At 61.3% G+C, this 41,176-nt stretch carries 39 protein-coding genes (1 of these 39 cut by a window edge); 25 read left to right on the forward strand and 14 right to left on the reverse strand.

Annotated elements, in window-relative coordinates; translation table 11 throughout:
* The 11 genes from D1222_RS15355 to D1222_RS15405 form a co-directional block, all read left to right on the forward strand.
* On the forward strand, positions 1 to 859 hold the 3' portion of the coding sequence (locus tag D1222_RS15355) for a nicotinate-nucleotide--dimethylbenzimidazole phosphoribosyltransferase (RefSeq protein WP_119455120.1). Its footprint begins 155 nt before the window's first position; only the last 859 of its 1,014 coding nucleotides appear in the window; its start codon lies off the left edge, out of view; the stop codon is at positions 857 to 859.
* Positions 860 to 974: 115 nt separating this feature from the next.
* Complete coding sequence (locus D1222_RS15360; protein ID WP_119455121.1) at positions 975 to 2,171, forward strand: acyl-CoA dehydrogenase family protein; 1,197 nt, start codon at positions 975 to 977, stop codon at positions 2,169 to 2,171.
* Positions 2,172 to 2,173: 2 nt separating this feature from the next.
* Positions 2,174 to 2,818 carry a hypothetical protein gene (locus D1222_RS15365; RefSeq protein ID WP_119455122.1) on the forward strand — a complete coding sequence of 215 codons (645 nt, stop codon included), beginning with the start codon at positions 2,174 to 2,176 and terminating at the stop codon, positions 2,816 to 2,818.
* A 33-nt stretch (positions 2,819 to 2,851) separates the two neighbouring features.
* Positions 2,852 to 4,009 carry an acyl-CoA dehydrogenase family protein gene (locus D1222_RS15370; protein ID WP_119455123.1) on the forward strand — a complete coding sequence of 386 codons (1,158 nt, stop codon included), beginning with the start codon at positions 2,852 to 2,854 and terminating at the stop codon, positions 4,007 to 4,009.
* 76 nt (positions 4,010 to 4,085) lie between these two features.
* Positions 4,086 to 4,634 (forward strand): hypothetical protein, encoded by a 549-nt coding sequence (locus D1222_RS15375; protein WP_119455124.1) that lies wholly within the window; start codon positions 4,086 to 4,088, stop codon positions 4,632 to 4,634.
* 89 nt (positions 4,635 to 4,723) lie between these two features.
* Complete coding sequence (locus D1222_RS15380; protein ID WP_119455125.1) at positions 4,724 to 5,521, forward strand: crotonase/enoyl-CoA hydratase family protein; 798 nt, start codon at positions 4,724 to 4,726, stop codon at positions 5,519 to 5,521.
* Positions 5,522 to 5,528: 7 nt separating this feature from the next.
* Positions 5,529 to 5,921, forward strand: coding sequence for a RidA family protein (locus D1222_RS15385; RefSeq protein ID WP_119455126.1), 393 nt, complete (start codon positions 5,529 to 5,531; stop codon positions 5,919 to 5,921).
* 88 nt (positions 5,922 to 6,009) lie between these two features.
* Complete coding sequence (locus D1222_RS15390; RefSeq protein WP_119455127.1) at positions 6,010 to 6,300, forward strand: putative quinol monooxygenase; 291 nt, start codon at positions 6,010 to 6,012, stop codon at positions 6,298 to 6,300.
* Positions 6,301 to 6,337: 37 nt separating this feature from the next.
* Positions 6,338 to 7,786: an MFS transporter gene (locus tag D1222_RS15395; RefSeq protein WP_119455128.1), complete on the forward strand. Its 1,449-nt coding sequence runs from the start codon at positions 6,338 to 6,340 to the stop codon at positions 7,784 to 7,786.
* Between the two features lie 82 nt (positions 7,787 to 7,868).
* Positions 7,869 to 9,398 (forward strand): Do family serine endopeptidase, encoded by a 1,530-nt coding sequence (locus D1222_RS15400; protein ID WP_233348823.1) that lies wholly within the window; start codon positions 7,869 to 7,871, stop codon positions 9,396 to 9,398.
* A 91-nt stretch (positions 9,399 to 9,489) separates the two neighbouring features.
* Positions 9,490 to 11,499: a S9 family peptidase gene (locus D1222_RS15405; RefSeq protein ID WP_119455130.1), complete on the forward strand. Its 2,010-nt coding sequence runs from the start codon at positions 9,490 to 9,492 to the stop codon at positions 11,497 to 11,499.
* 75 nt (positions 11,500 to 11,574) lie between these two features.
* Here D1222_RS15405 and D1222_RS15820 read toward each other — a convergent pair whose 3' ends face one another.
* Complete coding sequence (locus D1222_RS15820) at positions 11,575 to 12,471, reverse strand: hypothetical protein (protein ID WP_182482015.1); 897 nt, start codon at positions 12,469 to 12,471, stop codon at positions 11,575 to 11,577.
* A 73-nt stretch (positions 12,472 to 12,544) separates the two neighbouring features.
* Here D1222_RS15820 and D1222_RS15415 point away from each other — a divergent pair, with 73 nt between their 5' ends.
* Positions 12,545 to 13,222, forward strand: a complete 678-nt coding sequence (locus D1222_RS15415) for a Fe2+-dependent dioxygenase (RefSeq protein WP_119455131.1) — start codon at positions 12,545 to 12,547, stop codon at positions 13,220 to 13,222.
* Positions 13,223 to 13,229: 7 nt separating this feature from the next.
* Here D1222_RS15415 and D1222_RS15420 read toward each other — a convergent pair whose 3' ends face one another.
* The gene (locus D1222_RS15420; RefSeq protein ID WP_119455132.1) at positions 13,230 to 14,075 is read right to left on the reverse strand and encodes a TauD/TfdA dioxygenase family protein; all 846 of its coding nucleotides are present in this window, start codon (positions 14,073 to 14,075) and stop codon (positions 13,230 to 13,232) included.
* 55 nt (positions 14,076 to 14,130) lie between these two features.
* Between D1222_RS15420 and D1222_RS15425 the strand changes: the two genes are divergently transcribed.
* The 3 genes from D1222_RS15425 to D1222_RS15435 all read left to right on the forward strand — a co-directional run bounded on the left by D1222_RS15425 (position 14,131) and on the right by D1222_RS15435 (position 18,268).
* Entirely contained in the window at positions 14,131 to 15,438 is a 1,308-nt protein-coding gene (locus tag D1222_RS15425; protein WP_119455133.1) for a replication-associated recombination protein A, read from the forward strand.
* Between the two features lie 70 nt (positions 15,439 to 15,508).
* Positions 15,509 to 16,864 carry a dipeptidase gene (locus D1222_RS15430; RefSeq protein ID WP_119455134.1) on the forward strand — a complete coding sequence of 452 codons (1,356 nt, stop codon included), beginning with the start codon at positions 15,509 to 15,511 and terminating at the stop codon, positions 16,862 to 16,864.
* Between the two features lie 33 nt (positions 16,865 to 16,897).
* Positions 16,898 to 18,268 (forward strand): Na+/H+ antiporter NhaC family protein, encoded by a 1,371-nt coding sequence (locus D1222_RS15435; protein WP_119455135.1) that lies wholly within the window; start codon positions 16,898 to 16,900, stop codon positions 18,266 to 18,268.
* 106 nt (positions 18,269 to 18,374) lie between these two features.
* Here D1222_RS15435 and D1222_RS15440 read toward each other — a convergent pair whose 3' ends face one another.
* The gene (locus tag D1222_RS15440) at positions 18,375 to 19,082 is read right to left on the reverse strand and encodes a dienelactone hydrolase family protein (protein WP_233348825.1); all 708 of its coding nucleotides are present in this window, start codon (positions 19,080 to 19,082) and stop codon (positions 18,375 to 18,377) included.
* Between the two features lie 104 nt (positions 19,083 to 19,186).
* On the opposite strand from D1222_RS15440, the gene D1222_RS15445 reads away from it, so the two are divergent.
* Genes D1222_RS15445 through D1222_RS15455 form a run of 3 tightly spaced genes read left to right on the forward strand, consistent with a single transcriptional unit; the run spans position 19,187 to position 21,606 of the window.
* Positions 19,187 to 20,122, forward strand: coding sequence for a nucleoside hydrolase (locus D1222_RS15445; RefSeq protein WP_119455137.1), 936 nt, complete (start codon positions 19,187 to 19,189; stop codon positions 20,120 to 20,122).
* Complete coding sequence (locus tag D1222_RS15450; RefSeq protein WP_119455138.1) at positions 20,119 to 20,982, forward strand: ribokinase; 864 nt, start codon at positions 20,119 to 20,121, stop codon at positions 20,980 to 20,982. Before D1222_RS15445 ends, D1222_RS15450 begins: the two co-directional genes overlap by 4 nt.
* A 9-nt stretch (positions 20,983 to 20,991) precedes the next feature.
* Positions 20,992 to 21,606: a GNAT family N-acetyltransferase gene (locus D1222_RS15455; RefSeq protein ID WP_119455139.1), complete on the forward strand. Its 615-nt coding sequence runs from the start codon at positions 20,992 to 20,994 to the stop codon at positions 21,604 to 21,606.
* 132 nt (positions 21,607 to 21,738) lie between these two features.
* On the opposite strand, the gene D1222_RS15460 is transcribed toward D1222_RS15455, so the two are convergent.
* The 4 genes from D1222_RS15460 to D1222_RS15475 all read right to left on the reverse strand — a co-directional run bounded on the left by D1222_RS15460 (position 21,739) and on the right by D1222_RS15475 (position 25,585).
* Positions 21,739 to 22,638 (reverse strand): crotonase/enoyl-CoA hydratase family protein, encoded by a 900-nt coding sequence (locus tag D1222_RS15460; protein WP_119455140.1) that lies wholly within the window; start codon positions 22,636 to 22,638, stop codon positions 21,739 to 21,741.
* A 10-nt stretch (positions 22,639 to 22,648) separates the two neighbouring features.
* Complete coding sequence (locus D1222_RS15465) at positions 22,649 to 23,665, reverse strand: amidohydrolase family protein (RefSeq protein ID WP_119455141.1); 1,017 nt, start codon at positions 23,663 to 23,665, stop codon at positions 22,649 to 22,651.
* Between the two features lie 91 nt (positions 23,666 to 23,756).
* Entirely contained in the window at positions 23,757 to 24,644 is an 888-nt protein-coding gene (locus D1222_RS15470; protein WP_182482016.1) for an alpha/beta hydrolase, read from the reverse strand.
* A complete protein-coding gene (locus D1222_RS15475; RefSeq protein WP_119455143.1) occupies positions 24,644 to 25,585 on the reverse strand; it encodes an isopenicillin N synthase family dioxygenase in 942 nt (313 codons plus the stop codon). Before D1222_RS15475 ends, D1222_RS15470 begins: the two co-directional genes overlap by 1 nt.
* A 327-nt stretch (positions 25,586 to 25,912) precedes the next feature.
* Between D1222_RS15475 and D1222_RS15480 the strand changes: the two genes are divergently transcribed.
* Positions 25,913 to 26,188, forward strand: coding sequence for an SEL1-like repeat protein (locus D1222_RS15480; protein WP_119455144.1), 276 nt, complete (start codon positions 25,913 to 25,915; stop codon positions 26,186 to 26,188).
* Positions 26,189 to 26,212: 24 nt separating this feature from the next.
* On the opposite strand, the gene D1222_RS15485 is transcribed toward D1222_RS15480, so the two are convergent.
* Entirely contained in the window at positions 26,213 to 26,920 is a 708-nt protein-coding gene (locus D1222_RS15485) for a polysaccharide biosynthesis/export family protein (RefSeq protein ID WP_119455145.1), read from the reverse strand.
* Positions 26,921 to 27,066: 146 nt separating this feature from the next.
* Between D1222_RS15485 and D1222_RS15490 the strand changes: the two genes are divergently transcribed.
* From D1222_RS15490 to D1222_RS15500, 3 genes are all read left to right on the forward strand, one after another.
* Positions 27,067 to 28,578: a GumC family protein gene (locus D1222_RS15490; RefSeq protein WP_119455146.1), complete on the forward strand. Its 1,512-nt coding sequence runs from the start codon at positions 27,067 to 27,069 to the stop codon at positions 28,576 to 28,578.
* A 77-nt stretch (positions 28,579 to 28,655) separates the two neighbouring features.
* Positions 28,656 to 29,357 (forward strand): P-loop NTPase family protein, encoded by a 702-nt coding sequence (locus D1222_RS15495; protein ID WP_119455147.1) that lies wholly within the window; start codon positions 28,656 to 28,658, stop codon positions 29,355 to 29,357.
* Positions 29,326 to 30,669, forward strand: a complete 1,344-nt coding sequence (locus tag D1222_RS15500; protein ID WP_119455148.1) for an O-antigen ligase family protein — start codon at positions 29,326 to 29,328, stop codon at positions 30,667 to 30,669. The genes D1222_RS15495 and D1222_RS15500 overlap by 32 nt, the downstream gene beginning before the upstream one ends.
* Here the strand turns inward: D1222_RS15500 and D1222_RS15505 are convergent.
* The 6 genes from D1222_RS15505 to D1222_RS15530 all read right to left on the reverse strand — a co-directional run bounded on the left by D1222_RS15505 (position 30,592) and on the right by D1222_RS15530 (position 36,655).
* Complete coding sequence (locus tag D1222_RS15505; RefSeq protein WP_119455149.1) at positions 30,592 to 31,620, reverse strand: glycosyltransferase family 2 protein; 1,029 nt, start codon at positions 31,618 to 31,620, stop codon at positions 30,592 to 30,594. The two genes, D1222_RS15500 and D1222_RS15505, sit on opposite strands and share 78 nt — an antisense overlap.
* Positions 31,617 to 32,402, reverse strand: coding sequence for a polysaccharide deacetylase family protein (locus D1222_RS15510; protein WP_182482017.1), 786 nt, complete (start codon positions 32,400 to 32,402; stop codon positions 31,617 to 31,619). Before D1222_RS15510 ends, D1222_RS15505 begins: the two co-directional genes overlap by 4 nt.
* A complete protein-coding gene (locus D1222_RS15515) occupies positions 32,399 to 33,385 on the reverse strand; it encodes a glycosyltransferase family 2 protein (RefSeq protein WP_119455151.1) in 987 nt (328 codons plus the stop codon). Before D1222_RS15515 ends, D1222_RS15510 begins: the two co-directional genes overlap by 4 nt.
* Before the next feature lies 1 nt (position 33,386).
* Positions 33,387 to 34,919 (reverse strand): exopolysaccharide biosynthesis polyprenyl glycosylphosphotransferase, encoded by a 1,533-nt coding sequence (locus D1222_RS15520; protein WP_182482018.1) that lies wholly within the window; start codon positions 34,917 to 34,919, stop codon positions 33,387 to 33,389.
* A gap of 135 nt (positions 34,920 to 35,054) precedes the next feature.
* A complete protein-coding gene (locus tag D1222_RS15525; RefSeq protein ID WP_119455153.1) occupies positions 35,055 to 36,128 on the reverse strand; it encodes a DUF3137 domain-containing protein in 1,074 nt (357 codons plus the stop codon).
* 47 nt (positions 36,129 to 36,175) lie between these two features.
* Complete coding sequence (locus tag D1222_RS15530; RefSeq protein WP_119455154.1) at positions 36,176 to 36,655, reverse strand: MarR family winged helix-turn-helix transcriptional regulator; 480 nt, start codon at positions 36,653 to 36,655, stop codon at positions 36,176 to 36,178.
* 94 nt (positions 36,656 to 36,749) lie between these two features.
* Between D1222_RS15530 and hppD the strand changes: the two genes are divergently transcribed.
* From hppD to D1222_RS15545, 3 genes are all read left to right on the forward strand, one after another.
* On the forward strand, positions 36,750 to 37,856 hold the full coding sequence (gene hppD, locus D1222_RS15535; protein WP_119455155.1) for a 4-hydroxyphenylpyruvate dioxygenase: 1,107 nt from the start codon (positions 36,750 to 36,752) through the stop codon (positions 37,854 to 37,856).
* Positions 37,856 to 38,413 (forward strand): VOC family protein, encoded by a 558-nt coding sequence (locus tag D1222_RS15540; RefSeq protein ID WP_119455156.1) that lies wholly within the window; start codon positions 37,856 to 37,858, stop codon positions 38,411 to 38,413. The genes hppD and D1222_RS15540 overlap by 1 nt, the downstream gene beginning before the upstream one ends.
* Before the next feature lie 140 nt (positions 38,414 to 38,553).
* Positions 38,554 to 40,332 carry a tetratricopeptide repeat protein gene (locus D1222_RS15545; protein ID WP_233348827.1) on the forward strand — a complete coding sequence of 593 codons (1,779 nt, stop codon included), beginning with the start codon at positions 38,554 to 38,556 and terminating at the stop codon, positions 40,330 to 40,332.
* Positions 40,333 to 41,176: the final 844 nt, after the last annotated feature.

Raw genomic sequence — 41,176 nt, forward strand, 5'->3', positions numbered from 1 at the left:
TGAATGGCTGGCCGGCTGGCAGCGGCGCTACCCGCCGCGCATCGAAAACGCGACACTGGCAGTCTTTGCTGGTTCTCACGGCGTAACCGCGATTGACGGCGCTGTATCACTGTCGTCGGATGAGAACACAAAGACGCGGGTGGAGGACCTGCGCGCGGGCAGGGCGCCGCTGTCGGCTATCGCCGCCGCCAATCAGGCGAATATCCGCATCTTCGAACTCGCAATCGAGCAACCCACCGCGAACTTTACTGACGGTGCCGCCATGAGTGAGCGTGAATGCGCCGCGACGATCGCCTATGGCTTTGAAGCCCTCGAGGGTAAACCAGATCTTCTGGCCCTTGGTGTGGTCGGCGCTGGTATCGGAACGGCAGCCGCAGCTGTGGCCTGCGGCCTGTATGGTGGCACGCCTGAATACTGGGTGAGGCCCGGACCGTCGACGCCAAAGGAAATCAGCGCGGCCCGCATAGAGACGGTCAATGCCGGCCTTGCGCGCCATCGCGGCCATCTGGACGATCCGCTCGAGGCGCTGCGCTGTCTTGGCGGACGTGAACTTGCCGCCTGTGTCGGTGCGATTCTGGCGGCGCGCATCCAGTCTGTGCCAGTCGTGCTCGACGGATTCGCGACAACGATCGCTGCCGGTATCGTGCATGCGATGAACCCGAGCGCTGTTGAGCACGTGCTGGCGGGCCATGTCACGCGCCGCCCGGCCCATCAGGCCGCGCTGGACCGTCTCGATATGACACCGCTCCTGCCGATGGAATTCAATACAGGCGGCGGCATGGGATCGGTCGCTGCGATCGGCCTACTGCGGACAGCTTGCGCCCCATTTCTTGGAAAACCGGACCAGCCGGGCAGCTAATCGCTGCGTTTTAGGTGCGACATGATTTACGTTGACGTTCGCGTCACCTTGCTTTCGTGGAAGGCGAGAGGCAGAAGACCTGCGTAAGACCAAAAAACACTAGAGGAGCGCGCACATGAATCTGGAATTCACGCCCGAAGAAGTGGCCTTCCGCAAGGAAGTCCGCGAATTCATCGAGAACAATTATCCTGAGCATCTTCGCGGCGTTGGCGCGCGCGAGGACCTCAGCAAGGAAGACATGCTGGCCTGGCACCAGATCCTTGGCAAAAAAGGCTGGTCGGTTCCTGCCTGGCCAGAAAAGTACGGTGGCACCGGCTGGACCCCGACCCAGAAATACATCTGGTCGGAAGAGAACGCCCGCATGGACACGATCATGCCGCTGCCTTTCGGCGTCTCCATGGTCGGCCCGGTGATCTACACTTTCGGCTCTGAGGAGATCAAAGCCAAGCACCTGCCGGGTATCCGCGACGGCTCTGTCTGGTGGTGTCAGGGCTATTCCGAGCCGGGCGCAGGTTCTGACCTTGCCTCGCTCAAGACGACGGCTGTCCGCGACGGCGACCACTATGTGATCAACGGTCAGAAAACCTGGACCACGCTGGCCCAGCACGCTGACTGGGGCTTCTTCCTCTGCCGCACGGACCCGAACGCGTCCAAGCCGCAGGAGGGCATTTCCTTTATTCTGGCTGACATGCGCACCCCGGGCATCGAAGTGAAGCCGATCAAGACGATCGATGGCGGCCATGAGGTCAACGAGACCTGGCTGACCGACGTTCGTGTCCCGGTCGAGAACCTTGTCGGCAAGGAAAACGAAGGCTGGACCTACGCCAAGTTCCTGCTCGCTCACGAGCGTTCGGGCATCGCTGGCGTCGCCCGCTCCAAGCGCGGTGTCGAAAAGCTTCGCCAGATCGCCTCGACCGAGCTTCTCGAAGGCAAGCCGCTGATCAACGACGATGATTTCCTGCGCAAGATCTCGCAGCTGGAGATCGACCTGACGGCTCTGGAATTCACTGAGCTGCGTACGCTGGCCGGTGAAGCACAGGGCAAGGGCCCTGGTCCGGAAAGCTCCATCCTCAAGGTGAAGGGCACCGAGATCCAGCAGCGCCTGACCGAGCTCACGCTTGAAGCTGTCGGCCATTACGGCCACCCATATTTCCGCGGTTTCCCGGAAGACGGCTCCAACGAGTTCCCGATTGGCCCGGACTATGCCCACCAGGCAGCACCGAGCTATTTCAACATGCGCAAGACGTCGATCTATGGCGGCTCGAACGAGATCCAGCGCAACATCATCACTAAGATGATCCTGGGGCTCTAGTCATGACGGCCCGGGCAGCAATCGCTTCACTCTGTATCGCAATTGCTGCCCCGGCTCTTCCCGCTGCAGGTCAGGGCGTTCCTGACGTTGAGGCAGGCGTATCCCTTTTCTGGGTCAGCCATTATGACGGCTACGATTCAAGCTATCGGGAACGCATTGTGGCAGCTGACGACGACTGGGCGATCTATCAGCTTTTTGTGGACGACGAATTGTCTGAGGGCGATGACGTCGGTCCAGATGACTTCTATGCACTTTTCTCCGGCATCGACTATCGCGACTGCGCCGAGGACGAAATGCCGGACGAAGCTGAACGTGGTCGACTGGCGGCGTTGTTCCCGCTGACAGAGGGCAGCGTCATGGAAGATACGACTTTCACTGGCGGCCCGGTCATACGGGTTGGTGCCCAAGAGGACTTTTTCCTGATGGGAGAGACTGTAAGCGCCAACAAGGTCGTCTTCGATTATCCGGACGACCAGGAAGAGTATGTGGATGAGGCTGTCTACGTCCTTTCGGACAAGCCCTACACTGTTGCGATGGACTGGGATGAAGGCGGCAAGGACCGCGTTATGCTCATCGCGCAATCAGACGAAACACAAGAGGCGCCGTCGCCCGACATGCTCGGGAATTGCGCGGCACTACTGAACTAGACAAAACCTAAGAAATTCCCGGAGGAGACCGTAATGGATTTCAATTTCTCAGAAGAACAGACGATGATCCGCGACAGCCTCGCAAGGCTGCTGCGCGACCAGTACGATTTCGACACGCGCCGCAAGGTTGTCGGCAGCGAAAGCGGCTGGCGCCCTGAAATGTGGCAGCAGTTTGCAGAGCTCGGCCTGCTCGCAGCGCCATTCTCTGAGGAAGATGGCGGCCTTGGCGGCGGTTCGATCGACTCCATGGTTATCATGGAAGAGTTCGGCAAGGCGCTCGTCGTCGAGCCTTACATCCCGACCATTGTCTGCGCAGGCGGCTTCCTGAAGCATGCCGGCACGCCAGAGCAGAAGTCCGAACACCTCGAAGCCATCATCGGCGGCGAGCGCGTCTTCGCTTTCGCCTATGCAGAGCCGCGCGGCCGCTACGACCTCAATGATCTTGAGACCACCGCCAAGAAGGACGGCGATGCCTACACGCTGAACGGCCACAAGGCTGTTGTCGTTGGCGCGCCATGGGCAAGCCACCTCATCGTAACGGCACGCACCTCCGGCGACCGCCGCGACAAGGACGGTATCTCTGTCTTCATCGTGGAAAAGGATGCCAAGGGCGTCACCACCCGCGACTACCCAACGGTCGATGGCCGCCGTGCTTCGGAAGTCTATTTCGAGAACGTGTCTGTCCCGGCTGGCAATCTGATCGGCGAAGAAGGCAAGGCCCTGCCGCTGATCGAACGTATCGTCGATGAAGCAACGGTCGCAGTCTGCGCCGAAGCCATGGGCGCCATGGGCGTCGCGCACAAGCAGACGGTCGAATACTCCAAGCAGCGCAAGCAGTTCGGCATCGCGATCGGCAAGTTCCAGGTGCTCCAGCACCGCATGGTCGACATGTTCATGGAGCATGAGCAGTCGATTTCCATGACCTATATGGCGACGCTGAAGCTCGACGAAGACGAAGTGACCCGCAAGAAGGCCGTCTCCGCAGCCAAGGTCCGCATCGGCCAGGGCGGCCGTTTTGTCGGCCAGGAAGCCATCCAGATCCATGGCGGCATGGGCATGACGGATGAGCTGGCCGTCGGCCACTATTTCAAGCGCCTCACCATGATCGACAGCGAGTTTGGCAATGTGGACTTCCACATGCGTCGCTACTCGAACCTCAGCGGTGAGGAGCAGGCGATGGCCGCCGAATAGGCGCCTGTCGACACGCTTGACGAAAAGACCCGGCCTGCAACACTGCAGGCCGGGTTTTTCTTTTGGGGACGTGAAGATGAAACAGGTATCTTTTGCCGTGGCCGCTCTGGTCGCAGGCTTGGCTTTCCAGTCCGTTGCGGACGCTCAGGAGGCGGGCGAAGCCGCGCCTCAGCCCGCGCCGCCGTCCTGCGAAGGCGACGTCTATGACGACTTCGATTTCTGGCTGGGCGAGTGGCAGGTCACCACACCGGACGGGCAGGTTGCCGGCACCAATTCAATCACGAAAGCCGAAGACGGATGCCTCCTGATTGAGCGGTGGACGGGCGCGCAAGAGTCAACGGGGCAGAGCTATAATTTTTACGATACCGGCCTCGACAAGTGGCGCCAGGTCTGGGTCGCGCGCGGGGCCACCATCGACTATGCAGGCAAGCTGACGGAGGACGGCGAGATGCGCCTTGAAGGCAAAATCGCTTATCGCAATGGCACCACCGCGCCTTTCCGCGGGAGCTGGACGTCAGAGGCCGATGGCAGCGTCACCCAGCACTTCCAGCAGTACAATTCAGAGACTGAAAGCTGGGACGACTGGTTCACCGGTATCTATCGCCGCACCCCTGCTGGCGAATAAGAGGCGCGTGACCACTCGACATGGTCCCAAGGCTGCCATAGTCCCGATCAGGAAAATCAGACACTGCGCCAAATATTGAGGGAGACACCATGTCCGTCATCAAGCTTGAGAAATCCGGATCCATCGCAACGCTGACGCTGACGCGTCCGGACATGATGAACGCCCTCGGCCAGGAAGGTGACGGCCCGGCTGTCGCGGCTGCCTGCGCAGAGATCGAGGCTGACCCGGACATCCGTGTGGCCATCCTGACCGGCGAAGGCCGTGCCTTCTCGGCCGGCGGCGACGTCAAAGCCATGCGCGACAAGACCGGTGCCTTCGGCGGCAGCCCGAACCAGATCCGGAATGGCTATCGCCGCAATATCCATATGGTCGTCAAATCGCTCTACAATCTCGAAGTCCCGCTGATCTCTGCGGTGAATGGCGCGGCGATCGGCCTTGGCTGTGACGTCGCCTGTATGGCGGATGTGCGCATCGCGTCGGACAAGGCGAAGTTCGGTGTGACCTTCCTCAAGCTCGGCCTCATTCCGGGCGATGGTGGCGCATGGCTGCTGCCGCGTATCGTCGGCAACGCTCGCGCCGCCCAGCTTCTCTTCACCGGTGACGTGATCGACGCACAGACCGCGCTCGACTGGGGCCTCATTTCTGAGGTCCACACGCCAGAAGCGCTGATGGACGCTGCCATGTCGCTGGCAGAGCGTATGGCTGTTCAGCCGCCGCAGGCCCTCCGCCTCGCAAAGACGCTGCTCCGCCACGGCCAGTCTGCCTCCTACGACACGATCATGGAGCTGTCCGCCGCCTCGCAGGCCCTGATGCACGAGACCGAGGACCATATGGAAGGCGTCCACGCCATCCTCGAAAAGCGCGCACCGAAGTTCGAAGGTAAATAGGCCTGTCATGGCAAGCGGGCGCCGCCTGATCTCCACTGGCTCGCCATTCGAGAAGGCATTTGGCTATTCGCGTGCTGTCGTGCAGGGCGATTGGTGCTTTGTCGCCGGGGTCACGGGGTATGATTACGCCGCCATGACCATGCCGCAGGATGCTGCCGCTCAGGCAGACGCGTGTTTCGCCACGATTTCCCGCGTGCTGGAGGAGGCAGGCTTTGCCATAGCGGACATCGTCCGCGTGCAATACACGCTGACAGACCGGGCGCTGGTCGATGAGGTCGCGCCCGTCCTCGGCCGGCATATGGGCGACATTCGTCCGGCCGCGACGATGGTGATTTCGGGGCTGATCTCGCCGGAAATGAAGATCGAGATCGAGGTGACGGCGCTAAGATCAGAGGCCTGACCCTCCGCCACGTCATGCCTTGTGCCCTTTCCGCTAGTCGATAAGCTATCTATCAATAGAGGCGAAAAACGCCCTAAGGGAGGACTGCATGATTGGTATCGTTGCGAAGCTGCAAATAGCTGAAGGCAAGAATGATGAATTCGAACAGGTCGGCAAGGACCTGATGGCGAAGGTCAAGGCGAATGAGCCTGGCTGTCTGACCTACCAGCTTTACCGCTCACAGTCCGATCCGCAGTCCTACATCTTCATGGAGCAGTACTCCGATGACGAAGCGCTCAAGGCGCACGGCCAGACGGAGTATTTCAAGGCAGCAGGGCCGAAAATGGCAGGCTGCCTCGCCGGAAAGCCGGAAATCGAGCGCTACGATATCGTTGAATAAAACCCTCTGACGCGTCGTCCCCGAAGGAGGGCCCGATATGGTTGAGACCGGTAAGCCGAGCCTCGTAACACGCCTTGCCTATGGAATTGGCGGCGCAGCTGGCGGCATCAAGAATAATGGCTTCGAATACGTCCTCCTGCTGTTCTACAGCCAGATCATGGGACTATCGGCCGTCCTCGTCGCGGCTGCGCTCTGGATCGCGCTTCTGATCGACGCTTTTTCCGACCCGGTTGTCGGTTACTGGTCAGACAATATGCGGACCAAATGGGGGCGGCGGCACCCCTTTATGTATATCGCCATGGTCCCGGTCGCGATTGGCTATTTCTTCGTCTGGAACCCGCCGACAGAGCTGTCCGGCCTAAATCTCTTCGCCTGGTTGCTCGCATTCACGGTGATCGTGCGGCTGATGTACACCTTCTTCGAGGTGCCAAGCACGGCGCTCGCGGCAGAACTGACGCAGGACTATGATGAGCGCACATCGCTCATGTCGTTCCGCTATTTCTTTGCCTGGGTCGGCGGCCTCACGGTCCAGATCATTCTGTTTTTTTACCTGCTGAAACCCAGCGAAGGCGACCCTTCCGGCTTCTTTCACATTCCTGGCTGGAACACGTATGGCCTGATCGGCGCAAGCTGTATCTTGGTGTCGATTGCCATCACATCCCTCGGCACACACAGGCACATCCCGCACCTCAAGGCCCCGCCAGCAGCACGCAAGCTGACCCCGATGAAGATCCTTGGCGAGATATGGGAAACCGTGTCGAACCCATCCTTTCGGGCGCTGTTCATCGCAACACTCTTCGGTCTTCTGGCGAGCGGTATCTCTGCGACCCTGAACCAGTATATCAACGGCTTCTTTTGGGAATTCACGAACGTCCAGATTACCGGCTTGACTGTTGCGGTCTATGTCTCGGCGATCCTCGCGCTTGTCATCGCGCCGCCGGTTGGCAAAGCGTTCGGCAAGAAAAAAGCGGCCATCATTATCGGCTTCCTCGCCTTCACGATTGCGCCCATGCCGGTCATCCTGCGCCAGTTCGGCCTCCTGCCGCCGAACGGCACGGATGCGCTCTATTACATCGTGATAACCGTCACCGTGTTCGACCTCGCCCTGATCATCGCCTATCAGATGCTCGCAGCCTCCATGGTGGCCGACATTGTCGAGCAGAATGAGCTTGCGACCGGCAGACGCTCAGAGGGCATCTACTTCGCGGGCATCAGCTTCATGCGCAAACTGGCCCAGGGCATGGGTGTGCTGACGGCTTCTGGCGTCCTCGCGGTCGCGTCCATCACCCCCGGTATGCGGGCCGCACAGGCAAGTGAGGAATCCATCCGCATCCTTGGTTGGGGCTACGCACTCAGCCTGCTTACGCTGTGGACGATCATGATGGTCTGTATCAGCTTCTACCGGATCAGCCGCGAAGATCACGAAGCCAATCTCGAAGCCCTCCGATCAGGGGCGACGACGCAGCCGCGTTTCGAGAAAAGCTAGGCTCACCAACTGGCACCAGCTGACAAAATTGTCATGCGGTGCCAGATTGCGCCCTCGCCAAGGCCGCAATAGAGCCATTTTCATGATGCATAACATCGCCATGACACGGCACGTTTCGAAACTGCTCTTCATCTCGGCCATCGCGGTCCTTGCGCTGCTGGCCGTTGTAATCAGTCCGCTTTTCTCCTTCGGCCAGCAGGCCGGCGCCCAATCCCAGCCGGCTCAGTCTGAAAACGAACTGGCTGGCGAAACGCAGGCAGATGAGAGCGGCAATTTCTTCATGCCCGGCCGCCGCGTCCCGCAGAGCCAGGCTGAAGTCCAGCTCTCCTACGCGCCGCTGGTCAAACAGGTCTCCCCGGCGGTTGTAAACGTCTATACCAGCCGCGTCGTGCGCGAGAGCAATTCGCCCTTCGCCAATGATCCGATCTTCCGTCAGTTCTTTGGCGCGACACCGCGTGCGCGTGAGCGCGTCCAGAACTCGCTCGGCTCCGGTGTGATCGTGTCGGATGACGGCGTCATCGTCACCAACAGCCACGTGGTGAAGGATGCCGACCAGTTCCTCGTCGTCCTGTCAGACCGCCGCGAATACGAAGCTGATCTCGTCCTCTCCGATGAGCGCACCGACCTTGCCGTGCTGCGCATCGACAATGATGGCGACCCGCTCCCGACCGTGAAATACGCCGATACGCGTGACACCGAAGTTGGCGACATCGTGCTCGCCATCGGTAACCCGTTTGGCGTCGGCCAGACGGTGACAACCGGTATCATCTCGGCCACCGCGCGCACCGATGTCGGCGTTTCAGACTACTCCTTCTTCCTGCAGACCGATGCGGCCGTGAACCCCGGCAATTCCGGCGGCGCGCTGATCAACACGAAGGCAGAGCTTGTCGGTATAAACACGGCGATCTTCTCACGCTCTGGCGGCTCTAACGGCATCGGCTTCGCCATTCCGGCTGAAATGGTGCGGCGCGTCGTCGATGCAGCCGTCAATGAAGGCATGATCGTCCGCCCATGGCTGGGCCTCAAGGCGCAATCGGTGAGCTATGACATCGCACAGGCGCAAGGTCTCGACCGTCCGCTTGGTGTGATGGTCACCGAAGTCTTCCAGAACGGCCCCGCAGACGAAGCCGGGATCGCGCGCGGCGACCTGATTACAGAGATTGATGGCCGCGAAGTCTTCGATGAGCGGGGCCTCAAATTCCTCGCGGCGACGCGCTCACCGGGTGAGTTCTCCGAGCTCACGGTCCTTCGAGGCGGCGCGTTCGAGAACATCAACGTTGAGCTCGCTCCGCCGCCGGGCGCCACCGAGGCAGAGCTTGAGCTTCTGGAAGGTCGGCATCCTTTCTCCGGCGCCGAAGTCGCAGAGCTGTCGCCGCGCCTTGCTGAGGAGCTTGGCCGTGATCCGTTCGAAACCGGCGTCCTCGTCACGCGCATCCTGCGCGGCGCCTATGCCTGGCGCGTTGTCCGCCCGGGCGACCTGATCGTGTCCGTCAACAACACGCAGATCGAAAGTTTGAGCGATCTTGATGAGGCCTTGGGCGCTGACACGTCGACCTGGACGATCGAGCTTGATCGCAATGGACGCCCCATCGGCGGGACGCTGCGTCTCTAGGCGAATTCGAAAATCTGCCCGGCCAAGCCTCGCCACCCTCGGATGGCGGTGCTAGCGTCCGCATCATCATCAGATGCGGAAGGCTCCACCCATGAAACTCAGAACTGCACTGGCGCTTGGCGCGTCCATGCTCGCCTTTGGCTGCGCGCAGACACAGGAAGCCGACACGGCTGCGCCAACCCCACCAAGCGAGAGCGCAGACGCGAGCGATACCCCGCTCGTCGGCGTCGAGGTGGAGACCTATCCCGCGGCGCTCTTCCACGAGACGACCAGCTATTCGCTCGCGTCGTCTGGCGGCTATGTCTTCTCCGCAGAGGGTGGCGAAATCCTCGCCTCCACTGATGTGACTGGCATCTTCAATGCGGTGACGATGGATGAGACCGGCGCCGTCACCGCGCTCACCAATTCCAATAGCGACGCCATCTATGCCCAATCCTTCTTTCCGGAAGACAACAGGGCGCTGCTGACCTCTGATGGTGGCGGCGATGAAATCTTCCACGTCTATGTTCGTGAAGAAGATGGCACCCTTCGCGACCTGACGCCCGGCGAAGAGACGCGCGCAAGCTTTGTCGGCTGGCGCGGCGATGGCGAGGTTTTCTACGTCCAGACCAATGAGCGCGACCCGCAGACCAATGACCTCTACGCCTATCGGGCCAGCGACTATGCCCGTGAGATGATCTTCCAGAATGACGGCAAGGACATCGCCGGCGTCTCGCCAGATGGGCGCTGGCTGGCCCTGTCCAAGGACCGCACCAATGCGGACTCCAACATCTTCCTCGTTGACCTGCTGTCTGACGAGCCAACCCAGCAGCTGATCACCGAGCATGAAGGCGACATCGCATACGGCGTCTATGACTTCACCGCCGATAGCGAAACGCTGATCTATGCCACCAATGAGTATGGCGAGTTCAATCAGGCCTGGACCTATAATCTCGCGAGCGGTGAGCGTAGCCCGCTCATCCAGGCGGACTGGGACGTGTCGTACGTCTTCGACAGCCCGACCGGGCGCTATCTCGTCTCTGCGGTCAACAATGATGCGCTGACAGAGCTGACCATCCTCGACAACCAGACAGGCGAGGAAGTCGCGCTGACCAACATCCCTGACGGCGAAGTTGGTCAGGTCCGCTTCAGCCGGGATGAGAGCGAGATCGCCTTCGGCGTGAACACCGATACCTCACCCTTCAATCTCTACATGGCCGACCTTGAGACCGGCGCGGCGACGCGTCTGACCTCGGCGCTGCCTGAAGCCATCGATGAGGATGACCTCGTGACGGCGACGATCGTCCGCTATGAGAGCTTTGACGGGCTGGAAATCCCGGCCGTCTTCTACATGCCGAAGCAGGCATCGGCAGATAACCCGGTCCCCGCGCTTGTCTGGGTGCATGGTGGGCCGGGCGGCCAGACGACGCGCGGCTACTCGGCGACGATCCAGCACCTCGTCAATCATGGCTACGCCGTGCTCGGTGCGAACAATCGCGGCTCATCCGGCTATGGGAAGACGTTCTTCCACCTCGATGACCAGAACCACGGCGAAAACGACCTTCAGGACATCGTCTATGGCCGTGAGTATCTTGAAGGCGTCGAAGGGATCGACCCTGACAGGATCGGCATCATTGGCGGCTCCTATGGCGGCTTCATGGTGGCGGCAGCGCTGGCGTTTGAGCCGGAAGTCTTCGATGTCGGCGTCAACATCTTTGGCGTGACCAACTGGCTGCGCACGCTTGAGAGCATTCCGCCATGGTGGGGCTCTTTCCGCGATGCGCTTTATGATGAGATGGGCGACCCGGCAGAGGATGAAGAGCGCCTGCGCCGCATCTCGCCGCTCTTCCATGCTGACCAGATCACCAAGCCGCTGCTCGTTATCCAGGGCGCAAACGATCCGCGCGTCCTGCAGGTCGAGAGCGATGAACTGGTCGAAGCGGCCCGCGCCAATGGGGCGACGGTCGAGTATGTGCTCTTCCCCGATGAAGGCCATGGCTTCCAGAAGCGTGAAAACCGCATCACCGCCTCAGAAGCCTATGTCAGTTTCCTCAACACCTATCTGAAGGGTGAGCCCGCCCAGCAGGAAGCGGCCGCTGCAAGCGACAACGCCGCTGACTAGACCAGTCTGAAACGCAACAAAAAAGGCCGGGCGATCTGCCCGGCCTTTTCATTTGTGAATGCTGTCAGCGAGGCCCTAGAGGCCGCTCACGATCAGCTGCAGCTCTGAATTGCCGGCCGTCATGGCGGACTGGTCTGCCTCCAGCGTCTCCGGGCGGTCCGCCGTTGGATAGGCGTCGGCCAGGATGGCGAGGACAGCGTCAGCCTGCTCAACGAAGTCTGGTGCATCGGCTTCAATGGCGGCGCGGTGGTCTTCGAGAAGGGCGTTTGCCGTGCTGTAGAAGCCATAGCCGTCGAGATATGGCTCATAGGCGTCGGTACCGGTCGCAGAACCATACTGGGCGGTCGCGCGGTTGATCTGGTCAGCGATCACCTTGGCTTCGACGACTGCGTCGCTGTCGCTGCCTTCAGGTGCCTTTTCTGCCGCAGCGCGCAGCGTCTCGATGATGTCATCGGCGCGGGCGCGGAGGTCTTCAGCTGACTCCTCAGCGAACACGGCGGCGGAGGCATCGCTCAGCTTCTGTGCGAAAGGTTCGACGCCCTGCTGGACGAGGACTGGTTCGAAGTCGAGCAGGATCTCGCTGACCGGGTGGGCGAACATTTCGCCGGCTGCACGGCGCTCGCCTGCGTCCAGCGCATCGATGCCGGCGCGGATGTGCGCTTCGGTCATGGCGAGTGCGCTGCGATAGACGGCAGGGTCCTGGGCGGCAGCTGCGAGGTCTACACCGCCTTCGCCGCCTTCACCTTCACCACCTTCGCCCTCGCCGCCTTCACCTTCGCCGCCGGACATGGGGTAGGACGAGGTGTCGGTCTGTGCGTCAGGGGTCTGCGTCGCTGCGGTGTCCGTGTCCTCGGCTGCGGCGGTTTCAGTCGGGGCAGGGGTGGTTTCGACCTCATTGCCGCACGCTACAAGGCCGCCAAGAAGCGTGGTCGACAGGCCGAGCGCAGCAAGAGATTTGTATTTCGATGCCATAGAAGTGCACTTTCATAGTTGCGAGTGTTCCGGTAACGCCTAGCTATATCTGCAAATAATTCTCAAAAGCAAGATGCTGATCACGATTCCAAACATACTTGACGCAGGCGCCCTGACTGAAGCGAAGGAGCTTCTGGCAAAGACGAGCTGGGCCGATGGGCGCAAGACAGCGGGGCCGGAAGCGGCGAAGGTAAAGCGCAATGAGCAGGCGGATCTGTCGTCCCGCTCTGGCAGCGCGCTGCACACGCTGCTGAATGATGCCATCCGCAAGAACGCTGTCTTCCAGGCCGCCGCACAGCCCGCGCGCCTGTCGCGCCTCCTCGTCAGCCGCAGCGGCGAGGGGCAGGGCTATGGCACCCATGTCGACAATGCGCTGATGGGCACAGGCCCGAACCGGCTCAGGACGGATTTGTCCTTCACGCTCTTCCTTAATGACCCGACCGATTATGAAGGCGGCGAGCTGACGATCGACTGGGCGGGCATGATCCATTCGATGAAGCTCGAAGCAGGCTCGCTCCTCCTCTATCCCTCGACCAGCCTGCACCGCGTCGAGACGATCACGTCTGGCCAGCGCACGGTCTGCGTCGGTTGGGTACAGAGCCAGGTGCGCACCAGCGAGCAGCGCGACATCCTGTTTGATCTCGCCAACGTGAAAGTCTCCATGCGTGCCTCCCTGCCAGAAGGCGCGCCAGAGCATCTCGCGCTCTCAAAGGTGATCGCGAATCTTCGGCGACTCTGGTCGGAGGTCTGACCGCCGTTCAGGCGGCCACGCGGCTACCGATAGTCGTGCGGTGGAGCAGGCGGTCATGCCCCTGATAGCCGCCCGTCGCCATATGCAGGCATGAGCGGTTGTCCCACATGAGCAGCGTGCCCGCCGACCATTTGTGGCGGTACTGAAACTCAGGCCGCGTCTGCCAGCGATAAAGCTCTGTCAGCAGGGCCCAGCTCTCTTCCTCAGCCATGCCTTCGAAGCCGATAATGTATCCGGCGCAGCCGAAAAGCCCTTCCTCGCCAGTTTCGGGGTGCTTGCGGACGATGGGGTGGGACTGGGTCGCCATCGCTTCATCGGAAGAGCGGATGTCCATACTCCGGCCCTCATCCTTTTCGCCATAGAGGCCTGCCTTGCCATAGCCATTGCGTGCCGAATGGACGGCCACCCTGCCGTCCAGCTTCTCACGCAGATCGTCAGGCATCTCTGCCAGTGCCTTGTGCTGGTTAGTGAAAAGCGTGTCACCGCCAATGGGCGGAATGGTGATGCCATAGAGGCATGTGCCGGCGGGTGGGGAGGCCTGAAAGCTCCAGTCCGTATGCCACGTCTCGGCAAAGACCGGGCCGGTCTCATCGGCGTTGCGTTTGACGGCAATGATGTGCTGCCGGCCCGGTATCGGCGCAATGAAAGGGTCATCGCCAAAGGGCCCGAAGTACCGGGTGAACCGCTCCAGGTCATCATCGCTGAGGCTCTGGCCTGGAAAGGCAAGGACGTGATGGGTGAGCCAGGCGGCGCGGATCTCCGCGACGGTTGCCTCACTGAGGGGCTGGCTCAGGTCTATGCCTGTTACGCTCGCCCCGCACGCCTCACCACTTTGGGTGATGGTCAGTGTCATGGTTTCCTCCAGCTGCCATCTTATCACGGGCACTGACGCGGGCTAGGTGTGACGCATGAGTGATCTCTTTTCCGCTTCCGGTATGGCTGATGAGGCGCCGCGGCCGCTGGCTGACCGGCTGCGCCCGGCAAAGCTGTCTGAAGTCGTCGGGCAGAACCATCTGCTCGGCCCGGACGGCGCGCTCGGCCGGATGCTGTCGACCAAGCGGCTCTCATCGATCATTTTCTGGGGCCCGCCCGGTGTCGGCAAGACAACGATTGCGCGGCTGCTCGCCAAGGAAACCGATCTCGAATTCGAAGCGATCAGCGCCGTCTTCTCTGGCGTAAAGGATCTGCGCGCCGCCTTCGACCGGGCCGAGAACAGGCGCTCGACGGGCAAGGGCACACTGCTTTTCGTTGACGAGATCCACCGCTTCAACCGCGCCCAGCAGGACGGCTTCTTGCCCTTCGTCGAGGCGGGCGTCGTGACCCTCGTCGGCGCGACGACAGAGAATCCGAGCTTCGAGATCAATGGCGCGCTCCTGTCGCGCTGCGCGGTGCTGACGCTCAAACGCCTGACGCCAGAAGCGCTGGAAGAACTGCTCGTCCGCGCCGAAGCGCTTGAGGGGCGCAAACTGCCGCTGGAGCCGCGCGCCCGTGAAGCGCTGATCGACATGGCTGACGGCGATGGCCGCTACATGCTGAACCTTGCCGAGCAGGCCTTCACGCTGGCCGACGAGGGCACCGAGCTGACGCCAGAGGCGCTGAGCCAGGCACTCCAGAAGCGCGCGCCCGCCTATGACAAGGACCGTGAAGAGCACTACAATCTGATTTCCGCCCTGCACAAATCGGTGCGCGGGTCAGACCCGGATGCCGCGCTTTACTGGTTTGCCCGCATGGTCACGGGCGGCGAAGACCCGCTTTATCTCGCCCGCCGCATTGTCCGCATGGCGTCAGAGGATATCGGCCTTGCCGACCCGACGGCGCTGATGATCGCGAATGAAGCGGCCCGCACCTATGAGCGCCTTGGCAGCCCGGAGGGCGAGCTTGCCCTCGCCCACGCCGTCGTCCACCTCGCCACGGCGCCAAAGTCCAACGCGGTCTACACCGCCTGGAAAGCCGCCCAGCGCGCCGCGAAAGAGACAGGCTCTCTCATGCCGCCAAAGCATATCCTGAACGCGCCCACCGCCTTCATGAAGGGCGAGGGCTATGGAAAGGGCTATGCCTATGACCATGACGCCGAAGAGGGCTTTTCAGGTCAGAACTATTTCCCGGACGGGATGAAGCGCGAGAATTTCTATCAGCCCAAGGGGCAGGGGCGCGAAGGCCCCATCGCCGAACGGCTGAAACGCTGGGCAGAGCTGCGCAAGAGCCGGGGTGAATGACGCTTCTGCGATTGCAGCCGCGCCCGGCTTCTGCTGGTATCGCAAACAGATTTACTAAAGGGGTTTCAGGATGACGGGTTTCAACTTTCGCAATGCTCTCATGATGGCAGGTGCGCTGACAGTCCTGGCAGCCTGTAACCCGGACGCAGAGCCGAGCGGCAGTGAGATCATCGCGCAGGCACCAGCCAGCAGCCCGGCGGCCTCTGTCGGCGAAACGCCCGGGACTGTCACACCGACCCCCATGACCGTGCCGCAGGATATTCTCGACATGCATGAATCCATGCTCGTCATGGACACCCACCTTGATACGCCGGCCTATTTCCACACGCCGGACTATAACTTCTCTGTCCGCCAGACCTTCGAGCAGGATGGCACCCATGTCGACCTGCCGCGCATGAAGGAAGGCGGCCTTGATGGCGGCTTCTGGGTGATCTTCACGGCGCAAGGTCCTCTTGATGACGCGTCCTATGTCGCGGCCCGCAATCAGGCGCTGCTGCGCCAGATGTCGATCCGTGAACTCGCAGCCAAGTATGGCGACGAAGTCGAGCTCGCCTTTACTGCCGATGACGCCGAACGCATCGCAGGCGAGGGCAAGCGCGTCGTCTATCAGAGCATGGAAAATGCCTATCCACTCGGCACCGACGTATCGCTCGCCGAGACCTTTTACCAAGGTGGACTGCGCATGATCTCGCCGGCCCACTTCCGGAACAACCAGTTCGCAGACAGCGCGACTGACGTGTCGGGCGAGTCCTATGGTGGCCTCTCGCCGCTCGGCGAGGAGCTGGTGCGCAAGGCCAATGAGCTTGGCATGGTGCTCGATGGTTCGCACGCCTCTGATGAAACCGTGTACGACATGATCGAACTGTCCACGACGCCGATCATCCTGTCCCACACCGGTGTCGACGGCGTCTACGACCATTTCCGCAACATTCCGGACGAGCTGCTGACGGCAATCGCCGAAGATGGCGGCGTCATCCAGATCAACGCCTTTGGCGGCTATCTCGAAGCACTGGAGCCGAGTGCAGAACGCCAGCAGGCTATGGCTGACCTCGAAGAACAGTTCGGCGGTAGCTATTACGATCTCGACGAAGCGACGCGTGAGGAATATTCCGCCGCCCGCGAAGAGATCGACGCACAATATCCGGCGCCGCGCTCCAGCTTTGAGAAATTCATGGAGCACCTTCTCTATGCGCTCGACCTTGTCGGCCCGGACCATGTCGGCATGGGCGCTGACTGGGATGGCGGCGGCGGCGTCGACGGCATGACCGACATCACCTTCCTGCCGAAGGTGACCGCAGCGCTTCTCGAGGCGGGCTATAGCGAGGAGGACATCGAGAAGTTCTGGAGCGGCAACATGCTGCGCCTCCTGCGTCAGGCCGAAGAGGCGCGCACCTCTGAAATGCAATCGCCGAACGTCCTGAATTAGGGCGGTCCGGGGCGAGAGGCGGGGAGCTACTCAATGGCGGACTGGATCACACTTCTGCCGCCTGTCCTGGCGCTCGCCATCGCGGTCTGGACGCGCAATGTCTATTGGGCGCTCGGCCTCGCTATCTGGACATCCGAAACGCTGATCGCCGGGGGAAACCCGGCGCTCGGCTTTTTCGGCAGCGTGGAGCGCGCCGTCTCTGTCTTCGGCAGTGAGGGTAATACACGCATCCTCCTCTTCTGCCTCATCATCGGGGCACTGATCGAATATATGCGCCGGTCCGGCGGGATTGCCGGCATGGTGAACTGGCTGGTCCGCACGGGCGCGGCTGGCACGCGGCGGCGGGCAGGCGCGGTAACCGCACTTACTGGCACGCTTATCTTCGTCGAAACCAATATCAGCCTTCTGACCACAGGCATTATGGGCCGGCCGCTCTTCGACCGCCTTAAGATGAGCCGGGAGCGGCTCGCCTATATCATCGACTCGACCTCTGCACCTGTCAGCATACTGATTCTGCTCAATGGCTGGGGTGCATTCGTGCTTGGCCTCATCGCCGAGTATGACCTCGACAATCCACTGGCCGTGCTGGTCGCGACCATCCCGCTCAACTTCTATGCGCTGCTGACGCTTGCGGGCGTCTGGCTGACGGTCATCAGCGACCGCACCTTTGGCCCGCTTCGTGCGCGTGAGGCGCAGACCATCGCCGCCAATGACGATGCACCGGAAGAAGAAACCGGAAGCGGAAGCGCGCTCAACATGGGCGTGCCTCTGCTCGTTCTGGTCGGCGGCGCGCTTGGCTTCATGCTCTGGACGGGCGGCGGCAATATGCTGGAAGGCTCAGGCTCCCAGTCCATCCTCTGGGCCGTCTGCCTTGCGACAGCGATTGCCTTCATCCTGTTGCTGCGGTCCGGCAAGGAGCCGAAGGGGAGCCTGATCGAGACCGGCTTCAAGGGGATGGGCGACCTTCTGCCTGCAGTAACAGTAATCTTCCTCGCGCTGGTGCTGGGGGCGAGCCTCAAGGCGCTCGGCACGGGCGAAGTCCTCGGCGGTCTTGCAGGCAGCATCTCCTTTGCCTGGGCACTGCCTTCCATCGTCTTTGTCGTCGCGGGCATCACTTCATTCACGACCGGCACGAGCTGGGGCACCTATGGCATCCTCGTGCCAGTTGTCATTCCGCTTGCCCTCGGCAGCGGCGTGCCGCCATCGCTCGCTCTCGCGGCGGTCCTCGGCGGCGGCGTCTTCGGTGACCATTGTTCGCCAATTTCCGACACCTCGATCATCGCGAGCCTCGCGGCCGAATGTGACCATATCGAACATGTGCGCACGCAGCTGCCCTATGCGCTTACGACCGGGCTGCTCGCCGTCATCGGCTATCTCGCGGCCGGTATCGCCACCACGTTCTGAAGCGTCTACTGACATAGAAAAGCGGCGCGCCCTGATTGAACGCGCCGCCATAGAGGAGAATGCCGAGCAGGCCTACCAGCCCACTTGGTCTGACTAGGAGTCTCGCCTAGCCGAAGAGCTCTTCAAGGTAGTCCTTCAGGATCGCAAAGCTGCGGCGCTCGGCGGCTGGGTCGTAGACCGTGCCGAAGTCCGGGTCGTTCGCTTCCGGATTGGTGAAGGCGTGCATGACGCCGCCAAAGGCGTGCAGCTGCCAGTCGGCGCCAGCGTCCGTCATCTCCTTGGAGAAGGCCATGACGTCCTCTGGCTTTGCCATCGGATCGTCCCAGCCATGCAGGGCGAGAACTTTCGACTTGGTCTTGTGGCCGCCAGTGTTGCCAGGGGCGCCGAGGATACCGTGGAAAGACGCAACGCCTTCGACGTCCATGCCGGCGCGCGCCATGTCGAGGACGCAGAGACCGCCGAAGCAGAAGCCGATCGCTGCCGCCGTGTCGCAGCCAGATTCCTTCTTCGCGACTTCAAGGCTGTACTTCAGACGGTTCTGAAGCTCGGCGCGGTTGGACGCCAGCGGCTCCATCAGCGCCTGGCTCTCTTCCTTGGTCGAGCCGCGCTTGCCCTTGCCATAGACGTCGAGCGCAAAGCCCGCATAGCCCCACTCAGCCAGCATCTTGGCCTTCTCATGATCGAATTCGTTCTGTCCGCCCCATGCGTGGGAGACGAGGACAACAGCTTTCGGCTTGCCTTCTGGCATGGCCAGAAAGCCTTCATAGGTCTGTCCGGCCTGTTCATAGTCCAGTGATTTCGTTGAAACGGCCATGCGCGTCATTCCTTCTTGTGTGACTTGTCCCAGCCTCACTTAGGGTTTCTCTGAGTGATAGCTAGGCCTTGCCGGGAAGATCGGAACAGACGCAAATAGGGCCGATGAGGAAACGCCAGATAATAATAGATTGCGATCCGGGGCTCGACGATGCCGTTGCGCTTCTGCTTGCCTTTGCGGCAACTGACCGGATCGATGTGCTCGGAATTACGACGGTCGCAGGCAATGTCCGTGGTGAGCTCACGCATCGTAATGCGCGCATCGTCCGCGACCTTGCGGGCAACCAGTCAGGCCTGCCTGTGCGTGCCGGTGCGCCGCGCCCGCTTGTTCGCGATCCGGTCACGGCAGAGGACTTTCACGGCACGACAGGGCTCGGCGGGCTGGACCTGCCAAAGCCGAAGGGACGCGCCTCCCGCCAGCACGGCGTGAACTTCCTGATACAGACCCTCCGTACCATGAAGGGCTTTCCGGCGACCCTCGTCGTGACCGGCCCGATGACCAATGTCGCGCTCGCGCTCAGCATGGCGCCCGACATTGTCGAGGGCCTCTCTGAGATCGTCATTATGGGCGGTGCGGACAGCGAAGGCGGCAACATTACCCCGCATGCCGAGTTCAACATCTTCGCTGACCCCCATGCCGCCCAAGCCGTTTTCCGGTCCGGCATTCCGATGCGCGTGCTCAGCCTCGATGTGACCCACCAGCTGCTGACGCAGGACGAGATGGTCGAGCGCGTGCGCGCCCTTGGCTCGTATCAAGCCGTAGTCGCCGCTGATCTGCTCGCTGCCTCCAACAAGCTTGAAGAATCCGCAAAGGCGCGGAACGCCCCGCTGCATGATCCTTCCACCATCCTTGCGCTGCTGAGACCGGACCTCTTCACGGGCCGCAAGGCGCGCGTATCCGTCGTCACCGAAGAAGGCGAGCGTTTCGGCAAGACCGTGCCGGAGTACCGCGAGGACGGCCATGTTGAGTGGTACACTGGTGTCGATGCAGAAGGCGCCTTCTCAGAACTGCTCGGCCAGCTCGGGAGATACCCGCTATGACGCATCCGCGAATTACGGTCATCGGCTCCATCAATCTTGATCTCGTTGCAACAGCAGACAAGCTGCCGGTGGCCGGAGAGACGGTGACCGGAGCAAGCTTTGCCCAGCACGCAGGCGGCAAAGGGGCGAATATGGCGCTGGCCGCCCAGCGGCTCGGCGCGTCCGTGAAGCTTATTGGCCGGGTCGGGGATGACCCAAACGCTGAAGGCGCGCTTGGTCTCTTGAGGTCGGGCGGTGTCGATCTGGAGAGCGTAATCGTCGATGAGGATGCGCCAACGGGCGTCGCCCTTATTGGCGTCGACACCAAAGGCGAAAACCAGATCATCGTGGCAAGCGGCGCGAATGGCGAACTTGGTGCTGACGATGTGCGCGGTACCTCCGCAAGCGATGCCGTCCTCTGCCAGCTTGAAGTGCCTGTCCCGGCCGTAATGGAAGCATCGCGGATAGAGGCCGCTGTGTTCGCCGTAAATCTGGCTCCAGCACTTCCTGTACCGGCAGAGCTCCTTGAGCGCGCCGACCTTCTCATCGTGAATGAAGGGGAAGCGGCGTATTATGGCGACGCGATCCATCGCGGCGAAGGTCTGGTCGCGCTGACGCTGGGCGGGCAGGGCGCTGTCCTCTACCGCGCTGGCAAGGAAATTGCCCGCACGCAGGCTTTCGCCGTGCCTGTCATCGATACGACCGGGGCAGGCGACACCTTCTGCGCCGCGCTCGTACTTGCGCTGGCCGAAGGGCGGGGTGAAGGCGAGGCGCTACGCTTTGCGTCCGCCGCCTCTGCGCTGGCCGTCACCAAGCCCGGCGCGCAGCCAAGCCTGCCATGGCGCAAAGAGGTCGACGCCTTTCTGAAAGATCAGGACTGAGAGCGCCGAATGGGCCAGTTTCCTTGGACGCGAATTGAGGTTGGACCGGCCCGCGAAGCGGAGATCCGCGCCGCCGTGCGCGATACGACCGCCTTGCCCAGCACCGCGGCCACAAGCAGGCTCGCCGCGCAGGACGATGCCGCTGCCCTGACAGAACTCTTCGCCTTTCCCGAGGTGAACCGCTGGATCTACAGCCTGCCTCGCCCGCTCACCGTAGAGGCCGTCGCAAAGTACATCTCGGAAATGGAGGCGGCGAAGGCGCAAGGCGAGGGCCTTCTATCGCTGAACTTCGATGAGGAGGGCACGCTATCTGGCTATTCGGAACTTCGCATCTGGCCACAATGGGCGGCTGGAGAACTTGCGGGCGCCATGCGGCCTGACCTGCAGAGCAAGGGGCAGGGCGCCGCCGGTATGTTTGCGACCTTCACCTGGATGTTCGAGGCGCTCGGCCTCGACCTCATCTGCAACACCACCGCGCTCGACAATATCCGTATACAGAAGCTGTTTCAGCGTACGGGCTTTGTCTATCGCGGCGATATCGAAAGCCAGCGGCCAGACGGCACCATCCGCCAGTCGCAGGTCTGGGAAGTCATGCGCAATGACTGGTTGGCCCAGTTCGGATGAACTAGGCGCAAAAGTCCTTGTGGTTCGACCAGCATCCTGAGAGAAGCCGAAGGACGCTCACCATGGGGACGTTTTCAAACGTTGAATTCGCCCTCATCCTGAGCGAAGTCGAAGGACGAGGGCGACGCCTTGTCAGTCCTCGATCAGATTGCCTTCCGTGTCGCGCACCTCTGGCCCGTTTACCCGGGCGCGGCCATCGCCGAACGGCGCGTCGCGTTCGCGCAAGGCTTCGCGCAGGCCCGCTTCGCCAACGCGTTTCACAAAGGCATGAGCTGAGGCGGCCTGATGGCCGCGCACATCATTCTCCACGGCGAGACGCTGCATCGTGCGGGCCCCCATCAGCTCCATGCCGAGGTTCACGGCGCGCTTGTTGGCGGCAAGGATGTCTGCGTCCACGTGCGCCATCCGGTCGGCCAGGCCTTCGACCTCGGCTTCCAGCATGTTTGCGGGCACAGACTTCATCGCGAAACCGAGCTGCGCGGCCTCAACACCCGTGATGCTGTCGCCGGTCAGCATGAGCCGTTTGGTCCATTGCGGGCCGACATTGTAGAGCCACATCTGGTTCGGCAGCGCACCCAGGTTTCGCCCGGCCGGGAAGGACACCATCGCATCATCGGCAATGATGACCATGTCGCAGAGAAGCGCGATATCGGTGCCGCCTGCCACGCAGGGGCCGTGAACCTGCGCGATGACAGGCTTGTGCATGTCAAAGATCGCCATGCGATAGCGCTGCGCCCGTTCCAGCTGCCAGATATCGTCAGCGACAGAGCGCCCACCGCGCGTGTCGCTGGTCTCGGCGTCGAGGCGCGAGACGGGCACACTGTCAGAGCCTGCAAGGTCGTATCCGGCTGAAAAGCCCCGACCCGCGCCCTTAATGATGACGCAGTGCACCGCCCGGTCATTATCGGCCTGCCAGAGCGCCTCTGACATTTCGGCCTGCATCTTCAGCGTCAACGCGTTCAGCTTGTCAGGCCGGTTCAGCGTGATGCGGGCGCGGCCATTCTCGACCTCATAGATGATTTCATCGAACATGTGGGTCTTCCTATAGCGGTGGGTCGATGCGGTAGACCTGCCGGGCCACGCGGCTGAACATGGCCTGCTGTTCCAGCTCGGAATAGTCGGCGGCGATCTTCTTCATGGCATTCCAGTAGACCCGGTAGCTGAGCGAGAGCCGGTCGACCGGGAAGTTGCTCTCGAACATGCAACGGTCCGCGCCAAAGCAGGAAATGGCGTGGTGATAGTATTTCGCCTGCGCATCGACGACTTCATCCGATGACGGCGGGAGGTCGCGTTCATGCCAGCCAAATCCATTGTCCGGCATGGCAAGTCCGCCAAGCTTGGCGAAGACGTTCTTCTGCTCGGCGACGGCGGCGATATCATCTTTCCACTTCGCGAAATTATCCTCGCGCTTGCCTTCATAGGGGCCCACACCCAGAGGCGTGCCGAAATGGTCAAGGATCATCACCGTGTCCGGGATCGCGGCGGCAAGGTCGCGGAAGTCGAGGATCTGGTGGTGATAGTTCCAGGTGTCATAGGTACAGCCGCGCTGGCCAAGATGCGCGACGCCGCGCCTGAAGGCCTCATCCTTGTAAAGACCTTCCGGTGCGCGCGGCGGGATCCGAAAGCCAGCCCCTGCCTTGTCGAAGGGCCCCGCATGCCGGATGCCCCGAAACAGGCCTTTTGAGGCCTCGATATGGGCGTCCAGCACCTCGTCCAGTGTCGCGGTCGGCAGACGAAGGTCAGCATGCGCGACAAGCGCAGCGATGCTCGCCTTGCCGGACGCGGCCTCGGTCAGGGCGGCGGTTTCGGCGATATATTCGCTCTCACCGACAGGCCTCAGATGCTCTGGCCCGTCCTCGCGATAGGAAGAGCCGCACTCCATGAAGACGGTCTGGGTGACATTGTGCCCGTCATCGGTATCTGACCACAGCTCATCGAGGTCATAGCGGATGACCGGATGGCTCTTGCGCCAGAGATGATGGTGCGGGTCCACAATCTCGCGGGCCGGGTCGATGACCTCTTCGCGGTGCTTGTTCAGCCAGTCGTCATTATCGAACATCTCAACTCCCTTTTGCCTCTGCTGGGCCTTGGGAGCAGTTCAGTCGCTATGGCCGCCTCTTGCAAGCCGGACGCGGCGGCAAGCGGATCGCCTAGTCTTGCGCTGGCTTTGGCTCGCCGCCTTCGATCAGATACCACGGCGTCGGTCCGTAATCATAAGGCGGCTCAGCATAGAGCCGCCGGAAAGCGCGCAGGGCGGCCTGATGAAAAATTGTTGCGTGCGTTTCCGTGGCTGACAGGTCGTCGAAATGAACCTCGACACCGGCTTCAACGGCCGCTCCGTAAAGCTGGTCGATGGCGTCCTGCATCGTCCCGCCTTCATCAGCGGCGGCAATGAACAGGCGCTTGCCCTCATAGTCATGCGCCGCCATCAGGCGCGCGGCCTCAACTCCGAGCGCCTTGTCATCCCACCACAGGCTCGGGCTGATCGCGAGATAGTCGTCGAAAGCGTCCGGGCTTGTCAGATAGGTGTCAGCGACAAACAGGCCGGCAAGCGACTCGCCGATTAGGGCGCTTTCATCGCGCACCGGGAAGTTTGCCTTCACGAAGGGCTTCACTTCATCGGTCAGGAAAGCGCGGAAAGCCTCGGCGTCACCAGAGGTCGGAAACTCGGCCACATAGCGCTCATCGCTGGCTTGCGGCGTCAGCTCATTCTGGCGGTCATCTGTTTCGATGCCGACCACGACCATCGGCTCAAACGTCCAGGATAGCGCGCCCAGCTGTGCAAGTCCGGTGATGTGAAACCAGTCCTGCTGCGTGCCGCCATCAATCAGGTAGAGCACGCGGTAGGGTGCGCGCGGGTCTTCGTCTGCGTGCGGCGGTACCCAGACATTGATGGTGCGCGCCTCACCCAGCGTTTCGGACTGGATTGTATAGGCATCGCCGAACTCAATCGGCTGCTGCGCGAAAGCAGCGGGGCCGCCATGCCCGCTCACCCATAGCGAAAGCGCAAGAGCGAGCGCAGCAAGCCGGACGCGCATCAGGCTTTCACCAGCCCGATTTCGCGCAGGCGCTCCATCAGGTAATCCTGCGCCGTGATTGGCGGCTGTGTCTTGCCACCTTCTTCCAGGCATTGCGGCAGCTGCTCGATCAGGAAGTCCTGATTGAAGTGGAGGAAGAATGGCGTCGAATAGCGCGGAAATTTCGCGCGCTCCGGCTCCGGGTTCACGACGCGGTGCGTGGTCGATGGCAGGACGCCGCCCGTCAGGCGCTGCAGCATGTCACCGCAATTGATGACGAGCGAGCCGGCAGGCGGGTTCACCGACAGCCAGTCGCCAGAGCGATGCAGCACTTCAAGGCCTGCCTCCTCAGCACCCAGCAGCAGCGTGATGACATTGATGTCTTCATGCGCGGCGGCGCGGACAGTGCCCTTTGGCGGTGGATTGTCCTGCGGCGGATAGTGAAGCAGGCGGAGGATGGAGTTGCCGCTCTCGACCTTGTCGTCAAACCAGTCTTCCGGCAGCTCAAGATGGAGGGCAACAGCGCGCAGCAGGTCGCGGCCGAACTCGTCCATCTCGGTATAGAATGCATACGTGGCGGCATCGAACTCCGGCACTTCGTCGACGACTGGCGTGTCCTTCATCGTCGCGCGGTATTTGGAGTCTGCAGGCAGCTTGCGGCCCGTATGCCAGAATTCCTTCAGGTCAGCGGCCTTCTGGCCCTTGGCGTTCTCGGTCCCGAACGGCGTATAGCCGCGCTGGCGGCCACCTTCGGCATCGTGATACTTTTCCTTGGCGTCCTTCGACAGTGCGAAGAAAGCCTTCGCCGCGTCATTGGCCTCGTCGATAATGGCCTGATTGACGGGGTGACCGGTGATCACGGCGAACCCTGTCTCACGGAAGGAGCTGCCAAGCCGCTTTGAAAAAGCCTGCTTGTCCTCTTTCCAGAGGCTGTAGGGGATCGGTTCGAAAAGGTTGCTCATTGCATCTGCCTTGTCTGTTCCAGGCCGGAAAACTATCGCGCGGCGGCCTTCGCGCCAATGCGTCTGTTTCCCATTAGCCAAGCAACGGCTTGCGGCAAAGTCCGCTCCAACAGCATCTCTGCAGCCAGAATTGCGCCAAGTGTAAACGCGGCGCCTCTTATCGTTAACACAGACGCGCTTTCAGGCCGATCCTGTTAACCATGTGGCAAAATCCTGAGCGCAACCTCTTCCCTGTCACAAGACGTGACGGATGGACAAAAGCCCATCGGCCAAGCGGACGCAAAGACAGCCGCAAACCGACGGGCTCTGGGTTAAAGGAAGAAGACAATGCCGTATTCAGAAATGGCGATGGACGTCGCCCCTGAGACTGGTCTCAGCGAACACGCGACGGCCGAAGAACTCTGCAAGGTTGGCCTTGCCTATTCGACCGGTGTGGGCGTCGACGCCGACATGGTTGCCGCGCACAAATGGTTCAATCTGGCTGTGCTCAAGGGCTCCGAAGAGGCCAAGGAATACCGCCAGCAGATGTCTGAAATGCTCTCGAGCGAAGAGATCAAGCAGGCGCTCAAATCTGCACGCGACTGGCTTCAGCTGATGAACTGATCTCGCCGGGCAGGCGGGCCTGACCTAGCGCCCGCGGAAATCGCCCGCGAGATCATAATACAGCGAAAAGTCGATCGGCAGCGCAGAGCGGAACCACTGTTCCATGAAGAGATTTTCTTCTGCGATTGCTGAACGTGGCACATAGACCACGTCAAAACGGCGAAGCGGCGTAAAGTCCGCAAGCCTTGGATCATTCAGTCCGGCCCGGATATCGATGACCGCTGTCATCAGTTCCCCGCCCGGCATACGGCGCATCAGAGCCACCTGCGTTGGCTTGGCGCCCGGCGTAAACCCGCCCGCCATGATGACCGCCTGTAGCGGATCGATCTGGCCAGGCAGATCAAGCATACCCGGCGCCTGTACTTCGCCGCCGACAAAGATTTTCTGACTGTCGAATTCCATCGGAATGACATCGACATCAGGATAGCGAAGCTCCCCCGCATAAGCCTGTACAAGTTCGGCCTGGATTTCCGCCGGCGTGCGCGCGGACGCTTGCACCGACCCGACATAGGGCAGGGTGAGAGAGCCATCAGGCGCGATGCGGATATCGCGGTTCAGCTCTGGTGCAGAGTTGAAGACGATCGACACCGTGTCGCCCGGGGCGAGCAGATAAGGCTGGTCTCGGCCATCCTCATGGCGCCACTCGGCAACCGGGAAATACTCCGAAGGCGTCGGCGTGACTGACTGGCAGGCGCCAAGGACAAGAGCAGATGCGGCGAGAAGACTTCGCATGACGCTGGCTCACGATCTCTTTGCTAATTGTGTACAGTCTGAGGCTCGGCGTTAATGTTTAAGGAATTATCAAGCCACGTGCCTGAATAAGCCAAATAGGGGGTTCGTGTTGATTTGCTCCCGGCCACCTTCAGGGATGACCGTCTATGTCGAATTCAGCCGATTGGGGAGCGAGACAGCCGCAGCAGGGCGGCGCCATGCCCGTCCGCTCGCGCCCGCGTATTGGCCCAGCCGATCTCATCCTGCAGCTCTGGCGTGCCAAATGGCTGATGATCCTCGTCTTCATCCCGATCTTCCTGCTCGGGCTGCTCGCTGCTTTCCAGATGCCGAAGTCGTACGAAGCGACCTCTCGCCTCTTTGTTCGTATCGGTGATGAAAACGTCTATCGCCCTCGCGTCGGGGGAGAGCTTCAGGGCGTCGCCCCTGAAGAGGAGCTTCTTATCCAGGCAGAACTTGAAGTTCTTCGCAGCCCCGTCATCGCAGAGCGTGTCCTGACTGAATTTGGCGTGGACCGGGTGTTCCCGAAACTCGCCGATGCGCGCGATGAAAAGATTGCGGCCAGCCCACCGTCGGAACATGCCACAATCGAAGAACAGACTTTCCGGAAGGGTGTTCTCGGCCTTCAGAAAGACTTCAGCTCTGGCACGGCGCCCAAGACGCCCGTGATAAGCACAGCGCTTGAGCACAAGGACGCCGTCCTTTCGGCAGATCTCCTGAACTACTGGATCAACACCTATCTAGACTATCGCAACGAAGTGTTCTCCTCGAACGGCTCTGCCAGTCTTCAGGAACAGCGCGTGAAGTTCGAGGCGCAACTGCTCAATGTCGAAGAAGACATTCGCGACTTCCTGCGCCGGAACAGTATCGGCGATTTCGAGAGTGAGCGCGCCACCGCGCAGCAGCTCTTCTCGACTGTTTCAGCTGAGCTTCTGACCAACCAGTCGCGCGCAAGCGCCGTGGATGGGCAGCTCGACATCTACAACCAGCAGCTGGCGCGCCTCAATCCGCAGCAGGACCTCTATGTTGAGGACAGCTCTGCCCAGACGCTGATGCAGCTTCGCATTGAGCGCGAGGACCTCCTGTCGCGCTATACTGAACAGTCGCAGCGCGTGCAGGCGATCGACCGGCGTATTGCGCAGGTGGAGAATTATCTGTCCTCCCGCGATGGCCTGTCCGGCACGACCCGCCGCGGCCCGAACCCGGTCTATCAGACCATCGAACAGTCCGCTTCGTCCTTGCAGGCAGAACAACAGTCGCTGGCCCTGCAGGAAGCAGAGCTCAACCGGCAGCTTGCTCGCGTGGAAGGCCGCCTCAGCCGGCTGAACGAACTGGCTCCTGAATGGCAGGAACTGCAGCGCCGCAAGGCCCTGATGGAACGCAATGTCGAGAATTTCTCGGTTCGCGAAGTCGAGGAGCGCGCCCTCTCGGAGATTTCCGGTCAGACCGCCGATAGCGTCCGCGTGCTCGAGCCGGCAAGCGTTCCGGTAAAGGGAAAGAGCCTCAAAATGGTCGTCGCTGCGCTCGGCTTTCTGTTTGCCGGTTTCACGGCACTTATGGCCGGACTGCTCTGGGCGCTGACCCGGCGCGGCTTTGCGACCGCAAGATCGGTCGAGCGGACCACCGGCCTGAAGGTCGTCGGATCGCTCAAGGCTGTCTGATGGATCGGGGCTAACAGGATTAAGAAAACCGTTAACCAAGCGCATGTTAGGCCGGGTTCAACAGGGAACTGGACGCCATGAAAGATTTGCGCAGCAGGATGGACCCGGTCTGCAAGGCCGTCGCGCGGGTGACACCGGAAACGGGTGCCCGCTGCGTCATGTTCATGTCTGCACGGTCAGAAGAAGGCACCAGCAGTGTCGCCGCCTCAACGGCGCTACGATGTGCAGCCCAATCCTCGCGGCCAACATGGCTCGTCGATCTGGGGCTGCGGCAGAATGCGATGTTCAGGGCCTTTCAGAAAGGCATCGCCCGCGACGTTGGAAAACCGGGGCGCGCCTTTGATGGATCGCTTCGTACACTTCCGATCTATTCTGTGAGCCCGGCCCTCTCCGGCGGACGCCAGGACAACCAGCAGAAAAGCCTCCTTTCGGTTCACCCGATTCAGGGCTCCCGGCTCTTTGTCACGCGTTTCCGCAATGAGGGCGTACGCAGAGGACAGCAAGTGCAGCTTCGTGCGCGTCCCGAATGGTGGCATCAGGTCCGGCGCGCCGCGGGTCTGGTGATCGTCGATGCACCATCACTATCGCGGTCACAGGCAGGTCTAGCGGTGGCAAGCCAGATGGACGGCGTCTTCATCGTCCTTGAAGCAGACTCCACCGGCGCCGATGAAGTCATTGCCCTGCGCGAGGCGATTGAAGCACATGGCGGCCATGTCGCCGGTGTGGTCATGAACAGGATCGGGTCCGATGCCAGCTTCGCCGACCGGCTTGCAGGATAATCAGCTAACGCTGACGCAGACGGTCATTCTGGCGGTCGAGCTGGGACTGGCCTTCGTCTGCCTCGTCCTGTTCAGCGAAGGCCTTCTGCCGCGTCTCTTTGCTTCTGAATACGACACAGACAGCAGCGCATTTCTCCGCCTGCTATGGCTGCCGGTCTATGGGCTAGTCGCAATTGGCTGCCTCTGGAAGGTCAGGGAGATGGTCTCGCTGGCGTTGCGGATGCCTTTCCTGATCGCGCTGCTGATCGTGACGGCCGCGTCCTTTCTCTGGTCACTCGACCCGTCCCTGACAGAACGCCGGTCGATCGCCGTGGTCGCGACCAGTCTCGCCGGCCTCTATCTCGCCGCGCGCTATGACTGGCGGACCCTTCTTCGCCTGATGGGCGCGGTATGGCTTTTCATGGCGATTGTTTCCATCGGCGCAGTCATCGTCGCGCCTGGCTTTGCGATCATGAGCGAGATCCACCCCGGTGCCTGGAAAGGGCTCTGGTGGGAAAAGAACACGCTTGGCGGCCACATGGCCCGCGCCGCCTTCCTCTGTGCCTTCCTCTACATACTCGACCGGCCGTGGCGTCCCGTCTGGGGTGTCGCGGTCTTCCTCTGCACGGCGCTTGTCATCGCGTCGACGTCGAAGACGGCGCTGCTCGGGCTCATGCTCGGCTTTGGCATCCTGTTCGCGGGCTGGATCAGCCGCAAGGGCGCAGGCATCACGATCACCTGCCTCTGGTCAGGCATTGTCCTTTCCTCGGCGTTTGCGGCAATCATGATTATTGAGCCCGGCATTATCCTGAACCTGCTGGGGCGCGATGCTACGCTCACCGGGCGCACAGATATCTGGGCCGTTCTGGCCGACGCAATCGCCGACAGGCCACTTCTGGGCTATGGGTACGGTGCGTTCTGGCAGCTTGACTCCATGCCGGCCTACCGGGTGCGCTCTGCAGCAGAGTGGCTCGTCCCCACGGCGCACAATGGCTGGCTGGAGACGGCCCTCAGTGTCGGACTGATCGGTCTCGGCCTGCTTGTTGCGAATTTCGTACTCTTCTTGCTGCGCGCCGCATGGCTGTCCATCGACAATTGGCTTGGCATCTTCGCGCTGGGCGTCGCAGGGCAGTTCCTGCTCTTCAGTATTTCAGAGAGCAATGCACTCCAGCAGAACTCGATTATCTGGGTGACCTATGTGGCAATCGCGGCGAAGACGGCGATCAGCCTGAAGCGGCCGGCCGCGACGCCTTATTCACCGCCGCGCAAGACCGTCGCTTCCGGTGGCCCCGGCACGCCCGTCCTTGACCGTAAGGGTATGCTCGCCCGCTGAGGCGACCGGCTGCCCACTGAACTGCGTGACGGTCGAGGTGCCGTAGAAGCGCAGCTTTATCCAGAAGAAGATCTTCCCAAGCCCACGAACAGCCTGATCGGCTTCGAAGGCCCGGTTCTTGTGCCCGATCAGGCGAAGCGCCAGCCAGCGCAGCGAATGCAGGGCGAACTTGCCGCCGCCAACAAGCACCCAGAACAGGAGCAGGTCATAACGCGGCGGCTGGCGTTTGCGCGCCAGTGTCGCGGGGCCCTGTCCATAGGCGAATGCGCGCCGCAGAGTGTAGGACAGGGAAATGCGCTGGCGTAGCGGGTACTCGAAGACCGGCGCATTCGGCGCCCACGCAAACTTGCCCCTGTTGGCGCGTATGCGCTGGAACAGCAGATCATCCTCACCGCCAACCTCATTCATGCGCGCGTCGAACCACTGACCCTTCATGGGCACTTGGCGCGCATCGATCAGGCAATTGCCGCACCCGAAAGGCTTTTCGATATAGCCGGGGGAGATATTCGGTTCACGCGCGAAGAAGTTCTCATAATAGGCGCGGTGCTTGGTGATGTCGTCCGGAAGTACCGTCTGTACCGGGCCGAAAGTGACAGCGGCGCCGAACGTCTTGTAGGCGGCCAGCAGTTCTTCAATCCAGTGGGTCGGGGCCGCCTGATCATCGTCCAGAAAAGCGATCAGCGGTGTTTCTAGCACTTTCATCGCCGCGTTGCGTGCATTAGCGACGCCGGCCTCCGGTACATGAAGATAGGTAAGCGTAAGGGTGTCAGGCGCCTGTTCGGCAAGCGTGTCGAATGTCAGACGCGCCGTCGCATCAACCGAATTGTCGGCGACGATCAGCCTGAAGCCAGAGCGCGCAGCCCCTTGCCAGAACAGACTCTCCACGGCCCGGCGCAGACTGTCCGGCCGATTATAGGTAGGTATGACAACAGTGAGAACATCGCCGGTCAATTTTTATGCCGGGCGATGATCGCATCGAGCGCATCGGACGGTGTCTGCAGGCGCGCGCCGGTATCCCGGGCGAGCCGGACAATCCGGCGGAAGTGCTCCGGGGACGTGCCCCAGCGGCTATGATTGTTCCGGACATCGTGCGTGAACACGAAGATCCAGGATGGATTATGTGCGGATGCTTCAATGACCGCCGCTGCGCGCTCGATGCTGCTGTCGTCAGCGTCAAGTTCCAGAGCGGTAAGCTGCATCAGGTCAGACCCTTTCACATTCACGCCCGCATGGATGCCGCGCACGGCGTCAAAACGGGTGGCAAGGCGCGGCTTCAATTCCGCGCGGGTTTCGCCGTAAGGCCATGCAAACTGGCGAACAATCTCATTGTGCCCCATCGAGACAAGATTGCGCAAATTTGCATCAATATCAGCCAGTACGATGGAGGCCGGCGCCTGGCTGCAGTCCAGATGTGTTTGCGTGTGTGCACCGATCTCGTGACCGGCGGCGGTCAGTGCCTTCAGATCGCGCCCGTCAAACAGGTCGCCAAGATGGTTGCTCGTGCCCGCCATGCCTGTGCAGGCATAGTAGCAGCCTTTCGCGCCAACTTCGTCCAGAATCTCTGCGCCCGTGTCAGCGGCTGACTTTGGGAAGTCATCGAAGGTGAAGCAGATACGGGTGCGATGGGGCGCTGCGTTAAGCGGGCGCGCGCGATGAAAGCGCGCGGCGCGTCGGCGGACTTTCGCGAGTAGCGAGTCCGATGGCTGATAGGCGGAAAGCGTGGCTGCGGTCATTGTATCTCCCTCGAATATGCCAGCGCCCGATAGGTCTTCAAGCATGCAAGCCGCACGCCATCGGGAAGCATCGCTGATCGCGCGCCATGACGCGCAAGACCCTGCAGCGCAGTGCGGGCCGGTAAGTTTCTGAATCTGCGGGCTATTCGATATAGCTGCATCGATTTTACGGCGTCCGGATGGCGCTGTATCAGCCGGGCGAAATTCTGTCCCGAACTGCCAAATTTCCGCAGCAGCGTCTCTGTATCGTCCAAACCGAGATGCGTGGCGGTATTGTCGATGTGGTGGACCGGAAACGCCTTCGCGACATTGAGGCCCCAATCGACGTCTTCCCATCCCCAGCCCTTGAAGCCGTCATCAAAGGGGACGTCCACCAGCACGCGGCGATGGACGAGGATGTTCGACGTAAACACATATCGTCCGGGTTCCTTGCGCCGTTCGTCTGCTGCAAGGCATTCAGAAGCGATCGACTGGGTGGCATGCAGCCGCGTCGACGCTGTGACCTCGGCATGCTGAAGGCTGAAGCCGCCAGCTATAAGTGCAGGGCCATCGCAGTCATGGATTGCCGTCAGATAGCGCTCGATGAACTTCCTATCGTCCGGCTTCATGTCAGCGTCGAGGAAGAGGATCCAGTCGCTCTCGCTGAGCTCATAGAGGCGATTGCGGGCATGGGCGCGGCCATGATTGTCGGTGGCGGTCACAAGGCGCGCAGGGCCGGGATAGGCTTCCAGCCAGGTTTTGAGCTGGGCTGTTAGTTGAGGGTCACCGCTGCCATCATCATAGAGCAGCACGCCAGCGCGCTCGGCGCCGCCCGCCGCAGAAAGGTCAGCGATGAGCGATGAGGCATCATAGCGATAGCAGGGCACGCAAACAGTCAGCTCGCCGGCACCCGGCTTGCCATTCGACCAGTGCTCTTCGTCAGCGGCGAGGCCTGCTGTGCTTATATGCTCACCCGGCAAATTCATCAGATCACCATCTGCCATTCTAGCGCTGGCGCTTGAAGTCACCGAGCAGGCAAGGCGCGGTGATCACCATGATGAACACGTCGAACCAGAAAGACGCACGGTTCACATATTCCATGTCGAGGCGGATACGTTCGCGCACTTCCTCACGCGTATGGACCGGGCCGCGAGAGCCGTTGACCTGCGCCCAGCCTGTGATGCCCGGCTTCACCCGGTGGCGGTGCGCATAGTCGCCAACAATGCCCTGAACCTCGTCATTCTCTGCCGTCATGCCGATGGCGTGCGGGCGCGGGCCAACAATCGACATCTCGCCGCGCAGCACATTGATCAGCTGCGGAAGTTCATCGAGCGAGGTTGCGCGAATGATCCGGCCAACGCGCGTCACCCGTGCATCGTCGCTCACCGTCTGCTGGGACATTCTTTCTTCAGCCTCGGGATTGTCGCGCATGGAGCGGAACTTCCAGACCCGGATGACCTGATTGTTGAAGCCCTGACGGCGCTGACGGAACAGGATCGGCCCCGGGCTCTCCAGTTTCACGGCGATCGCCGTAATCAGCAGGATTGGGCTGAACGCGACCAGCATCAAACTCGCAAACACGATGTCGGCAACGCGCTTGACGGTCGCACGGCGATTGTCGTCTGGCGCGCCAGACACATAGGCGGCAGGCGATCTCGCAATCTCTGCAAGGCTTTCCGTTTCGGGGTCGAACCCTTCAAGATCGAGCAGCAGGACAACGCGCTGCGGCAGGACGCGCAGACGGTCGATGAGTTCACGGACCCGGTGGCGCGCATCCGACGTCACGGTCACAACAATACGGTCGATATCGGGCAGCCGCTCCCAGTTCATGAGGTCGTCGAGACGGCCAAGCACAGGCACACCCGCCATCGACTTTGGCGCGCGCGAAAGCCGGTCATCGAACACGCCGACAATATTGAGCTCACGCGTCTCATCATTGCGCGACAGAAGGCGCTGCGCATTTGGCGTCGCCCCGACAAGGACGACATTCTCAGATAGGGCGCCATTGCGGGTCAGAACCTTGAACAGCACGATGAAGTGGGCGTGAATGCCAATGCTTGCACAGAAAGTGAGGTACGCTGCGCCCATCACCCAGCGCGTATAATCCTCGCCGTAGAGCAGGGCGGTTGCCGCACAGAGCGCCGCCAGACCATATCCGGCGCCAATTGCTGCACGGATCATATGCTCGGTCACGGGGCGGGCATAGGACAGCGCATAGGACTGGCTGGCCTTCAGGCCCCAGCGCAGCGCAAAAGGCATAAGCGCGAACGGCAATACCAGATTGACTGGAGAATAAAGAAGGCTGTGCCCTGTCAGGTATAGTGTGAACCAGGCGATGAAGGCCGCCCCAGCAAAGTCGACGATTTTGAGGGCCGCGCGCAGAAGCTCGCGATTGATCGGGTGATGGCGTTGCTGGATGCGCGCCGCGCCCGCCGAAAGATCGGCCGGCGACGTCGTCGCTGTTGAAACGAGGTGAGCCGTCTCATCAGGTCGATTGCTGTTGGCCGGTTCGGCCAGTCTGGATAGTCCTTCGGCCATTGCCTCGGTCTCATTCAACTGAGATCATCTACTGCCAGAACAGCATCAATATCGCCTTTGCGGCATGTTTCAAATTTCAACTAATCTGGTCAGACGCCTGAAAAATCTGGTCATCCGGGTGAAACCGATGCGTGATCAGATCTTGTCCTTGTACCACTCGCGGGTCAGGAACCCGTCGATCAGGTCGCAGATCAGGCCAATCTCGGTGAGCGTTTCGATATAGCGCGCCGGATCCATCAGCGGCTTGAAGATAGAGCCAGCCTCGAACTGATCTTTCGCTTCCAGCGCGATCGTCAGGTGTCCTTCCTCGAACACGCCGCGAAGCTTGGAGCCCTTGAAGTGGCGTTCCAGCGCGATCAGCCGCTCCATCCGGTCAGGCGTCAAAAGGGTGCGCGCTTCGACCTGGTCTGTCGAATAGACCGTGAAAGCGTCTTCCAGCTCCTTCGACACCAGCTGCACTTCCTGCATGCCGTTCTTTCGACCCCAGCTCCACCAGCCATCCCGGGCAAGCAGTGTGCGTCCAAGGAAGCGGTCAGGGTATTCGATGTTCAGCAAAAGGCCCTGAAACTTGGTCACCGTGCGCCGGTTCTTGCCCGATCCCTGCTGCTGGGTGAGCTTGCACTCGACCATTGTGAAAGCTGCGTCGGCGCGCACACCTTCGATCAGGTCCTCGAACTTGCGCGAGTCATAGGTCGGCATCAGGCCAACCGCTTTCAGCCGGTCAAAGGCCGGGGTCGGTGCGTCGTCCGTCTTCGAGAACACGACTGACCTGTTCGCATTTACCCAGCTTCCAAGACTGCGCAGGCTACTGACGCCGGAAAAGTCCTGGTGCAGCGTCTGATAGGTAAAGCCGAATGGCTCACATGCGGCGCCGACCACCAGCTGCTTGGTCTGCGACTTCATCGTGAAGACAGGCATCCAGACGGCCGCGCAGGCGATGAATGTCGCAACGATCCCGGCAAAGATGCCGAATGGGAAAATCGTCTGGAACCCGAAGGCGATGATGGCCGCAAAGACGAGCGCAGTGATAAAGGCCGCGGTGGCGACCGTGTGCATGACCGCTCGATTGATGACAGCCTTGCGCTCGTCTTCCCTGGCTGACAGCTCGGGCCCGAGGCGCTCCTGCCAGAGAAGGCGCGCGGCCTCATGCTCCGGGCGGACCGGATGAAGGCGCGTGAAGTGATCCTCCAGCGTCATCGATTTCGACATCTACTTCCCCCAATTACCTTCGCGCAGACGGCGCGCCAGGCGCCCCGTCAGTCCTCGCGCCTGTCCCATAGATCGCGCTCCGGAGATGCTATTTGCGCCAGCCGGGTTAGCAAGCTGTGAAGCGCCTCTGCATCTTCCGGGCTGAGGGCCGCCAGCAATTCCTGCTCATAGGCGAGCGCGCGCGGAATGACGGCATTATACACCTCGCGCCCTGCCGTCGAGAGGCCGAGCGCTGACTTCCGTCGGTCTGCCGTATCTGATGTCCGCGTCACCAGCCCCCGGTCGATCAGGCTCGCAGTCGCCCGGCTCACGGCAGGCTTGTCCATCAGCGTGCGTGCCGCGACCTCTGTCGACGTGATCCCCTCGCTCTCGCCAAGGACCGCCAGGATGCGCCACTGCCAGATCGAGATGTCGAACTCGCGCTCATACATGTCGGCAATCTTCCGCGAGACCGCGTTGGACAGCACTGAAAGCCTGTAGGGCAGGAAGTTGTCGAGGCGAAGCTTGTCACCGGCATCGTGATTCATGATCGAGCGAGGTCCTACCTTTGCGCGAGTTAACTTGATTTAGTTGCAAATGAAACTATTATCGAGTCAAACGCAACTTTTGGAGGTTAAGCACATGGCAGACCTGTTTGAAAATCCAGCTGGCCTCGACGGCTTTGAATTCATCGAATTTTCTGCGCCTGAGAAGGGCCAGCTCGAACCCGTTTTCGAAGTCATGGGCTTCACCAAGGTCGCCAAGCACCGCTCCAAGGATGTTGAGCTCTGGCGCCAGGGTGGCATCAACCTCATCACCAATTACGAAAAAGGCTCCCCAGCCTATTATTTCGCCAAGGAACATGGGCCGAGCGCCTGTGGCATGGGCTTCCGCGTCCGCAACGCGAAAGCGGCTTATGACCACCTTCTCGCAAATGATGCAGAGCCATGCGACGTGCCAACCGGCCCGATGGAGCTGAAGCTTCCAGCCATTCGCGGCATTGGTCACTCGCTCATCTATCTCATCGACCGCTACGACGACGGTGAGGGCGGCCTCTCCATCTATGACATCGATTTTGAATACCTGCCGGGCGTCGAGAAATTTCCCGAAGGCTGCGGCTTCAAGCTCGTCGATCACCTGACCCACAACGTCTATAAGGGCCGGATGAAATACTGGGCTGACTTTTATGAGAAGCTCTTCAACTTCCAGGAAATCCGCTATTTCGACATCAAGGGCGAATATACCGGTCTCACCTCGCAGGCGCTGACCGCGCCGGATGGCAAGATCCGTATTCCGCTCAATGAGGAAGCCGAAGGCGGCAAAGGCCAGATCGAGGAATTCCTGCGCGAATACAATGGCGAAGGCATCCAGCACATCGCGCTCATCTGCGATGATCTCGTCGCCGCCTATGACAAGCTGAAAGCGCGCGGCGTGCCGATGATGACGCCTCCGCCAGACACCTATTACGAGATGCTCTCTGAGCGCCTGCCGGGCCATGGCGAAGACGAGAATGCGCTTAAGACGCGCGGTCTCCTCCTCGACGGCACGACCGAAGGCGGCGAACCACGCCTCCTCTTCCAGATCTTCGCAGAGCCGCAAGTCGGCCCTGTCTTCTTCGAATTCATCCAGCGCAAGGGTGACTACAAGCAGGGTTTCGGCGAAGGCAACTTCAAGGCCCTGTTCGAAAGCATGGAACGCGACCAGATCAAGCGCGGCGCGCTGAAGGTCGATGAGAAAGAGGACGCGTAATGGCTACCGCTGCACCAAAACTCGGCGGTGTTCACCACGTCGCCTATCGCTGCAAGGATGCGAAAGAGACGGTCGAGTTCTACAACAAGCTGCTCGGCATGGACTTCCAGCTCGCCATTGCAGAGGACAAAGTGCCCTCAACCGGCGCGCCTGACCCCTACATGCACGTCTTCCTCGATGCGGGGAATGGCAACGTCCTCGCTTTCTTTGAGCTTCCGACCAAGCCGGACATGGACCGTGACCGCAATACGCCGGAATGGGTCCAGCACATCGCCTTTAAGGTGGAGACGATGGACGACCTCATGAACGCCAAGGCGCGCGCTGAGGAAATGGGCCTCGACGTCGTCGGTCCGACCCATCACGGCATCTTCAAGTCGATCTATTTCTTCGACCCGAACGGCCACCGGCTGGAGCTCGCCTGCGATATCGGCACGCCAGACCAGATGGCACAGCTGAAATCCGTCGCGCAGGACATGCTGGACGAATGGTCCCAGACCAAGAAAGCCCCGCGCCACGCGGCATGGCTGCACGAGAAGATCGCCAGTGAAACGGCCTGACATCCCTGATGCACCCGCATCCGATGACCTTCTAATGACCCGCCTGTCAGGCGGGTCATTTGCATTCTGGCCGCCAATGGCGGTGTAGACTTGGCCGGGTCGATAACGCATTCTGCACGCGTTTCCGGGGGGATGATGTGATGGCCACACTACGCAGCTATTTGCTCGGCGCGGCGCTCGGGGCGTCCGCGCTCTCCTCGTGCGTCTCCGGGGATGGCAGCGAGACCGAAGCGCCCACGCCAGCCTTCATCGACCCGCTCATCCTGTCGCAGAGCCGCTGCAGTGGACAGACCGAGCCCCCTCAGGGTCAGGATGAAACAATCGCCGCGCCAGCCGCGGTCAGTTTCGATTTCGAAGCGCCATTCCCGCTTCCAGAGGCGGTGGTCTCCCACTTCCATTATCCGGTCGCTACAACGAGCGAAGATGCCCAGACCTGGTTCGACACCGGTCTCGCGCACATGGCGAACTTCAACCACAATGAAGCCATCGCCGCCTTCCGGGAGGCCCAGCGCCTCGACCCCGATTGCGCAATGTGTTTCTGGGGAGAGGGGCTCGCCTTCGGCAGCAATATCAACGCATCCTTCGTCCCGGCACGCGGTGCGGCCGGACGGGTCGCGACCGAAAAGGCCGCCGCGCTGGTTTCAGCCACCTCCGCGCGGGAAGCCGCCCTCATCTCTGCGCTGGCGACACGTTATCGCCAGAATGAGGCCGGAGAGGTCAGCGAAGACGCCGAAGCCTATGCCGACCGCATGGATGTGGTCTCGCGCCGCTACGGCAATGACAAGCTGATCCTCGCCCTGGCGGCCGAAGCGAACATGGACACCCAGCCCTGGGACTATTGGCAGGCTGGCGCACGCACCCCGAAGGGCAGGACGGCCCGCACGCTCGAACTGCTCGATACTGCTCTGGCGATCGACCCGGACTATGCCCCGCCGATCCATCTCTACATCCACGCCACCGAAGCCTCGGTAGACCCGTTCCGCGCTGAGGCCTTCGCTGACAGGCTCCACGCACAGGATCTCGGCATCGGCCATATCGTCCACATGCCGTCGCATATCTATCTGCGGCTGGGGCGCTGGAAAAAAGCCATTCAGGCCAACATCGACGCCATCGCTGCAGATGAGGCCTACATCGCTGAGAGCGCGAATGGCGGCTTCTATGGCGCCGTCTATTACCCCCACAATGTCCACTTCGTGATCGCCAATGCCCAGCTTGGCGGCGACGCTGTGACGGCGCTGTCCATGGCAGACAAGCTGTCGAATATCGTCACCATAGACCCGGCGTCCTCGTCCCCATTCGGGGAGCGTGTTGCCGCCGCTGAACTGTTCACCCTCCTGCAATTTGGCGCCGACACCGACGTGCTGGCCTATGAAGCCCCGTCATCGGCTCATCTGTTCGCGCAGATGGCCTGGCACCATGCCCGCGGCGTCGTTCTGGCAAGACAGGGCGCGCTGGATGAAGCGCGCGCTGAACTCGCCGCCCTTCGCGCCTTGCCAGAGGCAGAGGGTTTCGATGCCTATGCCGCCCGCGGCGCGCCCCTGCCGGGTCTCGTCCATATCGCCGCTCATGTGCTCGCGGGTCGCATCGCTGCAGCCGAAGGTGACTATGCGGCGGCCATTGATGCCCTGGAATCCGCAGCCGCTGCGCAGGAACAGCTTCCCTATTTCGAACCCGCCTGGTGGTACTACCCCGTCCGCCAATCGCTCGGCGCCTATTTGCTTCTGGACGGCCAGACCGACCGCGCCGAACGCGAATTCTTCAAGACACTCATCGAGTCCCCAAACAACGCCTACGCCCTCTTCGGTCTTGCCGAAACCTACGCCGCACGCGGGAATGAACGCTCCGAAGCCTATGCGAGACACCTGTTCAAAGAAGCCTGGCTAGGCGGTGCGGATGCGCCCTCAATGGCAGACCTTTGATTGACGCCTGGCAGAGATGCATTGGCACTCCATTCCGAAATCCCCTGCGTCCTTCGACAGGCTCAGGATGAGGGGCAGGGGTCGATGTTGCTTCGTCTGACACGTCATGTCTCAGCTTGAGGGACCATTATGGATACCTGCCTGCGCAGGTATCTCCGGCAAGCGGCGCGCAATTTTATACGTGCCCCTCGAGATACGCGTCACCCTCGACGGGCAAAGCCCGTCTGAGGGTCCATCTCCCACCATCGCCGCTCTGCGCATCCTCTCAAGTCAGAAGATGGACGCTCAGACCGCGTCCCGCGGTCGAGCGTGACGCATGATTGCTGGCGGCGACCCCTCCCGCAAAAGGGCTCACTCAACCTTCCCGAAAACCCCTGCGAAGGCAGGGGTCCATGGTGCTTCGCTTGCACCCTCATGTCCCAGCTTGAGGGACCATTATGGATACCTGCATACGCAGGTATCTCCGGAGTGAATCGCCCACAACAAGCCCCCCTCCGCCCTGCCGGGCACTTCCCCCGCATGCGGGGGAAGTGGCCTGCGAAGCAGGTCGAAGGGGGCTGTGGGACAAAACAAATCCGTCCCCACCCTCGCAAACCTGATCCATATTCCACGCCTCCCATCACCAGACAGGGCGGTCCGGACCGACCGGAAGGTGTTGGTTCTCATCAAAGCTGCACGTGCTGGTACAGACCCCGGCGCGCGTAGGCTGAGGCGGGAGGGCTCATGCGCGGCAAATGCTGCCCATGAACGGAGTGCGAAGGTGACCGGTACTGCGGGCGGGGTGTAACGTCCCTGCCATGTGGTCGGCGTCATGTGGGGTAATCAGTGCTGCGCAGGCTGTCCT

The sequence above is a fragment of the Henriciella algicola genome, assembly GCF_003576245.1.
Lineage (GTDB): Bacteria > Pseudomonadota > Alphaproteobacteria > Caulobacterales > Hyphomonadaceae > Henriciella > Henriciella algicola.

Coding starts and splice junctions, on each gene's coding strand:
- D1222_RS15360 (WP_119455121.1), top strand. CDS start 975: ATGAATCTGGAATTCACGCCCGAAGAAGTGGCCTTCCGCAAGGAAGTC.
- D1222_RS15365 (WP_119455122.1), top strand. CDS start 2,174: ATGACGGCCCGGGCAGCAATCGCTTCACTCTGTATCGCAATTGCTGCC.
- D1222_RS15370 (WP_119455123.1), top strand. CDS start 2,852: ATGGATTTCAATTTCTCAGAAGAACAGACGATGATCCGCGACAGCCTC.
- D1222_RS15375 (WP_119455124.1), top strand. CDS start 4,086: ATGAAACAGGTATCTTTTGCCGTGGCCGCTCTGGTCGCAGGCTTGGCT.
- D1222_RS15380 (WP_119455125.1), top strand. CDS start 4,724: ATGTCCGTCATCAAGCTTGAGAAATCCGGATCCATCGCAACGCTGACG.
- D1222_RS15385 (WP_119455126.1), top strand. CDS start 5,529: ATGGCAAGCGGGCGCCGCCTGATCTCCACTGGCTCGCCATTCGAGAAG.
- D1222_RS15390 (WP_119455127.1), top strand. CDS start 6,010: ATGATTGGTATCGTTGCGAAGCTGCAAATAGCTGAAGGCAAGAATGAT.
- D1222_RS15395 (WP_119455128.1), top strand. CDS start 6,338: ATGGTTGAGACCGGTAAGCCGAGCCTCGTAACACGCCTTGCCTATGGA.
- D1222_RS15400 (WP_233348823.1), top strand. CDS start 7,869: ATGATGCATAACATCGCCATGACACGGCACGTTTCGAAACTGCTCTTC.
- D1222_RS15405 (WP_119455130.1), top strand. CDS start 9,490: ATGAAACTCAGAACTGCACTGGCGCTTGGCGCGTCCATGCTCGCCTTT.
- D1222_RS15820 (WP_182482015.1), bottom strand. CDS start 12,471: ATGGCATCGAAATACAAATCTCTTGCTGCGCTCGGCCTGTCGACCACG.
- D1222_RS15415 (WP_119455131.1), top strand. CDS start 12,545: ATGCTGATCACGATTCCAAACATACTTGACGCAGGCGCCCTGACTGAA.
- D1222_RS15420 (WP_119455132.1), bottom strand. CDS start 14,075: ATGACACTGACCATCACCCAAAGTGGTGAGGCGTGCGGGGCGAGCGTA.
- D1222_RS15425 (WP_119455133.1), top strand. CDS start 14,131: ATGAGTGATCTCTTTTCCGCTTCCGGTATGGCTGATGAGGCGCCGCGG.
- D1222_RS15430 (WP_119455134.1), top strand. CDS start 15,509: ATGACGGGTTTCAACTTTCGCAATGCTCTCATGATGGCAGGTGCGCTG.
- D1222_RS15435 (WP_119455135.1), top strand. CDS start 16,898: ATGGCGGACTGGATCACACTTCTGCCGCCTGTCCTGGCGCTCGCCATC.
- D1222_RS15440 (WP_233348825.1), bottom strand. CDS start 19,082: ATGGCCGTTTCAACGAAATCACTGGACTATGAACAGGCCGGACAGACC.
- D1222_RS15445 (WP_119455137.1), top strand. CDS start 19,187: ATGAGGAAACGCCAGATAATAATAGATTGCGATCCGGGGCTCGACGAT.
- D1222_RS15450 (WP_119455138.1), top strand. CDS start 20,119: ATGACGCATCCGCGAATTACGGTCATCGGCTCCATCAATCTTGATCTC.
- D1222_RS15455 (WP_119455139.1), top strand. CDS start 20,992: ATGGGCCAGTTTCCTTGGACGCGAATTGAGGTTGGACCGGCCCGCGAA.
- D1222_RS15460 (WP_119455140.1), bottom strand. CDS start 22,638: ATGTTCGATGAAATCATCTATGAGGTCGAGAATGGCCGCGCCCGCATC.
- D1222_RS15465 (WP_119455141.1), bottom strand. CDS start 23,665: ATGTTCGATAATGACGACTGGCTGAACAAGCACCGCGAAGAGGTCATC.
- D1222_RS15470 (WP_182482016.1), bottom strand. CDS start 24,644: ATGCGCGTCCGGCTTGCTGCGCTCGCTCTTGCGCTTTCGCTATGGGTG.
- D1222_RS15475 (WP_119455143.1), bottom strand. CDS start 25,585: ATGAGCAACCTTTTCGAACCGATCCCCTACAGCCTCTGGAAAGAGGAC.
- D1222_RS15480 (WP_119455144.1), top strand. CDS start 25,913: ATGCCGTATTCAGAAATGGCGATGGACGTCGCCCCTGAGACTGGTCTC.
- D1222_RS15485 (WP_119455145.1), bottom strand. CDS start 26,920: ATGCGAAGTCTTCTCGCCGCATCTGCTCTTGTCCTTGGCGCCTGCCAG.
- D1222_RS15490 (WP_119455146.1), top strand. CDS start 27,067: ATGTCGAATTCAGCCGATTGGGGAGCGAGACAGCCGCAGCAGGGCGGC.
- D1222_RS15495 (WP_119455147.1), top strand. CDS start 28,656: ATGAAAGATTTGCGCAGCAGGATGGACCCGGTCTGCAAGGCCGTCGCG.
- D1222_RS15500 (WP_119455148.1), top strand. CDS start 29,326: ATGCCAGCTTCGCCGACCGGCTTGCAGGATAATCAGCTAACGCTGACG.
- D1222_RS15510 (WP_182482017.1), bottom strand. CDS start 32,402: ATGACCGCAGCCACGCTTTCCGCCTATCAGCCATCGGACTCGCTACTC.
- D1222_RS15515 (WP_119455151.1), bottom strand. CDS start 33,385: ATGGCAGATGGTGATCTGATGAATTTGCCGGGTGAGCATATAAGCACA.
- D1222_RS15520 (WP_182482018.1), bottom strand. CDS start 34,919: ATGGCCGAAGGACTATCCAGACTGGCCGAACCGGCCAACAGCAATCGA.
- D1222_RS15525 (WP_119455153.1), bottom strand. CDS start 36,128: ATGTCGAAATCGATGACGCTGGAGGATCACTTCACGCGCCTTCATCCG.
- D1222_RS15530 (WP_119455154.1), bottom strand. CDS start 36,655: ATGAATCACGATGCCGGTGACAAGCTTCGCCTCGACAACTTCCTGCCC.
- hppD (WP_119455155.1), top strand. CDS start 36,750: ATGGCAGACCTGTTTGAAAATCCAGCTGGCCTCGACGGCTTTGAATTC.
- D1222_RS15540 (WP_119455156.1), top strand. CDS start 37,856: ATGGCTACCGCTGCACCAAAACTCGGCGGTGTTCACCACGTCGCCTAT.
- D1222_RS15545 (WP_233348827.1), top strand. CDS start 38,554: ATGGCCACACTACGCAGCTATTTGCTCGGCGCGGCGCTCGGGGCGTCC.